Source organism: Caldalkalibacillus salinus, from assembly GCF_016745835.1.
GTDB classification, from domain to species: Bacteria; Bacillota; Bacilli; order Caldalkalibacillales; family JCM-10596; genus Caldalkalibacillus_A; species Caldalkalibacillus_A salinus.
In genome coordinates this window covers 57,672-106,964 of the sequence record NZ_JAERVL010000027.1, presented here as the reverse complement: position 1 = coordinate 106,964, position 49,293 = coordinate 57,672, and the positions used below count along the sequence as shown (strand labels likewise).

The 49,293-nt window shown below is 42.3% G+C and carries 40 protein-coding genes (1 of these 40 cut by a window edge); 37 read left to right on the top strand and 3 right to left on the bottom strand.

The genetic code is table 11. The features are described 5' to 3' along the window. Positions 1 to 35 precede the first annotated feature (35 nt). The 30 genes from JKM87_RS15085 to addA all read left to right on the top strand — a co-directional run bounded on the left by JKM87_RS15085 (position 36) and on the right by addA (position 40,020). Positions 36 to 326, top strand: coding sequence for a hypothetical protein (locus tag JKM87_RS15085; RefSeq protein ID WP_202081195.1), 291 nt, complete (start codon positions 36 to 38; stop codon positions 324 to 326). A 45-nt stretch (positions 327 to 371) separates the two neighbouring features. Next, complete coding sequence (locus tag JKM87_RS15080; RefSeq protein WP_202081194.1) at positions 372 to 761, top strand: VOC family protein; 390 nt, start codon at positions 372 to 374, stop codon at positions 759 to 761. 67 nt (positions 762 to 828) lie between these two features. Then, positions 829 to 1,827: a hypothetical protein gene (locus tag JKM87_RS15075; RefSeq protein WP_202081193.1), complete on the top strand. Its 999-nt coding sequence runs from the start codon at positions 829 to 831 to the stop codon at positions 1,825 to 1,827. A gap of 830 nt (positions 1,828 to 2,657) precedes the next feature. After that, a complete protein-coding gene (locus JKM87_RS17940; RefSeq protein ID WP_236838864.1) occupies positions 2,658 to 2,801 on the top strand; it encodes a hypothetical protein in 144 nt (47 codons plus the stop codon). Between the two features lie 120 nt (positions 2,802 to 2,921). Further along, entirely contained in the window at positions 2,922 to 3,269 is a 348-nt protein-coding gene (locus JKM87_RS15065; RefSeq protein WP_336885191.1) for a retropepsin-like aspartic protease, read from the top strand. Positions 3,270 to 3,421: 152 nt separating this feature from the next. Then, complete coding sequence (locus JKM87_RS15060) at positions 3,422 to 4,438, top strand: serine hydrolase (RefSeq protein ID WP_202081192.1); 1,017 nt, start codon at positions 3,422 to 3,424, stop codon at positions 4,436 to 4,438. Between the two features lie 343 nt (positions 4,439 to 4,781). Beyond that, positions 4,782 to 5,177, top strand: coding sequence for a VOC family protein (locus JKM87_RS15055; protein WP_202081191.1), 396 nt, complete (start codon positions 4,782 to 4,784; stop codon positions 5,175 to 5,177). Continuing rightward, positions 5,158 to 5,685 (top strand): hypothetical protein, encoded by a 528-nt coding sequence (locus JKM87_RS15050; protein ID WP_202081190.1) that lies wholly within the window; start codon positions 5,158 to 5,160, stop codon positions 5,683 to 5,685. Before JKM87_RS15055 ends, JKM87_RS15050 begins: the two co-directional genes overlap by 20 nt. Before the next feature lie 14 nt (positions 5,686 to 5,699). Beyond that, positions 5,700 to 6,302 carry a dihydrofolate reductase family protein gene (locus tag JKM87_RS15045; RefSeq protein WP_202081189.1) on the top strand — a complete coding sequence of 201 codons (603 nt, stop codon included), beginning with the start codon at positions 5,700 to 5,702 and terminating at the stop codon, positions 6,300 to 6,302. Positions 6,303 to 6,431: 129 nt separating this feature from the next. Then, positions 6,432 to 6,809 (top strand): hypothetical protein, encoded by a 378-nt coding sequence (locus tag JKM87_RS15040; protein WP_202081188.1) that lies wholly within the window; start codon positions 6,432 to 6,434, stop codon positions 6,807 to 6,809. A 94-nt stretch (positions 6,810 to 6,903) separates the two neighbouring features. After that, positions 6,904 to 8,148 (top strand): MFS transporter, encoded by a 1,245-nt coding sequence (locus JKM87_RS15035; RefSeq protein ID WP_202081187.1) that lies wholly within the window; start codon positions 6,904 to 6,906, stop codon positions 8,146 to 8,148. Between the two features lie 240 nt (positions 8,149 to 8,388). After that, entirely contained in the window at positions 8,389 to 8,826 is a 438-nt protein-coding gene (locus tag JKM87_RS15030; protein ID WP_202081186.1) for a VOC family protein, read from the top strand. 88 nt (positions 8,827 to 8,914) lie between these two features. Next, positions 8,915 to 9,676 (top strand): class I SAM-dependent methyltransferase, encoded by a 762-nt coding sequence (locus tag JKM87_RS15025; RefSeq protein WP_202081185.1) that lies wholly within the window; start codon positions 8,915 to 8,917, stop codon positions 9,674 to 9,676. Positions 9,677 to 9,934: 258 nt separating this feature from the next. Continuing rightward, positions 9,935 to 10,495, top strand: a complete 561-nt coding sequence (locus JKM87_RS15020; RefSeq protein ID WP_236838863.1) for a YdcF family protein — start codon at positions 9,935 to 9,937, stop codon at positions 10,493 to 10,495. A 37-nt stretch (positions 10,496 to 10,532) separates the two neighbouring features. Further along, entirely contained in the window at positions 10,533 to 10,991 is a 459-nt protein-coding gene (locus JKM87_RS15015) for a VOC family protein (RefSeq protein WP_202081184.1), read from the top strand. A 280-nt stretch (positions 10,992 to 11,271) separates the two neighbouring features. Then, entirely contained in the window at positions 11,272 to 11,724 is a 453-nt protein-coding gene (locus JKM87_RS15010; RefSeq protein ID WP_202081183.1) for a GNAT family N-acetyltransferase, read from the top strand. Between the two features lie 119 nt (positions 11,725 to 11,843). Beyond that, positions 11,844 to 12,845: a TRAP transporter substrate-binding protein gene (locus JKM87_RS15005; RefSeq protein ID WP_236838862.1), complete on the top strand. Its 1,002-nt coding sequence runs from the start codon at positions 11,844 to 11,846 to the stop codon at positions 12,843 to 12,845. A 48-nt stretch (positions 12,846 to 12,893) separates the two neighbouring features. Next, positions 12,894 to 13,394 carry a TRAP transporter small permease gene (locus JKM87_RS15000; protein WP_202081182.1) on the top strand — a complete coding sequence of 167 codons (501 nt, stop codon included), beginning with the start codon at positions 12,894 to 12,896 and terminating at the stop codon, positions 13,392 to 13,394. A gap of 5 nt (positions 13,395 to 13,399) precedes the next feature. Next, a complete protein-coding gene (locus tag JKM87_RS14995) occupies positions 13,400 to 14,680 on the top strand; it encodes a TRAP transporter large permease (protein WP_202081181.1) in 1,281 nt (426 codons plus the stop codon). Positions 14,681 to 15,360: 680 nt separating this feature from the next. Further along, positions 15,361 to 17,025 (top strand): ribosomal protection-like ABC-F family protein, encoded by a 1,665-nt coding sequence (gene abc-f, locus JKM87_RS14990; RefSeq protein ID WP_202081180.1) that lies wholly within the window; start codon positions 15,361 to 15,363, stop codon positions 17,023 to 17,025. Between the two features lie 217 nt (positions 17,026 to 17,242). Next, entirely contained in the window at positions 17,243 to 18,493 is a 1,251-nt protein-coding gene (locus JKM87_RS14985) for an S-layer homology domain-containing protein (protein WP_202081179.1), read from the top strand. A gap of 15 nt (positions 18,494 to 18,508) precedes the next feature. Further along, on the top strand, positions 18,509 to 23,719 hold the full coding sequence (locus JKM87_RS14980) for an Athe_2463 domain-containing protein (RefSeq protein WP_202081178.1): 5,211 nt from the start codon (positions 18,509 to 18,511) through the stop codon (positions 23,717 to 23,719). A gap of 239 nt (positions 23,720 to 23,958) precedes the next feature. Then, positions 23,959 to 24,693, top strand: coding sequence for a hypothetical protein (locus JKM87_RS14975; protein ID WP_202081177.1), 735 nt, complete (start codon positions 23,959 to 23,961; stop codon positions 24,691 to 24,693). Positions 24,694 to 24,781: 88 nt separating this feature from the next. Then, a complete protein-coding gene (locus JKM87_RS14970) occupies positions 24,782 to 25,219 on the top strand; it encodes a GNAT family N-acetyltransferase (RefSeq protein WP_202081176.1) in 438 nt (145 codons plus the stop codon). 59 nt (positions 25,220 to 25,278) lie between these two features. Then, the gene (locus tag JKM87_RS14965) at positions 25,279 to 25,752 is read left to right on the top strand and encodes an ASCH domain-containing protein (RefSeq protein ID WP_202081175.1); all 474 of its coding nucleotides are present in this window, start codon (positions 25,279 to 25,281) and stop codon (positions 25,750 to 25,752) included. Between the two features lie 286 nt (positions 25,753 to 26,038). Further along, complete coding sequence (locus JKM87_RS14960) at positions 26,039 to 27,112, top strand: hypothetical protein (RefSeq protein WP_202081174.1); 1,074 nt, start codon at positions 26,039 to 26,041, stop codon at positions 27,110 to 27,112. A 445-nt stretch (positions 27,113 to 27,557) separates the two neighbouring features. Continuing rightward, positions 27,558 to 28,721: an exonuclease subunit SbcD gene (locus JKM87_RS14955; protein ID WP_202081173.1), complete on the top strand. Its 1,164-nt coding sequence runs from the start codon at positions 27,558 to 27,560 to the stop codon at positions 28,719 to 28,721. Position 28,722: 1 nt separating this feature from the next. Continuing rightward, positions 28,723 to 32,295: an AAA family ATPase gene (locus tag JKM87_RS14950; protein WP_202081172.1), complete on the top strand. Its 3,573-nt coding sequence runs from the start codon at positions 28,723 to 28,725 to the stop codon at positions 32,293 to 32,295. 67 nt (positions 32,296 to 32,362) lie between these two features. After that, positions 32,363 to 35,896 carry a helicase-exonuclease AddAB subunit AddB gene (addB, locus tag JKM87_RS14945; protein ID WP_202081171.1) on the top strand — a complete coding sequence of 1,178 codons (3,534 nt, stop codon included), beginning with the start codon at positions 32,363 to 32,365 and terminating at the stop codon, positions 35,894 to 35,896. A 2-nt stretch (positions 35,897 to 35,898) separates the two neighbouring features. Further along, positions 35,899 to 40,020, top strand: a complete 4,122-nt coding sequence (addA, locus tag JKM87_RS14940) for a helicase-exonuclease AddAB subunit AddA (protein WP_202081170.1) — start codon at positions 35,899 to 35,901, stop codon at positions 40,018 to 40,020. 228 nt (positions 40,021 to 40,248) lie between these two features. Here the strand turns inward: addA and JKM87_RS14935 are convergent, their stop codons facing one another. Together JKM87_RS14935 and JKM87_RS14930 are read right to left on the bottom strand one after the other, a co-directional pair. Continuing rightward, entirely contained in the window at positions 40,249 to 40,722 is a 474-nt protein-coding gene (locus JKM87_RS14935) for a ribonuclease H-like YkuK family protein (RefSeq protein ID WP_202081169.1), read from the bottom strand. 129 nt (positions 40,723 to 40,851) lie between these two features. Next, complete coding sequence (locus JKM87_RS14930; protein WP_202081168.1) at positions 40,852 to 41,262, bottom strand: YueI family protein; 411 nt, start codon at positions 41,260 to 41,262, stop codon at positions 40,852 to 40,854. A 177-nt stretch (positions 41,263 to 41,439) separates the two neighbouring features. Between JKM87_RS14930 and JKM87_RS14925 the strand changes: the two genes are divergently transcribed. The 5 genes from JKM87_RS14925 (at position 41,440) to JKM87_RS14905 (ending at position 46,120) form a co-directional block, all read left to right on the top strand. After that, a complete protein-coding gene (locus tag JKM87_RS14925; RefSeq protein ID WP_202081167.1) occupies positions 41,440 to 42,564 on the top strand; it encodes a mandelate racemase/muconate lactonizing enzyme family protein in 1,125 nt (374 codons plus the stop codon). Positions 42,565 to 42,832: 268 nt separating this feature from the next. Beyond that, the gene (locus tag JKM87_RS14920) at positions 42,833 to 43,336 is read left to right on the top strand and encodes a ferritin (RefSeq protein WP_202081166.1); all 504 of its coding nucleotides are present in this window, start codon (positions 42,833 to 42,835) and stop codon (positions 43,334 to 43,336) included. Positions 43,337 to 43,738: 402 nt separating this feature from the next. Beyond that, complete coding sequence (locus tag JKM87_RS14915; protein WP_202081165.1) at positions 43,739 to 44,410, top strand: ankyrin repeat domain-containing protein; 672 nt, start codon at positions 43,739 to 43,741, stop codon at positions 44,408 to 44,410. A 439-nt stretch (positions 44,411 to 44,849) separates the two neighbouring features. Next, the gene (locus tag JKM87_RS14910) at positions 44,850 to 45,239 is read left to right on the top strand and encodes a hypothetical protein (RefSeq protein WP_202081164.1); all 390 of its coding nucleotides are present in this window, start codon (positions 44,850 to 44,852) and stop codon (positions 45,237 to 45,239) included. Between the two features lie 65 nt (positions 45,240 to 45,304). Then, positions 45,305 to 46,120: an arylamine N-acetyltransferase gene (locus tag JKM87_RS14905; RefSeq protein ID WP_202081163.1), complete on the top strand. Its 816-nt coding sequence runs from the start codon at positions 45,305 to 45,307 to the stop codon at positions 46,118 to 46,120. A 167-nt stretch (positions 46,121 to 46,287) separates the two neighbouring features. On the opposite strand, the gene JKM87_RS14900 is transcribed toward JKM87_RS14905, so the two are convergent. Next, positions 46,288 to 46,821 carry a shikimate kinase gene (locus tag JKM87_RS14900; protein ID WP_202081162.1) on the bottom strand — a complete coding sequence of 178 codons (534 nt, stop codon included), beginning with the start codon at positions 46,819 to 46,821 and terminating at the stop codon, positions 46,288 to 46,290. Positions 46,822 to 47,015: 194 nt separating this feature from the next. On the opposite strand from JKM87_RS14900, the gene aroQ reads away from it, so the two are divergent. Both aroQ and JKM87_RS14890 read left to right on the top strand, forming a co-directional pair. Next, positions 47,016 to 47,462, top strand: coding sequence for a type II 3-dehydroquinate dehydratase (gene aroQ, locus JKM87_RS14895; RefSeq protein ID WP_202081161.1), 447 nt, complete (start codon positions 47,016 to 47,018; stop codon positions 47,460 to 47,462). A gap of 221 nt (positions 47,463 to 47,683) precedes the next feature. After that, a protein-coding gene (locus JKM87_RS14890) for an esterase/lipase family protein (RefSeq protein ID WP_202081160.1) crosses the window boundary here: on the top strand, positions 47,684 to 49,293 show its 5' portion. 25 nt of this gene lie beyond the right edge of the window; 1,610 of the gene's 1,635 nt are visible here — the first part of the coding sequence; it begins with the start codon at positions 47,684 to 47,686; its stop codon lies off the right edge, out of view.

Here is a 49,293-nt window from a genome sequence, read left to right as displayed (position 1 = left end):
CTGTCAAATAATGAATAGACTTTTATGCAACGCTAGTGATAGAAATTAAAAAAAACATATTAGAAAACAAAGTACTAGAACACCTGATTAATCAAGGCTATGTCGAAAATGAAATAATTGAAATAACAGGGCAATTTGGCAAACTTCCAAATTTCGGTGTGCATGTAAGATTTGAAGATGAACCATTGATAGGTTATTTTTATCTCGAACGAGACGGAAAGATTAAACAACTCTCTTGGTATGTTACCAGAGAAGGCAGAGAAAAAGGGGTTAGAAAAGAACAAATACAACCAAAACACCATGTTCCAATGAGGTATTTATATTAAAGTAAGTGAGCATTAAACGACCGTATTTTGAAGGGGTATATTTGTATGATAGTCGGAATACACCACGCTCAAATTACTATCCCAAAAGAACAGGAACATAAAGCGCGGCATTTTTATTGTGAGGTATTGAAGTTAAAGGAAATATCTAAACCGGAATCCTTAAAGGGTAGAGGTGGCTTTTGGGTTGAAGTTGGAAATAAACAATTACATATTGGTACAGAAGATAACGTTGATCGTACTAAAACCAAAGCACATATAGCCTATGAGGTAGAGGATATCAATCTCATAGAGAAGAGATTGATCGATAATGGCATTGAAATAATAGCATCAGTCCCTATTCCTGGATGCGAAAGATTTGAATTCAGAGATCCTTTTGGAAACAGAGTAGAATGGATTCAACCTGTAAACGAAGTGGGAGACAATGAGGAGATTTAATTCCTAGTATTACAATTCTGATTGTAGTGATGACCGGTATCTTTATACGGAAAACAGAGGTGAGATAATGATCTGCCAAGCATGTAAGCTAAACAATGTTCAAGTCGTAGAAGAGAATGAACAAGATAATCAACCTTACGAGCTATGTAATGGGTGTTATGATCGTTTAACCAAGCGAGCGTTAAGACCTATCGAATGGTATAATCTTGCTGTTATACATAGCTCTAATAAATTTTATTTACATGACGATTTTTATGATGAAGATGGCACTGCTACTCAACCAGAAGAAGATGTCATAATAAACGATGAACATCTTGCTCCAGAATTAAACGATGTAGCGAATGATTTAGACAAGCTATTGGATTATAGTATGACGAGTTGGTGGTTAAATGATGATACTATTAAAGTTTTGAATAGTCATGATAAACAAATGGTATATGATCAAGTAAAAAGCAGATATGCATTGACTAACAATGTTGAGATTAGAAGTAGAATCTTACAAATCGTTGAGAAGGTCCTAACAACGGTTGCTGAGAAATGGATACGTAGATTATGGGAAGAACGTTTAACCATTGAAAATAACTTACTAGACCTAGCAATGGCAAGTGCTGTTTCGTTACCATTTGTTGAAGGCTTTAAGAATGTAAAACATCATTTACAGAATATATCTCCGCAAAAATTGCCTCATGCCGCCTTTGGCTGTTTGCACAAGTTTAGGTCACCTTTAGTATTAGACTGGATGGAAGATAAAGTAACATCACCTGTAAATGAGGCTTGGGGGCGATTAGCTGCACTTTCTAGGCCAACATGGCATAAACTTGCACATTGGTTATCACTTGGTAGACCAATGAGTTTAGTTGCACTAGATACATTGGTTAAGTGTATAGGTAAACCAAATGATCCTTACTTAAGAAAGTTTTCTCCAAAATTAGAAAGGTACGCTTCTGTTAATGAAATGGAGTCCGTATTGGATCAATACTTATTAATAGATAACGTTCATAGAGTTAGAAGAGATATTATGGTGATAAAAGAAAATTGGAATGACATTCTAGGGATCAATAATTAATAACGTCAGTTAACACTATATCTACGAATCGGGCGGCAAGCGTTCTTGGTCTCTTAGAGTGGACAGAGAAGTATTACTCGACACATCCCTTCGCTAACCGAGTCGGCTTGGCTTATCGCTAAGTGCGAATACTAAGCTCAGCCTACGCCTGTAATGCGTAATGTTATCTGAAACCGATATACTTATCGTGTTACCCGAGAATTTAAAAAGAAAAAAATATGAAGAAGGTGGAGAGTTTGAACGTTATATCAACATTAAAAACATGGCAATTGTTTATGTTACTATCTTTTCCAATTGCATTTATATATCTATCATTTTTCCTACCATTAGCTACAGATACTATTTTCTTGTTTACTAACATAGTGATAATGGTTAATGGCATAATTATGCTTTTATGGTTCATATCCTTAGCCATTCTTTTCGATAAGGAGAATGAGATCGAAAAGAAGCCTAGCGTAACATATTTTTTAATTAACATTTTATTAGCTGGCATTTATATGGTAGTAAGCATTTTATTTCAATTATTTGGAATTAACTTACTAGAAAACATTGTTTTTATTTTGATTCATCTTTATTCAATGTACGCAATAGCTTATGGACTATACTTTCTTTCTAAGTCCTTAGTTATGTTAGAAAAAAATAGGAATGTAAGTTTTAGAGAGTATATTAAAACATTACTATTAATATGGTTTTATCCGATAGGAGTTTGGTTCGTTCATCCTAGAGTAAAGCAGGTTTTAAATCATAAATGATTATTGGTCTACATCTAGACAACACCAAGTTTACGCATCGAGTGACCAGGACCTCGTCTATACAAGGGGGGATTCGATATGAAATGGGAAGAGATAAGAAATCAATATCCAGACAGTTGGGTCCTCGTAGAAGCTTTAAAGGATGAATCTAAAGACAACCGACGTGAAATTGAAGGAATGTCAGTCATTTCGGAGTTCAATAATTCTGTTGAAGCATGTTAAGGTTACAAATATATTACATTTGAAGGATCGAAGTCGAGAATTGTATATTTTCCATACTTGTAACAAGGATATCGAAGTTATTGAAGAACAGTTTACCGGGGTTAGGAGCAGGAGGTATCAGTGAAAATTAATATTGAAAACGGACTACCTATCATTTCGGTTAAACTGAAGTATAACGACAAAATGATGACTTTAAAGCAAGTTTTAATTGATACAGGTTCTTCCAATACCATATTTGATACTGATCTAGTTCAAGAGATAGGCTTAAGTATTGATCCGACTTATGGGAAAGCAAGAAGGATGTATGGTGTTGGTGGGGAGAGTGAATTATGCTATGAGCAACCCGTGTCGAATCTTGAGATATATTCGTACTTGTTGGATAATTTTTTGATACAGTTAGGAATCGCCCGAGAAACTTACTGTTTTGATGGCATTATTGGCACTGATTTTATTGAAAAAACCAATTAATTCTAGATTTTAAGAAGATGGTTGTATATACAAAGGTATTAATTAGAAGCTAAGGTGCGGCCGTCCAATCCCGCCATCTGAGATGTCTTAAAAATGGCTGTTAATCCATCGGAGCAGATTTATTGAAGAAATAAAACTTTGGAGGGGTTATTGTGAAAACTAACATTTTAGATCGTATTGCCTATATTCAGGATCAGAATAAATTCTCTGGAAGCGTACTGGTTGAAGAAGGCAATGAAGTTTTGACAGAGGTAAGCTACGGTTATGCTAATCGTTCTGAAAGAATTGAAAATAGTACCATTACAAGATATGGAATAGCATCGGGTTGCAAGCTGTTTACATCTATAGCCATTTGTCAGCTTGTAGAGGAAGGAAAACTTTCTTTTGAAACAAAGTTAGAAGATTCCCTGAATTTTTCTTTTCCGAATTTTGATAAAGATATAACGATTCATCATCTTTTAACACATACGTCTGGGATACCTGATTATTTTGATGAGGAAACTATGGATGATTTTGAGCAATTGTGGATTAAGAACCCGATGTACCGTATAAGAACCTTAGAAGATCTCTTACCATTATTTCAGAACCAACCAATGAAATTTAAAGCAGGCGAAAGATTTCATTATAACAATGCTGGATATATTTTACTTGGGCTAATTGTAGAGCAAGCAAGTCAGCTTACATTCACTGATTATATTGAAGAAAATATCTTTAAAAAAGCAAGTATGGTAAACTCGGGCTATTTTGAATTTGATTCACTTCCCAATAGTACAGCACTTGGTTATATTGACTTTCCGAATGGTACTTGGAAGACGAATATATACTCATTGCCTGTTAAAGGTGGTTCAGATGGTGGGGCGTTTGTAACCGTGAACGATATGGCAAATTTGTGGGATTCGCTCGTAAATAATCGATTACTTAGTGAAGAATATACTCGTATGTTACTAACTCCATATATTCGAACGCATGATAAAAATAGCTTTTATGGTTATGGAGTGTGGATTGAAAAGAATGAAGATGAAATTTTCAAATATTATATTATGGGCTATGATCCAGGAGTTAGTTTTCATTCTGCTTTTTATCCTAAGACCTCAATTAAAACTGTTATATGTTCTAATAAATCAAAGGGAGTACATCAAATTATGAAAGAAATTGAAGAAGAAATTTAGTTTACGTTTGTGAAAAAACGAATGTATTACGCGAAATGGCTTCTGGCAGATTATACAGAAATTAGGCATGAGCAAAGAAGGAGTCTTAAGAGATCATGTCATGACGGAAAATCGATATGAAGATCTAATATATTATGGAATTATTAAAGGGCCTTGGTCTCCTTAGAGTAGGGCAATGAAGTATTAACTCATCACATCCATTCGCCAACCGAATCGCTTCGCCTTCACCAAGAAAGCATTTCTAGGCTCCACCTGTAAGCTCATGGGCGTCGTATATACGAAAGCGTTATCTAAAAGAACAGAGCTTTTTATTAAAACCGTATTTTGAAGGGGGTATATTTGGATGATAGTCGGAATACACCACGCTCAAATTACTATCCCAAAAGAACAGGAACATAAAGCGCGGCATTTTTATTGTGAGGTATTGAAGTTAAAGGAAATATCTAAACCGGAATCCTTAAAGGGTAGAGGTGGCTTTTGGGTTGAAGTTGGAAATAAACAATTACATATTGGTACAGAAGATAACGTTGATCGTACTAAAACCAAAGCACATATAGCCTATGAGGTAGAGGATATCAATCTCATAGAGAAGAGATTGATCGATAATGGCATTGAAATAATAGCATCAGTCCCTATTCCTGGATGCGAAAGATTTGAATTCAGAGATCCTTTTGGAAACAGAGTAGAATGCATTCAACCTGTAAAACGAGGGGGAAACAATGAGGAGATTAATTCCTAGTATTGCGATTCTTGTTCTAGTGATGGCCGGTATATTTATTTATCTTGAATTGGATAAAAAGAACGAATCTTTTACAACTCCACAGGAAGCTTTAAAAAATATAAAAGAACCTACTTTAGAAGTTAACGATATGATCGACACAATATTCTTTGAAGATGACAATAAGGCCTTTGTCGTTTTTTATACCCAAATCGACAAGCCCAAAGATTATATAGCTTTAGCCAGGTTTAATAAAAATAAATATGGTTGGATATTTGTTGATATGCGTGGTGTAGGTCATATTAATGCATTTGATACAGGAGATTCTTCAGGCATTGGCGGAGAGTATGATATAGGATTAGCTCAATCAGAAGTTGCGAAAGTAAGATTAGGCATTCATGAAGCGGAACTGATACCGTTGGAAGAAGACATAGTAGTCTGGTTATTTCATAATGTTAGTCCAGAAGATCTTAAGGAAAACGAGTTATTATTTCTTGATGAGGAAGGAAAGATAGTGGAGAATTCTTAAGTAAACGGATAGCATTGATTGAACAAGGAAGAGGTTGCCGTCCATGGGAACTTCTAAACAGAGGGACGACGAGAGGAGATGATTGGATGAGACAGTTGCGATACCAAGTTGCATGTAGCCTGGATGGCTTCATCGCAGGGTCCAGAGGTGAGTTCGACTGGATCACGCCAGAGCCCACGTTTGATTTTGAAGCCCTTCATGCACAATTCGACACACTTCTTATGGGGCGTCGGACGTATGAGATCGTACATTCCATGGGTGAAAGTTTTCCCGGAAAGCAAGTAATCGTTGCCTCGCGATCACTTCGGCAAGAAGATCACCCTGACATTGAGGTCGTGAGTATAGGGCTTGAAGCGAGAGTACGCGAACTTCGTGCACAACCTGGTCGAGATATCTGGCTTTATGGCGGAGGAGATCTTTTCTCCCAGCTTCTCTCGTGTAATCTAGTCGATACGGTCGAACCAGCCATCATCCCCATCCTTTTGGGTGGTGGGGTTCCACTGCTTCCTTCTCACGGGGTACGTCGTCGTTTGACATTCATCGGGCAACGCACTTATCCCAGCGGAATAGTGCTCCTCGAGTATGAGGTGCAAAAGTCTACAGATGGGAATAGTTGAGTCCGAATTGGATTATGTTATAAAACGCTATAAAGATAAAATCTGCGAGAAACGTTAGGTGCTATGACTTAGCAAAATGTAATAGAAATTGAAGAGGAATTAAAAAATCTAATTTAGGAGAAAAAATAAATGGCTATAGTAGTTTTACACGCTAAAGATAAAAAGAAGTATGTGCTTATAGGAACCGGATTCGGTGCACACAAGTCCACTAGGCCAAGTGTACTAGGAGGATCATTATTCCCACATGAAGACATGGGTGAAATACCAGTAGCAGCTGTTACAGATTCTAAAGGGAAGATTCATTGGTTTTTAACTGAGGATTTACAGGTAATAAAAATAGATGGAGAGAATCCTGGTGACATTCTAAAAGCCGAAAGTGAAGTGTCAAAAGAAATAAACAATGAGAAATCAGAGGCAGAACTTTGCCCAGCATGTAACTTCGAAATATCTGTCAATGACAAAGAATGCCCGTCTTGTGGACTGACTGTAATATATGAAGATGAGTGATAGAGATAATGATAGTTCATAAGGGTAACATCACCTAACATAATATGATTGAAGTAAAGTAATGTACTGACACGCACATCATAAGGAGCTTTATATGAAAACAAAATTAAAGGGGTGGAAAGACCCTGCGATATTACTATCTTCTATTGGACTCTCTAGTATCGGTGACTTTGTTTACTTAGTTGCAATCAATATTATTGTATATCAGCTTACGGGGTCTGCTGCTGCTGTTGCAGGACTCTGGATTATCGGACCATTAACGAATATAGTAACCAAATTTTGGACTGGAAGTTTTATTGATTATCGTAGCAAGCGAAAAGTGATGGTCGTCACGTACATAATGAGAGCTGTGTTTATCAGTTTAATCCCATTTGCTCCAAACATGATCATAATATATGGGATCCTAGTTGTATTAAGTGTAGCAAAGTCCTTTTTTAATCCATCATCAATGACGTACGTTGCTATTCTCGTACCGAAAGAGAAAAGAAAGCGATTCAATTCAATCCGCTCTTTCGCTGATTCTGGAGCATTTATTATTGGTCCTGCCATTGGAGGAACACTTATATTATTAGCATCTGTTGAAACAACTTTATGGCTTAATGCAGTGTTCTTTATAATATCAGCTATTTTATTATTGTTTCTTCCAGAAAAAGAGAATATTGATAAAGAGACAATACCAACATTAACTTTATCTCAAGTAGTAAGTGATTTTACTGAAGTAAGTAAATTCATGTCAGAAAATAAATACGTATCTTATATTTACCTCGCCTTTAATATGGTGATGGTTTTTTCCTTTGCCATGGATACGCAAGAAGTTGTGTTTACTCAACAAGTAATCGGTCTTTCTGAATTAGAGTATAGTTTGTTGATAAGTATAACGGGTCTTGGATCAGTTGTTGGTGCCGTTTTGTTATCTGTTTTTTCAAATCTATTTTCATTAAGGTATATGATTGTTATTGGCATCACTATGATGACTGCTGGTTATGTCATTTATGCTTTCTCGTGGTCTTTTACTTCAATCGTGGTAGGGTTTGTCATATTAGGTTTTTTTAATGTATACCTAAATGCAGGTATCATGACTTTTTATCAAAATAATATCCCGGTTGATATTATGGGAAGAGTTACAAGCATATATCAGTTAATTCAAAGTGCTGTTCAAGTTCTATTTATTCTAGTCATCGGATTTATTGCTGATATGATATCATTACGGCTCACAATTGTGACTTTAGCACTCGTCATGTTGCTTTTATCTGTTATTTTTTCATACTTAGTATTCAAGCCAAATAAAAAGTCCCTTTATCAAGAAGACTACACTGAAAGTAAAAATTTAAGTGTGTAAGTAAAGCTGTAATTAGTGTGATGAATAAGTGGATTTGGATTTCAAGAAAGGGATTGCCGTTTATGGCCTGTTTATGGCCGCAATTATAAAATTAATTCAGTGAGTTTTACTTGTTCAGCTAAGTATAGACATTAAATAATATTAATATGTGTAGTTTGGACAATAAAAACTATTAGCAATCGAGAAGAAAGCTTTAGGTAACACATGTGATAGGCTTAGGAACAAGGAGGTGTGTGGGATATGAAGATCCATCGTATAGATCATGTGGGTATAATCGTCAATGATCTTCCTGCCATGAAAGCGTTTTTTCTAGACTTTGGCCTTGAAATGATGGGGGAAGGAGAAGTCGAAGGCGAATGGGTGGAGCGAATAATAGGGCTGCAGGACGTTAAAGGAGAAGCTGTCATGTTGCAAACGCCAGACGGTGACGCGAATATAGAACTAGTAAAATTTCACACGCCATCAGATGAAAATGGCATACAGCTTCCTTTGGCGAATACGCTGGGTATCCGGCATATTGCCTTTGCTGTTGAAGATATTGAAGCCCTTGTTACTAAATTAGAAAAGAAAGGCGCAGGACTGATGGGTGAGATACAAAACTACGAAAACGCCTATAAATTATGCTACGTTCGTGGGCCAGAAGGCATTATTTTAGAATTGGCTGAGAAAATAAGATAAGTATTGAATGGGACTTTGAATTAATTTTAGAACTTCAACTGTATTTGGAACAGCTCAAAAACACTTGTAAGTACATAGAGGTGATACAATGAATAAAAATTTTAAAACTCAAGAAGCCATTCGAAGATGGGATATGCATGCTGAAACCTTTGCGTCTGGATATAGTGAGGTTGGAGATATTCATAGAGAAGTTTTTCTGAATCCAACTTTACTAGATCTTTTAGATTCAGTACACGGGAAAAGAGTATTAGATGCAGGGTGTGGGGAAGGATATTTAAGTAGAATGTTATCAAAGTTAGGCGCTTCAGTATTAGGAATTGACTACTCCAATAAAATGTTAGAAATAGCAAAGGATAGAACGCCTAAGTCGTTAGACATAAGATATGAGCATGGGAACTTGGAGGATCTTAGCTTTCTTGAGGATCAATCTTTTGATTTAATCGTATCAAATATGGTCATACAGGACCTTTCCGAATATGATCGAGCGATAAATGAAATGTATAGGCTTTTGGTTGATGGAGGATGGTTTATTTTCTCCATACTACATCCCTGCTTTATTACGCCTGGTAGTGGGTGGGTAAAGTCTGAAGACGGAGAAAAGCTGTACTGGAAGGTCGACAACTATTTTTATGAAGGTGCATACGAGCAAGCGATTCCTCTAGATCAGGATGAGAAGCTAGTATACTTCCATAGAACGCTGACTAGTTACGTGGATACCGTCATTCGAGCAGGATTTCGTATTGAACAATTAGTAGAGCCTAAGCCTTCTAGTGAAATTTTAGAGAAGTATCCATCATTTACCGAGGATTTTAGGTGTAGCGATTTCCTCGTTTTTAAATTGGCGAAATAAAAGGCGATGAAGTGCTGGACTTGAGATAGCGAAGAGTAGGCGTTATTAAATTTTGCATCTCAATCTAGATAGAAGTAATCGAATAAAACATCTAAGAATCAGATAGCGTTAATCTAAGAAGGATTGACGCTATTTTTGATGAATTTAATATATTGAAGAGCAGGATAATGTAAGGATGTTGATGTTAAAGTAAAAAGCAAGGCCGTCTATGATATAGTGTAGCTGCACCAATCATTGAAGAATGGAGAGAAAAACAACTTGAAAAAAATATTACTGCTGATGTTTCTAATGTCACTCCTTTGGTTTTCCATTCATTCCGTTGTTATTGTAATTGATGGACTTAATGATGAAATTGAGTCTACCGACGTAGCAGTCGTTTTAGGAAATAAAGTTGAACGAAATGGGGAGCCCTCTGAAAGACTTCAAGCAAGGTTAGATAAAGCGGTAACGCTTTATAAACAAGACCAATTTCAATATGTCATCGTAAGTGGTGGTGTTGGCAAAGAAGGCTTTGACGAAGCAAAAGTGATGAAGAATTACTTGATCGAACAGGGCGTTAACCATGAGAACATTATCTTAGATAGCGATGGTTACAACACTTCAATGACTGCTGAAAATACGAAAAGAATCATGGAGGATGAAGGACTTGAATCTGTCACGGTGATCACACAGTATCATCATATCACCAGGACGAAGCTAGCCTTTAAAAAGTCGGAATTAGAGAATGTATACTCTGCATGTGCTGACTATTTTGAGGTTAGAGACTTTTATTCTATTTTTAGGGAATTTTTTGCTTACTATAAATACCTCGTAGATTAAATGGGAAGACGATTTGTGGAACAGGGAGGTCATTTTAATGATTGAAGGCTTATATGAAGCGCATTTACCCGTCAGTAACTTAAAGCATTCTATTGAATATTACAAGGGACTCGGTTTGGAATTATCTCATATTCACGAGGATAGACTAGCCTTTTTTTGGATAGAAAAAGATAAAAGCTGGCTAGGGCTTTGGGAGACAGATAAAGTAGAACTTGAATATCATCCCTCAATCAGGCACATTGCTTTTCAAGTCTCTTTGAAAGGGTTAAAGCAGTCAGTTGCTTGGTTGAAAGAAAAAGGTTATGAACCTAGAGAAGCCTTCGGATTTAAGCCAGTAGAACCGTTTGTCATGGCACATGATGGTATGGCACATGCCAAAATCCATTTTAATGACCCTGATGGGAATAGTTTAGAACTCATCTGTAAACTAGATAACCCTAAAAATATCACGGATCGTATGTATTTAAGTGAGTGGGAGCAGTTAAATAAAGCATAGTTTTTTATGGTATGGGTTACTAGGCGTGTATTGTGAGAACATAACGACTGTTTATATTTATTAGATTTCGCATACCAGCATTACGGTAAGAGTAAATTTGACCAAGGGGCGTACGATATAGCCGATGAGTTATTTAAGCAAGCAATGGCTATCAGAATGAAGAAAGACGATGAAGCGTTAATAAAATCGACTGAGCATGCTATTAAGATTACAAAGTCATATTTGACTGAACACTAGAAGCTTTTTTGAGCGTACCTATATTATCAGGAGGTCATTAAATATGAGGACACGCCTATTGAGATCTAAAGATTATGAAGAAATGAAAAAGCTATTCCTAGATGTATTCTCTCATGAACCCTGGTTTGATCAGTGGAAAGATGAAAAGCAACTTGATTTGTATATGAGTGACCTGACAGACAACAAAAATTCACTCTCACTAGCTTTATATGACGAAAATCATAGACTTGTTGGCGGGTCATTAGGATACGTTTTTAATTGGTGGGAGGGCCGAGAATACTTTATAAAAGAGTTTTTTATCGCAAGAGATAAACAAAATCAAGGTGTAGGTGGTATTTTTATAGACCAAATCAATACATACCTAGAAGCTCAAGATATTCAACACATATGGTTAGCAACAGAAAAAAATATGCCAGCGTATCCGTTTTATCATAAGAACGGGTTCGCAGATTTGCAGAATTCCGTCTTTTTAGTTAAGAAAGTAAACCAACCTTAACGAATACCATTCTTGCTTCTTTATAAACTTTACTATAGAATACAATTAAACTAAAATAACAACGTTGTTATTTTAGTAATTGGAAGCGCATTCTTATTATAATACTAGGAGGGAGTTTAATGAAAAAACTGTGTTTTATGGTTTTGTTTTCCATTTTAGTTAGTTTATCAGTTGGTTGTGGTGCTGAAACTTCGACATCGGGGGAGGGAGAAAAAGAAACCGTTGTGCTAAAACTGGCAGAAAACCAGCCTGAAAATTATCCCACAACGCAAGGTGTAAAAGCGTTTGCCAGCTCCGTAGAGGAAAAAACGAAGGGTCGCTACCAAATAGAAGTGTACGCTGGTGGACAATTAGGTGATGAGAAAAGTGTCATCGAGCAGATCCAGCTAGGTACGATTGATTTAGCGCGGGTCAATGTTACACCCTTAACTGAGTTTTCCGACGATATCGGTGTATTAGCGTTACCTTATCTTTTCAACAGTGAAGAACAACAATGGAAAGTATTGAACGGTGAGGTAGGAATGGATTTACTGCACACGTTACAGGACGCCAATATGGTGGGGCTTGCTTTTTACGATTCTGGGAAACGAAGCTTCTATAACTCTGTTCGTCCCGTTCATTCTCCAGAAGATTTAGAAGGACTAGCCATTAGGGTTCAACAGTCTAAAATGATCATCGATATGGTTGAATCATTAGGGGCGTCTGCAACACCGATGGCTTTTGAAGAGGTTTACTCATCGTTACAAACGGGTGTACTCGACGGGGCTGAGAACAATTTTCCGAGCTATTACTCGACCAACCATTATGAAGTCGCACCATATTATACGCTAGATGGACACTCGACAGTTCCCGAGGTTGTCATCGCCTCAAGTGAATTGTGGGAATCTTTAGACGAAGAAGATAAAACCATCTTTCTAGAAGCGGCAAAAGACTCCATTGAAGTGCAACGTGAAGCGTGGGCAGAGTTAGTCGATGAAGCGAGACAAACGATCGAGGATAACGGAAATGAAATCATTGAGATCACAGACGTAGCCCCTTGGCGAGAAGCCGTCCAGCCTGTGTATGACAACTATGGGGAGCAATATGAGGAATGGATTGATCGGATCGCAGAAGTAGAGTAAGAGAAGAATTTAATATGGGTAGCTCAAACATGAGGGGGGAGGAGTAATTTGAAAGTAATAGTTGGAGCCATAGTTAAAGCCCTAGACAAAGCGGTCAATGCGTTAGCATTACTCATGCTAGCTGGCATGGTGCTCATTATCTCATTACACGTGTTCTTAAGACAAGTATTTGAAACCACACCGGCGTGGTCCGAGGAGATCGCGCTATTATTCCTCGTGTGGATCAGTTTTATAGGCATCGCCGTTGGATTTAGAGATCGTCTACATATCGCTGTCGGCTTGGTGGTTAATCATTTACCCGATAAGCTTCAAGATATGATTGATTATCTCGTTAAGGCTTCTATACTCATGGTTGCCCTCATTTTCATCTACTATGGTGGCAAATTTACCATGCTGATGTCTAACAGTACGATGGCGGGAACAAAATTACCAACAAGCTATTTATACGCTGTTGTCCCTATTTCAGGCTTTTTACTTCTAATATATGGCCTTGCGTTATGCTTTCAACAAGGGGTCGTCATGGACCAAAGAAAATATGAGGAGGAGTGATGGAGATGGGTATCGCATTATTGATCGGTTCCTTTATCCTACTAATCCTGTTGAGGTTTCCTATCGCGCTTGCTATGCTCCTGTCCTCATTTATCACAGGATTGTACCTGGGTGTAGACCTTTCTGCCTTAATCCAACGAATGGTCGGTGGTCTCAATTCTTTTTCATTATTAGCTATCCCCTTTTTCATATTAGCAGGTGAGATCATGAATGAAGGGGGAATATCCCGTCGCTTGATTAACTTATCTCAAGTGCTCATTGGTAAAATCCGGGGTGGATTGGCCATGGTGAATGTGACAGCGAGTACGTTTTTTGGTGGTATATCCGGGTCGGCAGTGGCTGATACGTCTTCGGTAGGCTCTGTATTAATACCGATGATGAGGAAAAAAGGGTACCATAAAGATTATGCTGTCAGTGTCACTGTCTCTAGTGCTGCTCAAGGCGTGATGATTCCGCCGAGTCATAATATGATTATTTACTCTATGGCAGCGGGTGGCGTGTCGGTTGGTGCATTGTTTATGGGAGGATTAGTGCCGGGTCTCCTGCTCGGGCTTGCTCTGCTCGTCATCACTTATATCATTGCCGCGAAAAGAAACTATCCCAAAGGAGAGCGCATACCGGCGAAGGACATCCCTAGAATTATAGGGGAAGGATTGTTAGGGTTATTCACCGCTGTGATTATCATAGGGGGGATTGTGAGCGGCTTTTTTACAGCAACCGAATCTGCAGCGATAGGCGCATTGTATGCTTTTTTTATCACTTTTTTTGTATATCGAGATATCCCTTTCTCTCGCCTTAATGTTATTCTACAGAACACATTCAACACACTAGCAATGGTTCTTTTCTTAATTGCCTCATCCTCTGCATTCGGATGGTTGCTTGCACTGCTAAAAGTACCAACAATAGTGACAGAATTTTTGTTATCTTTTTCCCCGAATGACTATGTCACATTGCTGTTGATTGTCTTTATTTTGCTCCTATTGGGGACCGTCATGGACATGGCACCTCTGATATTAATTGCAACGCCTATTTTACTCCCCGTTGCAACAGCTGCTGGTATGGACCCTGTACATTTTGGTGTGGTTCTTATCCTCAGTCTTTCGATAGGGCTCATCACTCCGCCGGTCGGTACTTGTCTATTTGTCGGATGTGCGATCGGGAAGGTCTCAATCGAGAAAACAAGTAAAGCTCTCGTACCGTTTTACATCACGATGGTGTTGGTCCTCATCTTAATTACCTTCGTACCTGATATTGTATTGTTCCTCCCAGAGTTCATCGGTAGGTAAATCAAGAAGGTGTATCAAGGTGCGTTGCCTGTTGTTTTCATAGACATCAAGATAGCTATTTTATCGATATCCAGATAGTGTTTCCACCGAAGTTAACGTCATGGAAGTTATGCCATGGAATATGACGTCACACTGCAGTTGATACCACGGAGTTTGACATAAAACTCGTTTTATCACATGTGAACAAAGGTAAACATGACGATGGAGTCAGACAAGTGAAACCTTAAATAACAACGTTGTTATATTTTGGTATGAGGATTGAACGTAAATGGATTAATGGAAAGGTTTGACATTCTTAAAAGTAAAATATACTATAAGGTTAACGAAAGTAAAATGAAGAGAAAGGACAGGTACCTCGAACAATGAAGCAGTAATCCTATTTTAGACCGCTTTTTTAATATGATTTAAAAAACATCATGTCTAGATAGGATAGGTCTGTGCATTTGTAGAGGTACATCTGTTTTCCGCTTTATATATAAGTTAAATGAAGATATCCGTTCCAATCGATACCACCTCATAGCATACCTTTATGTGGGTGTTCGGCAATGTACCATGTTCCAATGGAGGGTGCAAGGTGCCGATCCGTTGGATGATATTCTTTGTACCTTGACGTTGTACCTTAACCAGCACAAAATGCCAACATGACGCTATCCTCTCTAGCATTCTAGGGAGGTTTTTTTATGCTTTTATTAGCTGCAAAACATATAGAAAAAACGTATCAATATAGGTTGATCATTAAGGCTGAAAAGTTACAGGTTTACCAAGGGGAGCGTATTGGGATCGTAGGTCCAAACGGTGTGGGAAAGTCCACACTGATGAAGATCCTAGCACAAGAGGTTCATCCTGATGTGGGGGAAGTGCAGGTGCATGCGCCAATCGCGTATATTCCACAAATGGAGCTCCCCCAAACGATCGAGATCCATCAGAAGCGACAACGTGAGTGGCACTTACCACGGACGGAGGGGCTCGAACAGACGGATAACCTGAAGCCTCAATCGCTAAGTGGGGGAGAGCAAACCAGGATCAAAATTGCGTCAGCCCTCTCCTCTGATGCTAAAGTTTTATTTGCTGATGAACCGACGAGTCACCTAGACATCCAAGGCATAGAAAAACTACAGACAGAGCTCAGTCACTTTAAAGGCGCCGTTATACTGATTTCCCACGACCGAGAGCTTCTAGATCAAGTGTGTACCCGTATCTGGGAGATGGAAGAAGGGCATATTCAAATGTTCAAGGGAAACTACACACGCTACCTAGAGCAAAAAGAACGTATGAAAAAACGGCAGTGGGAGGAGTATGAACAGTATCAAAAGGAGAAACAACGTCTCTTAGAAGCGAAACGTCACATGGCGCAGAAATCCAAGGCAGTCAAAAAAGCACCGAGTAGAATGGGGCCTTCAGAAGCGAGACTACACAAAAGAAAGGCAGGCAAGACAAGTGAAAAACTATATAAAAAAGCGAAGGCCATCGAAACTAGAATAGACCAGTTGGAACCAAAAGAAAAACCGGTTGAGGAGAAAGCCATCGTTTTCGACACACAAGATTTTAAAGGCATTCATCGTTCATCTGTCCTTTCATTTACTGACGTTGACGCCGTTGTCCAAGGGCAGAAACTGTTTTCTGAATTAAATGGGACCATCTCCCCAAGGTCTAGAGTGGCTATCCTCGGTGCTAACGGTGTGGGTAAAACCACACTGTTAAACATGATATTAGCAGGGCATGATGGTCTCACCAGGGTTAAAACAGCCAGGATGGGATACTTTGATCAAAAGTTAGAACACTTAAGGCACGATCATACGATACTAGACAATGTCTCTGTACAGAGCCCATACTCTGAACATTTTATCCGCACTGTTTTGGCTAGGCTTCAATTCCGGCGTGAGGACGTTCATAAACGAATTAGAGTGCTAAGTGGCGGTGAAAAAGTGAAGGTGGCCTTAGCAAAAGTGTTCCTCGGAAATTTTAATGTGCTTTTACTTGATGAACCGACCAACTTTTTAGATCTCCCTGCAAAAGAGGCATTGGAGGAAGTATTATGTGCCTACCCAGGCACCATACTATTCGTTTCTCACGACAGAGCCTTTATTAAAAAAGTCGCAACGCACATCATTGAGATCAAAGACCACAAAGCCCAGCTCAAACATGTGGACCACCTGACAAATCAGGGGGAAAAGGAGTCTAAGAAAAAGCAGACTGACATAGAAACAACTTTACTCGCATTAGATATGGAAATAGCGGATATCATAGGTAAACTGTCTACGGTTAATGACGAAGAGGAAAAAGCACGCTTAGAACAGACATATGAAACTCTGTTGCGGAAAAAAAGAGAGATCACCTCGGACTGAGTTCTAAATTAAGCCAATATACTCAAAATAGGACCAGCGTTCTAAATTTTTATTTAACAAAATTTAGTATTTTTAGAGGAAAATTGATAGGTTTGTCGAAAAGGTCATTATCCATATTATGTATTTATTGGAAGGGGTGGTCTATGTCGATAAATTTTATCATACAATGGACCTATTTTGGGTTAATTCACATTAAACAAGGGGTGGGAAACAACGAATGAAAAAGCTTTTAACGATCAGCTTAGGAGTCGTCATCATGATGTGGGCAGTGATGAGCATGAGTGAGTCCGCCCGCGCAACGGATGATATTAGTTTTAGTGACACACAGGGACATTGGGCGGAGTCTGCGATAAATGACATGGTTAAGGAAGGTGTGCTCGAAGGATTTCCCGACGGTACCTTTCGACCCGACGATCCTGTACAAGTGGATCAGTTTCTTAAGATGATCCTGATGTCTTTGTCAGAAGAAGATGAACATGGTGTAAGGGATTGGAAGGAGGAGTTTATTAGTAAAGCAAACATCTTTGTAGTAACTCAACTTGCATATAAATCTAGTGATTTCCATTTTGAGAATGCAGCGAATGGATATTGGGCAGAGCCTTTTATTGATCAAGCATCAACAATGAGCATTTTAGGTAAGTATTCACGCTTCGAAAGTAACTACAGAAAAGATTTGAATCGGGAAGATGTAGCTCATTTAGTTTCTAAGACAATTTCAATGTTTGAAGAAAAAGAAGAATTTAATTATATGAACCTTGCTAAAGGACAAATAAAAGATTTATATCTAGCTCAACATGATGAACAAGATATTCTCCAAGTATATATGAAGGGGATTATGAGAGGTTATCCTGACGGTACATTTGGTGTTACTAATATGGTGACTCGAGCAGAAGCAGCAGAACTTCTTAGCAAGATCCTAAATCGAAAAAATAGAGATCCATATCAACCAGACTTATCTACTTTACCCCATGACATTGTGTCTACAGAGTTTGGAAGAGAAAAGATTATTGTATTTCCAGGCTGGGATATGAAATATACTTACGATACTCTAAAAAGTAATTTAGATAAGTCAACTGGATATACAGTTGTAGAAAGTAATCGTATCAATTTTTATAAAGACGAAGAGACATACTATAAAAATCTTGAGAGATTTGATACTTTATATGATGCTTTTAGCCCAGCACTACATGATATTTCGGTAATTTTTGACACAAGTATGAATCAATACGAGATACACATAAGCACTGCCGAAAATGCATTGATTCCACATGAAGGTAGTATTAGCTCCTTCTTAAACTTAGTGTTTGAGAGTGATTCAGACAAGTTTTTAAAACACGCAAAAAATTACGTAGACTTAGCAAGAGACGGTCAATTAAATATGACCAATGATAAATTCAATAGCCGAAAAGTAATATTTAGTGGTACAGGTGACGATAATTTTCTTTATATAGCGATCCTACCTAACTAAAAGTAGGAGGAGAAAATGATTAGATTTAAAACAAAATTATTTTTTGTATTTATTGTATTAACTTTTACGATTAATTTAAACAGTTCAAACTTGGGCTACTCTAAATCAGGCTGTTCGTTTACAGAGACTGTCACTCCTGAGGCAAAACCATGTAATGCCCAAGGGTATCCATTTAATAAAAAAATATGGGAAGATAAGCAACTAGTAGTTTATGGACAACCTAGAGATGTATCAGGAAACCAGTTTAAATATGCAACTCAACCACGTGAAGGTACTATTATTGAAGGAAGTGGCTATTACAGACATAATAACAGGAGTGGAGAATGGAGATATCACGGGTTTGATGAGCAAGGGCAAAGATATACAAATAGGGAATTTCCTGACGATGACAACACTAGAACAGATTTGCAGAGGCAATGGATATTTGAACCTTGGGACAATAATTTATCATATGAACAGAGTAGAAGAATTCTTTTTACGGGCGATAGATCTAGTTTCTATCGGAATTATATTGAGCATTATGTAATACCTTCAGTCCCCAACGGCATCTCCCTAACCGATGGTACCCCGCCTAGTAGAGACCCGATGCACTATCTTTACGTTTACCAAACCCCTGATCTCATACAGCCTGGGGCAGGTATCATGTGGCACAAAAGCCCGACGACGGGGAAGATATGGTATAAAACATTTCATATGCCTAAAATAAAGCAAGGGCGTACAATGACGCCGGTGGAAGCGGAGCTTGAAGTGCTGGACGAGCCCCCGATAAACATCGAACACTATAAGGGTCAGAGTACCATTCCAGTTGAAGTTCGTGTCAATGGTTATCTCTTAGACGAGGATTATATAGGCAGGGATGCGGATACATTTGCTTACTATACGCGTGAGGATATTAAAGAGTGGACGCTAGAAATAACCAGACCATCTGACGGTCAAAAAGAAGTGGTCCGGTCAGTAGGGAACAAAGGGACGGCAACATTTACAATCGATGTCCCCGCGGATCAAATAGATGAAGCGGGCGCCTATATCGCCAATGCATCTGCCACAGTCCATTTCAAAGACCGTAGGACCAATGAAGCAAGTGTCAGTCAAACTATTATATTTGGTGGCGAAGGATTTGAACTCCTTTCTCTTTTTAATGTGAGAAATGAAATCCGGTTTACCAAACGTTCTGAGTTCGACGCTAGCGCCATTAATTATGTCGATCAATCCTTGGGTGAGATCATCCGATATGATTTTGGGGTAACAGAACTGTCCACTGATGAAACGATTTCCTTTTCTTATGATGACAATGCCGTTGATGATGACGCTGTGCAAGATGATATCTATGATTTTATTAAACCGTATTTTACTGATGAAAAGGTGTCGATACCACATAGTCTCGAGTTTGAAGTGCGGCAGACAATCACGACCGATAATGACAAACGCGATACACACGTTGAAACCATAACGGTCACCCATTTTCCTGCAGATGATGTAGGTGGTATTGATGACTTTAATCACGTTTATATTGAACCTGACTTGAGAGTTCCTAAGTACGCTTATGACGTCGTCGGAGTACAGATACGGGATCATACTGATATGACGAATGTGGCAGAGCGTGTGTGCTATATCGATGACGTACAGGTGAACCAGAATGAATTGTTTAGCGGGAATTATGTTTTTGGCATCGGAGAACACGGATTTCACGAAGTGTCATGCACCTATGAATCCACAACAGGTGACGTATCGTTTCAAAGCACATGGATTTATGTCATTGACACGAAACCGAAAGTACAATTTGAGTTATCTGGTCCGTTCAAGGAAAACCGCAAAATGACCATACGTAATAATACTGAAATCGCTAATTTCCCTATGCTTTGGGAGGCTTATCCTGTGACAGAATATGAATGGGACGTCATTGCCGTAGAAGGAGCCCCTTTGGAGTTTAGGACCGATACAGATATGAAAAAAGAGTTTTTATCTCGTACGCCAGGTGTCTATACGATCCAACTCGTGGGCCGAAATGAGCTAGGACGTGAGTCTGATCCTTATATCGTCGAATTTCCTATTGCAGAAGATCTCGAACCTGCTGTGGTTCTTCATCCCTTTGACTCTCAGATTGCACGAGGCGAAGAGGTGCGCTTTATGTATGACGCAGAGAGTGTGGATGGAGATGTCGTAGGGGATCAAAGGATCGAAATTTTTTATGATTCCAACAATGACGGAGAGTATGATCAGCTTGTGAACGCCTTTGACCCGTCGGATGGATTTACTGAATACAGGCCTCCAACACACAAGCTGGGGCGTTATCAGGTGGTGGCAACCGTTGAGGAGGAATTTGGTGAAGAAACCCTACCTGAACTACTAGATGGCACGGAGAAAAGGGTACGCGTAGTCAAAACGGCTTTTGAGGTCGATAATTTTCAACCTGCAGCTAGTGTTTATTCTGACGTTCCGTATGTAGAGCCGGAAATCGATGTGTATGTTTTACTCGATCAGGATTTAGCGAGGAGTAAGAACGACCACATCGTTTCCAATCGTATATCCATCAATAACATGTTACGTGATGAAGGGATGAACCCGGTTGTCGAAATGTGGGATATGCATACTTACATCCACTCCTCTGATGCTTCAGCAACAAGGAGCACCGGGTCGCGATATCCACCTCAAACGATTGAATATACTGAAGGCCAGTGGTCAGGTACATTGTCTAGAGATCGGGTGACGAATAATCCCTATACCAGAGATGAGGGGTGGTATGAAACCCAGACGGTGTATAAGACTTTTAGCCGAACGTGTACAAACACGAGGCATAAATTACCTGACGGAGGATATTCGGGAAGCGATGATGAGTGTCCCAGCAGAAAGTATGTTAGTAGCGATGGTTACGTTGGGCACATTCCTAGGGTAAGGACGAGTGGGCCTAAAGAATCTAATGGGGGGAATACACGAACATTTACTGCTTACTATGAGGGGACGTTAAGTAAAGAGGAAGAGTATTGGAGGTCCAACCCTAAGACTTACAACCGTTATACGGGTCACTATAGTGGGACGGTCTACCAGTCTGTCCGGCAGCCGTATGATAATGCCTTTTTCAGAGTGAAGTCCGACAAGTATGTGGTATATGTATCTGATGGTGGGATTAATGACCTTTCTGACCTGCAAACCTTGATGCGAGAGAACGATGCTTCTCTCATTCTGGTTGGACAGCAGCGTATAAAGAACCAGGTGAATTATGATCACTACATCCCGCATGATAAACCCATCGAGGACATACTACAGGATGTGGTCCAATACATCGCTGACAATAACGTTGACATTCCACATATTTATACGCTCGTAGATGAGCCGTTTGCTTTAAGTTTCAAGCATCATGACGCTGAAGGAGACCCGATAACCAGGGAAGAGTCTATGTATGTACACGACTATCAACACTTTGATAATGACCAAGGCTTAGCTCATTTTGCTACCGACACGTATAAACGCACGGCGTGGCGAGAGGCGAGTGAAGTGTCTACGTTTAGTCGTCCAGGTAAGTATACGGTCTACCATCGTGTACAGGATCAGCCATCCTCTGACCCACGATTCGCTCATTATCGCTACTTTTCCAATGAAGCGCAGCTTGAAGTGTACGCCCATCGAAAGCCGATCGCGCTTCTTGAGTTAGATTGGGATTATGATGACGCTAGGGAGGTTTATCGCACTTCTTGGGTGGACAGATCTTATGACTTGGATCATCAGTTTAGTAGAGAGGACAAAGGAATTGTAGATACTAGGATGAAGCTGACGCGCAATAACAGTGAAACCTATACGATTATACCAGAAGAACTTCAACCGGGAACTTATGAGTTAGAGTATGTTGTCCAAGATCCTGAATATACATGGAGCGAGCCGTATACCATGCGTTTTACTTTAGAGGAAGCCCCGCCCATTCAGCTAGATGCTAAAGCGAGAGCGAAGATCGATGATCGCTTCAGTTTAAGGAGCATCCCAGCTTCGGAAGACCTTCTGCTCCATGACGTATGGACAAGATATCCTTATGGGGTACGATTGGAGGTGGCCATGTATCAGGATGGCCAACGAAAGACACCGACCAAGACGGTCAAGGCCACATCTGCCACAGGAGAACAGAATGGCAATGATATTCACTGGCATGACATTACTTATCCCATCCCAGATGATTTACCAGACGGGTCATACCAGCTTAGACTCACAGCCATAGGAACCACAACAGGTGAGAGAACGACTAAAGCGTTTAATGTACGAGTCAACACACCGATAGACTTGGAGATCATAGACTTCCCGGAGGAGCTATATTCTGGTCAGGGAGAGAGATATGACTTAAAAGGCAAAACAACCAAGTATGCTAATCAGCTGCAAGTGACCCTCCATCGAGGGACATCCTACCAGACCCAATTATCCTTAAATGGAAGCATTCAACAGTGGAAGCAGGATTGGAAAAGGAGCTATACCGTACCACGTATGGCGGATGGGACCTATACGGCCGTATATAGAGCAACCACGCCGAACGGGAATGTAGAGACACAGACGGTGAGGTATGACGTCACAAGTAACAGACCACCCGTTGCGGGCTTCTATATTCTTCCTCGCACGATATATGAGGGCGACACCGTTCGGATAAGGTCAAGGGCTTATGACCCGGATGATGATCCCATTACTTATGAGTATACATGGACCAAACCGGACGGGAGTACCCAAGTCTTGACGGACGAACATCCAACCTTCCGCGTGCGACAGGTAGGGACCCACACGATCAGACAAGTGGTAACCGACACCCACGGGGCACAAGATACGATGAACCAATCGTTTACCGTGCATGAGCTGACCATAACAGGACAAGTGTCTCACACAGAGGAATGGAACGAAACACATGACAAGTTGAACAACAGTCCAGAGCAGTTTTATTCCGGGGAGAAGTTTAAGCTCCAAGCGGATGTGACAGATCATACGATACAATACGTCAGAGTTGTTTTTGAGGGTGAGCAAGTGGATGGTCAAAGTTTAAGGATACGCACAAACTTAGAGGCGACATCAGATAACGCCATTTGGACTGGAGAGTTATACGAACAAAGTATGACGAAACCAGCCACGAGATTACAAAATGGGCCCGCTAAATTCACCTTCACGGTAAGGTATCGTAACGGGATCGTTAAGCAAGACGAGGTATATGTGAACATCATCGGGAGTGCCTACGAGGTTCTTGATTATCACCGGACGAGATAGGACAGGACAGTATAACACATAACAAGGGGTCAATAAAAAATAAGAAGAAAGGTAAATAGACAAAGCGGGGCAGTCCCATGCAGCACAGCGGGGGCTGTCCTTCGTTTTGACTCGTACAAAGGTTAGGAAAGGCGTATCTTAGCATGATCGTTGTATGGTATAATATGTAACATGTCATTAGAGCCTACTTTATGGCTTATACATATAATGTCCATTGTTATTCAGAAGGAGTGTAAGCATTGGGAAAACATCTAATCTGGATTATGGCATGTGTATTCTTCCTTTCGGCTTGTCAAGAACTTACGTTTAAACCTGTCACAGGTGAAAATGATAGTCAGGATGTCATTGAGGAACAGCCTCAGCCTTCTGAAGAAGTAGTAGACAATGAAGTGGTCTTAGCAGAAGAAAAAGGGGTGAGCCTACGGACGAACCCACAAGTCGATAATGACGTGTATCAAGACATCACTGTTGAAATTGAAGCAGATGAGCTCACCAAAACATTCCCTTGGACCAATGTCAGAGAGGAAGACTATTATCCCGAAATGGCATTCGTCGATGTTACGGGTGACGAAAACGAGGAAATCGTCATTTTTCTAACAACGGACATTGAGTCGGGTTTGACAGAGCAAGAGGTTCATGTGTTAACCCAAGATAACCTCAACAAGCTAGATTTAGAGGACCCGTTAGCGATGATCGACAATATGGTAGAATCGAGTGTTTCAGTAGAGGATGAACAAGTTGAAGTCCTCATTCAAGTAGAAGAAAAAGAACTTGAAATGGTGTACGACGAGACGGACGCGGTCATTTGGAACGATGAAGTGACCTTTGGCGGTGGTGTCAACTATGAATTACGCCAATCGACTCTTTTTGCCATATATCCAGGCAGAATATCACCCACTCAGTTTGCCGTGGTCGCAAGGGTTGAATATGATTCTGACCTTAATGTCAAACATATCGAGATTGAAGAATACTAAGATTATTAATAGGATAAGTCAAGCCATAAATCTATTGTCAGAGAGTAGGATTCTCACTTAGGACAGATCAATAAGGAGATGTTAGCGTATGAGCAACGTCAAGGTACAAGAATTGCATACCGAAGGTGACATAAGAGCGGCCTTTCCCATTATGAAACAGTTACGCACTCACTTAGATGAGGGCACTTATCTACAGCTTGTGCAAGCGGCAAGGGAAGAGGACCAATACCGTTTGTTTGCCTTATACGACAGTGGAGACATCGTAGCCGTAACAGGCTTTAAACCGATGATTACCCTGTACTACGGTCGTTTTGTCTGGGTTTGTGATTTAGTAACCGACAACACCAAACGTTCGAAAGGCTACGGAGAGACGCTTTTAGATTTTGTTCACAATTGGGCCAAGGAGCATCAGTATGAGTGTGTCGCGCTGTCTTCAGGCCTGCAGAGGGAGGACGCCCATCGTTTCTATGAACATAAAATGGGCTACGCTAAAGCCAGTTATGTGTTCCGTAAAGTGTTAGAATAAAGCGTATAACCAGGTCCGTATGAAAGGGACAAGAGGACCGATGGTTTGGAGGTAAAGCAATGGCAAAGACGGTTGAGAGCCTATGGAAGAAGTATTTATCTAAAATAGGGGAATCCCCCACAACGACGCAAAAAACATATCAGGCTTGGCATTTCCACAATAACGAGGAAGATGCGAATGCATTAGCAAAGCTGGTGAAGAACAGGGTTAAAACAGCCACGGCTTCCTTGTACCAAGAATACATCGAGGAAAATGAATCATTACCAGAAGTAGGTCAATACAATATCATTACAGACTGGGATGGACACCCGGTATGCGTTATTCAGACCATTAAAGTGGATGTGAAACCTTTCCAGGACGTAGATGAAACGTTTGCTTTTAAAGAAGGAGAAGGAGACAAAAGTTTAAGGTACTGGAGAGAAGCGCATTGGGACTTTTTTTCTGCCCTCATAAAGGAGTTTAAATTTGACATGGCACCATCAAACGAAATGTTAGTCGTTTGTGAGGAGTTTGAGGTCGTTGATGAGATCTAACTTGATATATGTATATTAGTAAAAACCAATATATGTAATATAGTACAGAAAGGCTGCCACGGCGGTCTTTTTGTGTAACCATATATGACTGAAAATTATGAATGTGATCTGTATTGGAACTTTGTCCAACATGTGTCGTCAGTGTTTATGAGAAAAGAATATAGGGAATCATGATGGGCACATATACTTCAGTCCAAGGTGTATGTTATGGAGCTAGCACCTCGCCTGAAGTTGTGCCATTAACACAACTGCATATGCCAAACATACAATACGGAGGGGTCACAAAATGAGAAAAACATTCACGCTCATGCTCATGTTGGTACTTACACTCGGTGTAATGGCCTGTACCAACGTTGAAGAAGAGCCAGAAAATGGACAGACAGAAGAAGGACAGACAGAAGAAGAGGGAGGTTCTCATCAAGAGGGGCAGGATACAGAACCTTTTGATGAAGTGGAAGCGGAATCTATTATGGAAGACTATGAGGAACGTTTTGATCATGTCGTTTCAGACGCTAACGACCAGGGGCAGTTACAATCCTACGATACGGTGGAAGAGGTTCAATCTTACTTTATGGAGATCATGTCCGAGGAATGGGCCACTTGGTTAACGGATACTTATGTGAGAGTAGAGGATGACGGCTTGTACATCGTGCCCACTGAAGGTCCAATGATGTTTTCTAAATCAGAAACCTATGAACTTGAGGAAGTGAGTGCCGATCATTATTTACTGACACAAGAAAGGGTGAGTCCAACATATGGACATGTGACTTATATGGTACATTTCCGACTGGTTCAAGATCGCTGGATCCTTGATACGATAGAAAGTGAAGACATATCTGAGAGAAATGGTGAAGACAATCATGATGAAGCGGCTGGTCTAGAGAGAAAAGCCATCACGATTATCGATATACTGGCCCGCCAGAATGCTGAATCTCTAGCACAAGAGGTACATCCAGAAAAAGGCGTCCTTTTTTCACCGTATGTGCACATTCAAGATGAAACGGTCACCTTTGACAGAGATCAAATGGCCGCTTTCTTTGAGGATACGAATGAATACACCTGGGGCCTTCAAGACGGTAGTGGTCACCCGATAGAGATGACACCAGAAGAGTACTACAACAATTATATTTTCAACCGTGACCTGACCCAAGCGGACGAGGTTGTCGTTGATGGAGAAGAAGCGAGAGGCAGTATGATCAGTAACATCAAGGAAGTCTTCCCTGATTCTCGTGTTGTGGAGTTTTATCTCGAAGCGACTGAAGACGAATTAAATTGGAAAGCCCTTAACCTTGTCTTTGAAAGGGACGATCAAGGGCGTTGGGTGCTTGTCGCTATCGTTAATGATCAGTGGACTGTGTAAAAAATGGGCTTTAAAGGTGAGTTAGAACAAGTTAGTATAAGTAGCGATAAGTAAGAGTAAGTTAAATTTTCCATGGCACTCGCGTACAGCGGGTGCTTTTTGTTTATTTTCTTAAATGTATTATAAATAATACCTCGTTAGAATACACACTCTTATCATAAATAATGCAATCGCCTTTTTTGTGCCTTTTAACCGTATTGGAGATAGATTCCTTTTAGATTCACACTCGTTTCCGTTATAATAGGATAGAAACATACATTCTCTGACAGGTTCAGATACATCCCTATGTTAATATCATCGTAGGAATCTAGAATGTTCATTAACAACACCTATGGCAGAGCTATCTAACAATCAAGCCAGTTTAGAACGCATGGTTAGGGTGGCGTGAACTTCAAAGAACGTCACTATAGCATATATTCAAATCAGAAATGAGAGGGGGCCCAACGTGCGCATTTTACATACCGCAGATTGGCATCTCGGCAAAACCTTAGAAGGGCGAAGCAGGCTGCCAGAACAAAAGGCTTTTTTAGATGAGCTGTATGACATCGTCCAAGAGGAAGACATTGATGTCGTTCTCCTTGCGGGTGACGCTTTTGATACGGTCAACCCATCAGCAGTATCGGAACAGTTATTCTATGAAAGCATCGCTAGAATAGCAGATGAGGGTCGCGTCAAAGTCATCGTCATTTCCGGTAATCATGACCATCCAGATCGTTTGGCGGCTGCGTCCCCTTTAGCCGAAGAACACGGGATAACATTAGTGGGTAAGCCTGTATTCCAATCCTACAAGTTTGATATTCCCAAGCGAGATCAACAATTACATCTAGCCGCGCTTCCTTACCCGTCTGAGTCACGACTCCAAGAGCTATTAGTCCAAAGCCCACACGAGGAGCTGCTCCAAGAACAATATCAACGGCGTGTGCGAACCATAATGGAGCAACTGACAGCAAATATGACACAGGATACGGTGAATATGGCGACGAGCCACCTTTTTGTAGCGGGAGGGGCTTCATCAGACTCTGAACGACCTATTGAAGTAGGGGGAGCGTATACAGTTGACCCTAGCGTATTTCCGGACTGTTTGCAGTACGTAGCGCTCGGGCATCTTCATCGCCCTCAAACGATGCGCAGCCACAGTCACGTGACGAGGTATTCAGGCTCTCCCTTGGCTTATAGCTTTTCGGAGACGGGCTATGCCAAGTCTGTCACCATCATTGATGCCCAACCTGGCGAGGACGTACATTGGCGGGAAATCCCTTTATCGAGTGGGAAACCCCTGGTCAAATGGCAAGCAAAAGAAGGATTAAACCAAGTTTATCAGTGGATTGAAGAAGGAAAAGACAAACATGCGTGGGTAGACTTAGAGCTACACGTGTCCAACGCACTCTCCATGGAAGAGATTCATCGTTTACGGCAGTTACATGACGGCTTCATTCAAATTCGCCCCGTGTTTGACCATATAGAAGACGCAGTGAATACACAAAGACGAGAGCACATACCGATCGATGAGTTGTTTGCCCAGTTTTATGAAAGACAGACGGGCGGAGCCAAGCCTGAAGAGGAACTGACCCAACTGTTTTTAACACTAATTCAAGAGGAGGAAGCTTAACGTGCGTCCAATAGAATTGACTGTTGGTGGGTTACATAGTTTTCGCCAGCCGCAAACGGTAGATTTTGCTACTCTATGCCAAGGTGGTGTCTTTGGTATATTTGGACCTACTGGAAGCGGGAAATCCTCCTTACTAGACGCCATGACTTTAGCCCTTTACGGCAAAGTAGAACGAGCGCTTAATAACACACAAGGGATTATGAACCATGCCGAAGACGAGTTAATGGTCGCCCTCACTTTTGAATTAGGGAAAAAAGGAGAAGGGCGTTACCGAGTAGAGCGTACCTTCAAACGTTCAGGAGACATCACCGTGCGAACGGTGACATGTCGCTTGCTTCACATTAAACAAGACAGTGAAGAGCAAGAAACGATCGTCCTGGCAGATAAGGCGAGTGATGTGCAAGATCAAATATATGGTCTCCTCGGTTTGACGATCGAAGACTTCACACGTGCAGTCGTACTCCCACAGGGCAAGTTTGCCGAATTCTTGACCCTCAAAGGAACGGAGCGGCGGCAAATGCTCCAGCGCTTGTTTCACCTTGAACAGTACGGTGATCAGTTAATAGAAAGGCTTCGTCGTCGGACGCAGCAGGTAAAAGGAAAGATCGAAACGATCATAGCTGAACAACAAGGTCTCGGAGATGCTTCGACTGAAGCATTGCAGGAAGCAGAACAGAAGCTAAAGGACTGGGAAGAGAAAGTGCTCGTTCTGCACAAAGAACGAGAGAAGATGGAGAAAGATTATGAAACCAAAAAACATATCTGGGAGAGGCAACTAGAACGGATAAAAGTGGAAAAACAGCAAGCCGCGCTTGTCTCACAGCAAGACGACATGAAGGCAATGGAACAACGCTTAACATTAGCAAAAGAGGCCATGCGGCTACAACCTTATGTGAACGAATTAATAGAAGCAAGAGAAGCATACGATAGCTGGCGCCAGGCTCTCAAGCTAGCACAGCAACGGGTACAAAAGGCGCAACAACGAGAGAAGGCTGCTTCAGAGCATTATATGGCCGTCAAGGCGGATAAAGAAAAGAGAGAACCTGAATTAACGAAGCAACAGACGCTACTAGAAGGTGCACTTGAGGTCGAGAAGGAATTGACTCAGCTCCTCCAACAACGACGAGAGTGCCAGCAAGAGATTGAAACCTTGAAAGATAAGCAGCAGCAATGTGTCAAGGAGACACAGCAACAGGAGCAACTATTACATAAGGCGCTTGAGAAACAAAAACAGTTAAAAAAACAACGAATGGAAATCCAATACTCACCAGAAGAAAGACGACGTGTAACCCAGGCCCAAGAGGCCTTTCAAGCGTACGGCTATGAGCAAGAAAAGTTAGCAGAGAAAAATAAGATCTATTCACAGCAACAACAGCTTTATACGGCCGCTCTGGAGAAAGTTTCACAGGCATTGGTAGACACCAAGACTTACCTGCAACATGGATTTAAGCTACAAAGGTCATGGCTTTCCTGGTATGCAGAGGCTGAACAAAAGGAAGCGTCCTTGATACAAACCATTCAGCAAACGGATGGGGTGATCCGGCGACTCTCACAAGAGTTAGAGCAAAAACGTCATCAGCATTTAGCTGCCGAACTGGCTGCCCACTTAAAGAACGGGGAGCCTTGTCCCGTCTGTGGGTCTATCGCACATCAACCCACGTCTCATCGGGAAGAAAGTACCCCTCAAGTGGCAGAGCAGGCAACACAAGAGAAGATTGAATCCCTGAGACAGTGGATGACAGAAGCGCAAAGCCTTAAGCAGAAACAACAGTGGTTGAAAGAACGCGCCACAACGGCCATTCATGGCTTTATGACACAGTATCATGAGTGGACCAGTACGATCGATCCGTTACAGGAGATCAGTGAAGCACCGCTGACGGAAGTGCAAGAGAGGTATGGCCAAGACATCGATCAGCTGAAAGCTTGGATGGAAGCGTCTGCGGCAGAGTCTTCATATGATCACAGAGAAGACCCATCTGCGAAAGACCGTGATATAGAGGATCTAGATCACCAGCAACATCAATCCAATCGACTTCAAACGATAAGTTTGGAAGAGGTATACAAGCAAACAGCCTCACTGCAAGAAACGCAGGAAAAGGTGGATGCGTTAGTTCAAAGCCAACATAAGTGGGAACAGGATTTTCAACAGTCTATTAAACACTTACAAGCGCTGCGCTATGATTACCAGTCCAAAGCGTCGGCACGACGAGAAGCGGAACAGAACAAGGAGGCTCAGGCGGCACGGGTGTCTAAGAAACAGGAAGTATGGAGAGAGACGTACCCGACATGGGAGCTGCATAACTTTTCGGACGTTGTACAGGCTTACCACAAGCGTGACGAGGAAATGACCTCCCTGCAAGAACGGATTGAGAAAAGCATCCCATTTATCGAAACCAAAGAACGTGAAGTGAAAGAGGGAACCCAACAACAACACGAGCTGGCACAAAAACTCGCACAACGAGAGTCAACGTATCAGCACGTGCATCACGAAGTCATGCTGCGTGAACAACGTATTAAGGCCTTGGCCCAAGAGGGGAGTATCCAAGATAAGTTGTCGGAGGTGAAACAAACCCTGCAAACAATTAAAACGCAGGAAGCCCGATCATTTGACGCCTGGCAGGAGGCTCGTACGCATTGGCAGCAAGCAGAACAAGAGGTGGCCCTTTCAACCCAATCACTTGAGCAGGCCAAAGCTCGTGTAGCTAAAGCAGAAAAGCAATGGAATACAGCGCGAGAAGGCGCTCAAATACAACGAGAAGAAGATGTACAGCAGTATAAGCAAGCACAGGAGGAGATTGAGAAACAGGAACAGGAGCTACAAGCGTATGACGAAGCGTGGAAGCAAGTAAACCAAACGCTACAGGTCATTGACGAACAAATCAAGGGTCAAAACATCACAGCGGATGAGTGGCAACAAATAAATGAACAGAAAACGGACGTTGAGGCCCGATATGAACAGGCGCTTGAGGAACGCGGGGCCGCCACGAGAGAAAAGGCCGCTTTACAAGAAAGACACGACCGTTACATGCGCTTAGAGGAGGAACGGGTCAAACAGGAGCATCAGCTCGAACAACTGGGCAAACTGCAACGGGTTTTCCGTGGGAACACGTTCGTAGAGTTTATAGCTGAGAGACAATTGATGCAAGTTTGTCAGGATGCGAGTCAAAGATTAGGGAACCTCACGCGTCAAAGGTATGCGATAGAGGTCGATTCCCAAGGGGCTTTCCTCATACGTGATGATGCGAACGGAGGGGTGAAGCGCCCTGTTTCAACTCTGTCAGGAGGAGAGACCTTCCTAACCTCACTCGCCTTAGCGTTAGCTCTTTCGGCACAAATACAACTGAGTGGCCAGTATCCACTAGAGTTCTTTTTCTTAGACGAAGGATTTGGGACGCTAGATCAAGAGATGCTAGACACGGTCATCACGGCGTTAGAACAATTACAAACGGAAAACTTGTCTGTGGGCGTGATCAGCCATGTGCCAGAGTTACGGGAGCGACTACACCGACGTTTAATGGTCACACCTGCAGAACCGTCAGGAAAAGGAAGCCGGGTGCAAGTGGAGACGCTGTAATGTGGAATCACGCCACAGTCAAAATGAAGCTAGAAATGTAAACATGAATTGAAAGGAGGGCACGCCAATGTCGATCCAATTTTTAATCGGTCGTTCAGGCAGCGGAAAAAGCACGTGGATGCGAGAACAAGTGAAGCAACAATTAGAACAAGAGCCCAAAGGCGATCCTATTATTTTTCTCGTCCCTGATCAGATGTCATTTCAGATTGAATACGACATTTCCTCAACACCGGCACTAAAAGGCATGTTACGGGCACAAGTGTTAAGTTTTTCAAGGATGGCCTATCGCATTCTGCAAGAGGTGGGTGGCATCGCCAATGTCCCCATAGATCAAGTGGGTGTGACTATGCTGTTGCGCAAAATCGTAGAAGAACACCGTTCTGATTTAAGAGTCTTTCAACGCTCAGCCGATCAATTTGGTTTCCTAGAGCAGCTAGAGCAAATGATGACCGAGTTGAAGCGTTATCAGGTCAATTTTGACCAGCTCCAGGAGGAAGAAGTAGGCACGAATCCTCTATTACAGGATAAATGCCATGACCTACAGCTGATTTTTGAGCGCCTGCAACAGGCCCTCTGGGGTCAATACGTGGACGCAGAAGATACCATGCGCTTACTTGCAGAGAAACTCCCATTCTCAGATTACATACGTAAGGCGAGTATATATGTCGATGGCTTTCATCAGTTTACGCCACAAGAGCGGGATGTGATTCGGGCCCTTATGAAAACGTGCCGGCAGATGACAATCTCCCTCACCTTGGACCCTGCTGTGGCCCAGAGGAGGGAAATCCCTGATGAAACGGCGTTATTTTATCCGACAGCACAGACGCACCAACAACTGCTAGATATAGTGGCTGAAGAACAACTCACCCTACGCGAAACGATCTTCTTTGAGGAGGGTCGGCGCCATCAATGTGTGTCTGCGCTACACCATTTAGAGCAAGGGTTTGATCACAGTCCACCACCGCCGTTCACGGAGACGGTCGAGGACCAGATTGAACTGAGTGCAGCTGTCAATCGCCGTGCCGAGGTCGAACACATGGCCAGGCAGATGTTGTCACTCGTAAGAGATAAAGGCTATCGTTGGCGAGATATCGTCGTATTAACCAGAGATCTTTCCCTGTATCATGATGTCATCGAGAACGTATTCGCTGAATACGACATGCCGGTGTTTGTGGACCAGAAGAAAACGATGCTCCATCATCCCATCGTGGAATGCATCCGTTCAACCCTAGATGTGATTAATCAAAACTGGCGGTATGACGCTGTGTTTCGTTGTGTCAAAACCGATTTATTATACCAATGGGAAAATGAAGCAGATCTCCTAGAGAAACGCGAAGCCTTCGACCAACTTGAAAACTACGTCTTGGCCCACGGCATTAACGGAAACAAATGGAAACAAGAGGACGTTTGGCAGGGCTTAACGTATCGCTCTTTAGAGGAGGAGCATGACGCTGTATTCGACGATGAAGAGGAACAAAGACAAAGAAAAGCGCTACGGGATCAGATTGTGACACCGATCTCAGCATTAGAGCAGCGACTGCGACAAGCCCCTCATGTGAGAGCGATGTGTGCGGCGCTGTTTCAGTACCTTGAAGATATACAAGTGCCTCGTAAAATGGCGCTATGGAAGAGTCAGGCTGAAGCTCAAGGCAACCTAAGATTAGCCCGTGAACATGACCAAGTATGGGGCGCCATAATGGATTTACTAGACCAGTTAGTCGAAATGATGGGAGATGAGCATATATCGCTTGAGCTTTTCGCCCAGTTCATGGAGTCCGGTTGTGAAAGACTACGCTTTGCGCACGTCCCACCAGCCATCGACCAAGTTGTGGTTGGAGACATGGAACGCAGTCGTTTTTCAGATAGTAAGGTTGTCTTTCTCATGGGTGTCAACGACGGTGTGTTACCAGCTAGAACGGAGGAGGAAGGCATCGTTACGGATGATGAACGGGAATGGCTGTCTGAAGCAGGGATGGGATTGGCCCCATGTCAGAAAGAAAAACTGGCATTAGAAACGTTTGGTTTTTATCTTGCCGTCTGTGCCCCATCTGAGCGACTGTTTGTGAGTTACGCGCTCGCCGATGCGGAAGGGAAATCGTTACAGCCCTCTATCTTCTTGCGCAAAATCACGTCACTCTTTCCGGAGCTAACCGAGCAACTGGCGGTGCAAGATCCTTACGAACAGGCGGAAGCCGAGCAATTGGCGTTCATTCAGCGACCATTTAAGACCCTATCCTCCCTTACATCCGTTTTACGCCATTGGCAGAAAGGGTACCCATTGGCGCCTTTTTGGTGGGATGCGTATAACTGGCTAGTGAAGGATGAGCATTGGAGAGATGAAGCGAGACGGACACTCAAAAGCTTGTTTTACCGTAATGAAGCAAAACCGCTTAAGCGAGAAACAAGCAAGCAATTATATGGTGATCGGATACGGGCGAGTGTGTCACGTATGGAAAAATTCCAAGCCTGTCCGTTCTCTCAGTTCCTATCACATGGCTTAAGGTTGAAGGAACGTCGCGTATTTCGCCTTGAAGCGCCTGATATCGGGCAATTATTTCATGCTGCTTTGAAAAAGATTGATGATCAGCTGCGATATTCAAAACGTCAGTGGCATGAGTTAAGCAAGGACGAGTGTAGAACTCTAGCGAAAGAAGTGGTGGAGCAGATTGCGCCACGATTACAAGGGAATATTCTATTGAGTAGTCATCGCCACCAGTACATCAAAAGAAAGCTCCAACAAGTGGTCGAACGTGCGTCGGACGTGTTACATGAGCACGCCAAAGGGAGTCAATTCTACCCCATTGGCATGGAAGTTGGATTTGGACCTGGCGAAGCGCTACCCCCTCTTCATTTTACGTTGCCGAACGGGGTTAGTATGGAGGTTATCGGGCGTATCGACCGTGTGGATCGTGCAGAGGAGGCAGGGCACTTATATTTACGTGTCATAGACTATAAGTCTAGCCAACGTGATGTTGATCTCAGTGAAGTCTATTACGGTATGTCCTTACAGATGTTAATGTACCTCGATGTGATTATCACATACGCTGAACGTTGGTTGGGTCAACAAGCGGAGGCTGCTGGGGTGCTGTACTTTCATATTCATAACCCGATCCTTAATAAGACTGGCCCTGTACCTCAGGATGTTGTCGATCAAGAACTGTACCGTCAGTTTAAAATGAAGGGACTCGTCCTTGCGGATGAAGATGTGGTTAGAAGCATGGACACTACACTGGACACCCAGTACTCCGACGTCATCCCAGTGGCGTTGAAGAAGGATGGTAGCTTTTACAGTAATTCAAAAGTAGCTAGTCGTGAGGAATTTGACTACCTCAGGGCGTTTGTACGGCAACAGGTCGAGGACATCGGGATCAAAATCACAAACGGGGACATCGATATTGCACCGTACCAGTACAAGCAACGAACCCCGTGTACATTCTGTTCCTTTAAGTCGGTGTGTCAATACGACCAAACGTTAGAAGAGAACCAATATGACACTAAGCGCCCCCTTTCTAGACAGGGGATAATGGATAGCTTAAGGCAGGCTACGGAACAGCATACAGAGAGCACAGGAGACGTCAGCGTCAGAAGGAGGGAGAGTTAGGCATGCAGGATATGAGAATCGATATTCCCCCTAAGCCAGAAGGAAGCTTATGGACGGATGAGCAATGGCAAGCCATTAAAGCCAAAGGGCAAGATATTTTAGTTGCCGCTGCAGCAGGTTCGGGTAAAACAGCCGTTCTCGTGGAGCGCATGATTCATCGCATCTTAGACACGGAGGACCCGGTGGACGTCGATCGTCTGCTCATTGTGACCTTTACTAACGCTGCAGCAGCGGAGATGAAGACTCGAATAGGGGAAGCCCTAGAACAGGCATTAGAGCAAAACCCTGATTCTTTGTACCTCAAACGTCAATTGACACTTTTGAATAAAGCGAGTATCTCCACCCTCCACTCGTTTTGCCTAGACGTCATGAGGCGCTACTATTATCAGTTAGATTTAGATCCCAAATTCAGGGTTGCTGAGGATACGGAAGTGGCACTGATTCAAGAGGAAGTGTTTGAGACGTTATTCGAAGAATGGTACGCACAGTCTGATCATGAGGCTTTTTACGATCTCGTGGATCGTTTTAGTACCGATCGTTCTGATATTGATTTACAGCGACTCGTGTTACAACTCTATCATTTTTCTCGTAGTCACCCGTTCCCGAACCAATGGTTGGCCCATATCGTACAAAGCTATCAAAATGTAGATGATTTCTTCGCATCATGCACCAAAGCACTATGTGACCATATCCAAGGCGAATGCCAAAGCTGGTTAGACCAAATCGATACAGGACTGGCACTCACCCAGGAACTGGATGGACCAGAGGCTTACGCTGTGAATCTTGAGGCCGACCGCCAGATTATCCTAGAACTATTGCAAGCCGCAAGTGAAGGGTGGGACAGTCTCTGCACAGCTTTTGAATCTGTTAGTTTTGGTCGTTTAAAGGCTTGTAAAGGCGACCATATTGATGCGCAGAAGCAGAACAGAGTGAAACAGTTGCGAGATCGTATTAAAAAAGAGGTCAGCAAACGGCAAGAAGAATGGTTCTCACGTCCCAAAGAGGCTCACAAAGAAGACATCCTCAGCATGGGTCGCCACATCCAAACGCTTGTCTCTTGTGTCCAAGCGTTCGCCACTCGATATGATGAAATCAAACGTAAGAAGGCGATCGTTGATTTCTCTGACTTAGAGCATCTGTGTTTAGACATTTTAATGCAGGAGGGATCTACACTCGAAGCGCCTATGCCTTCCGAAGTGGCCTTAAGTTATAAGCAGAGGTTTGCTGAGATTCTTGTGGATGAATATCAGGATACGAATCTTGTACAGGAGACGATATTACAGCTCATTCGTCAGGATGACCCAGGGAATCTGTTTATGGTTGGGGACGTCAAACAGAGTATTTACCGTTTCAGGATGGCTGAACCGGGTCTATTTATACAGAAATACAAGCATTTCACACCGATTGATGACATGTTGAAAACGGACGGTCCCCCGCCAGCCATGGAGGAGGACATGCAGCGTCAGGACGACCCACAGCAAAAAGATGATGACCCACAACGGGATAACACCCAACAGGAGAACCCTCAACGCCGCTCTGCAGGGGCAGGTGTACGGATTGATCTCGCTCGCAACTTTAGAAGCCGTAGAGAAGTTTTAGAAGGAACGAACTTTCTTTTTTATCAATTAATGAGCGAACAACTCGGTGAAGTCCCTTATGATGAAGCGGCCGCACTCAAGGTGGGGGCCTCTTATCCAGAGGAAGACGTACCTGTGGAAGTGGCCATGATTGATCGCGAGGAGCTCGATGTCGAGGCGAAGGGTCATGCGTCCACTTCTACTAAGCAAAATGACTTTGTGGAAGATACAGAGGACCCAACGATAGACTTAGAAAATGTACAGCTCGAAGCGAGGTATATAGGTCAAAAAATACGTACCATGATTGGACATGAAGAGGATGCACCTACGCAAATCTATGATACTAAAACCCAACAGTATCGCTCCTTACAGTACCGTGATATTGTGATTTTACTCAGAGCGACCTCGACATGGGCCCCCGTCATCTTAGAAGAGCTGAAGCAACAAGGGATACCCGCTTACTCTGAACTGACGACTGGATATTTTGAGGCGACGGAAGTGGCCATGATGCTATCCTTGTTAAAAGTGATTGACAATCCTTATCAGGATATTCCGTTTGCCAGTGTCCTTCGATCTCCATTTGTTCAGCTAGACGGTGAAGCGTTGGCGCACATTCGCATACATCAGCAAAAAGGAAGCTTCTATGAGGCCTTTCGCGCATGTTTAACCTCTCCTGAAGGGGACTCAGAGGACTCAGACCAAGCGGTGAGGGATGCGCATAAAAATGACTTAGACGATGTAGAAGAGGCAACCGGCTCAATCCATTTAGAAGCGCCACATGGAGATACAGACGCTAGGCCCGTTTTCACCTCTGAACTGCAGAAGCGATTGTACCACTTTGATAAGCAGCTACAACAATGGAGAACGAAAGCACGCCAAGGTTCGCTCGCAGACCTGATTTGGCAGATTTATCAAGATACAGGGTATTATGACTATGTGGGTGGGATGCCTGGCGGTCAACAACGCCAAGCCAACTTACGCGCGTTGTATGATCGCGCCCGACAGTATGAATCAACGTCTTTTCGCGGGCTGTTCCGTTTTCTCAGATTTATTGAGCGGATGCAAGACCAGGGAAGAGACTTAGGGACGGCACGAGCCTTAGGTGAGCAGGAGGACGTTGTTCGCGTCATAACCATACACAAGAGTAAGGGACTTGAGTTCCCTGTCGTGTTTGTAGCAGGTTTGAATAAAAATTTCAACCGTATGGATCTGAATCAAAAGGTCCTGTTACATAAAACGTGGGGATTGGGTACGCGCGTCATTGATACGGAACAAAGAATTAGCTATCCTACATTACCCTATGGATTGTTAAAACAGCAAATGGAAAAAGAAATGTTAGCAGAGGAAATGCGCGTCTTATACGTGGCCTTGACGAGAGCGAAGGAGAGACTTGTCCTCGTAGGAACACTAAAGGAGACGATGAAGCATATCGGGGCCTGGTTGGAACACGCTCATCACAGGCGTTGGGTACTCCCAGATTTGATTCGTTTGAAAGCAAAGACGTTTTTTGACTGGATGGGTCCGGCACTCGTTCGCCACCGTCATAGCCATCCTGTCTTTGAAAAAGCACAGGTGGCCACACCCGCAGGAGAGCATCACTTAGGGGATCATGTGTCCTCTTGGCGCTTAACCTTCGTGCCTGCCTCTACGTTAGTCGCGGTCCATACAACTGATCAGCAAAAGCAGGAGGCGCGTTTGGCTGACATTCAGGCGGTCAATCCCGTACCGGAAATGACCGAACATGCTGAAGAGATTCACCGGAGACTCACTTGGCAGTATCCTTCTCACCTAGCGCAAACCATGCTAGCCAAACAATCGGTGACTGAGATTAAAAAACAGCAAGAGTGGAAGATGTTTCAGGAAGAGACATTGGAAATGAGTCCAGTCTTGGGTGAAGCGGAGCAACAACAGCCTATTGTGGATCGTCCACGTTTTTTGCAGGCCCATTCGCTGACGGCTACAGAAAGGGGAACGGCTGTACACGTCATCATGCAACATCTGCCCTTAGGTCAGTCGATGAGCATGGCAGACATGCAACGTTTTGTGCAAACCTTAGTAGATAGAGAACTACTGGACCCTACTGTAGCCGAGGATATCGATCTAACGCCACTAGTGGCGTTCTCAGACAGTGATATTAACCACCGATTGCAGGAAGCCAGTTGGATTGAAAGAGAAATGCCCTTCAGCTACACATTGCCTGCAAGTGACATACAAAAGCTTAAAGGTGAACAAGTCACCACTCACCTGACGCAACTATCTGATGACAAAGTGCTCATGCAAGGTGTCATTGACTGCTTATTCGAGCATGAAGGGGAATTGATCTTATTGGATTACAAGACGGACACGATCCATGGTCCATTTCCTCAAGGCTTTACCCAGGCAAAGCCTGTCTTAGCTAAACGGTATGAACTGCAGTTGAATTTATACGCTAAAGCAATAGAAGACATTTGGCAACAACGCGTCAAAGAAAAGATATTGTACTTCTTTGACGGCGGCTATGTGATTAACGTAAATGATGCCAACGTTTATGAAGTTCAAGATGAATAAATAAACACAAGCAATCTATAACAATAGATATAATTTCTTAAAAACGCACGAGCGTTACGTTGAAGAAGCATTCATTTCAGCAAGTAAATCATACTCACTAAAATCACTAAAATCACTAAAATCACTAAAATCACTTTAAAGTAGCTTTACACACGGTGGACACGTACAGGGCTTTTGATCGCTGTATTTAATGTGTGTGAAGTTACTTTTTTTACATCGTCTCATCATCTAACCTGTAAATTTATCAGCAACTGAACTTGCGCCAAAAGAGTGTGGCTTAATGATCGCTTCGTAACCGACAGCGGTGACCCACCCCACGACTTCTTGTATCAGCATCCGTGTTTCACCATGTTGCCCCACGTCGATATGCACCTCAATGGGCCAATCTTGGAGCAAGGACACGATGCCTTTCTCTTTGAGGTGGTCGATGAGATTCAGGCTCAATTCCGTCTCTTTGTAGATGCGACTACGTAGATCTGGGATGCGTTTGACTCTCAGTTTTCTGTAAAAGAACCGAGCCCCTTTGCCTTCACGGTGGACAATTAAGGCGGAGACAAACGTCGTTTTATTTTTCACTGTTTGTGAGTCTGTCCCAATGACAATTTTATATTTGGCTTTAGGGTCTTCTTCAATAAAGGTTTGGATATTATACGTAATCTCCTGTAAAGACATCCTTCCATGACTGGGACTTATAAAATCCACTCGCAAATCCCCTTTCTGAGAAATATGTTTATATTAGTGTATGGCACACATGATGGTGGTGCTCCTTAACGAGACCCATATCGTCAGTCGTCTATCTCTGTGAAGTTTTCCTGAGTTGTAAAACTAACCTTAGGTCACTGACGCGATGTCCTGCTTGAATAAGGCGTCTTCTATATAGATGCTATCACGTTCAACAGCTTCTTCATCTGCCAGGACAAGCCCCATAGGGGAGTGGTGGGTGTTGTTTTGGACCATCGTGAACGGACAGTTATACTTTGTTGCAAGCTGAATGTACTTGGATAAGTAGCTATAGTCTAAATGGCCATTCAGATACATATGCACTTGATCTAAGGATAAAATCCCTTTCATTTGTTGCTCTACCTCAGGATAAACATCCTTTTCTTTCACCTGGCTCATAGTCAGAGCGATATAAACTCTTTCTCGCAAGGTGGACAGGAAAAGTTTACGTTCCTCAGGTTTCGTCTCTGGTGTACCGTAAATGCCTTGCTTTAAGATATGTTCTATTTTTTCTTCCGACAATGAAGGGCCTCCTCACTAAAGACAAGTTCTTTTTCAGTATCTCTCTAAATAACGGATCTATGAATATGGATAAAATTGGACTAGGGATGAAACAGTAACGTCTGGCTAAACTAAAACGTAAAGATGTGTAGCCAACGATGACGATGAATGAATGTATTGGGTTGGAGGGTGAGAGTCATGTACATTCAGCAGGTAGACACGTTTCCTCTGTTATACCGCATAGCTAAACCGTATGGAGATGCCAATGGTCTAAAAGAATATCGGTCGTGTTATATCATACGTATCACAACACAAGACGGGGTACATGGCTGGGGTGAATGTATAGATTGGCTTCCCACGTTACACCTAGGATTTGAGAAAAGGATCATTCCTTACTTGATCGGGCAAAGCGTTCAGCAACACACCATGATTGTCCAAACCATTAAAAAATGGCACCACCGAGCAGCGAGTGCTGTGAGCATGGCTTTAATGGATCTACTGGCACAATACGCCCAAGTTCATTTGACTGATCTATATGGTGGGATGCTCAGGGAGAACATACCGGTTTACGCCTCATTTCAATCTTATTCCGATCAAACGGATTGGATGAATCTTTCCTTGCGAAAAATTGAACAAACCCTTCAAAATAACTATTCGATGCTCAAAGTCAAGATTGGGGGACGCTCATTAAAAGAAGATCAAGCTCATATTAAGCAGTGTATGGACCTTATGTCTGGGCAGGATGTCCAACTAGCAGTTGATGCGAACCAAAGCTATGATTTGTCAACTGCGAAACGTTGGACAACGTTGTTTGAACAGTATGAGCAGTGGTTATGGTTTGAAGAGCCCTTACCCCTTAATGATATAATAGGATATCAAGCGTTGAATGCCGCTTTATCTCTTCCCATTGCAGCAGGGGAAAACTTAACCCAAGCCCCTGACTTCATCCCTCTCCTTTCCAAAGTAGGTGTAGACATTTTTCAACCGGATATTGGGCATCATGAAGGGTTAGATGAATATCGAACAACAGTTAATATGGTCCGTGCCCATGGCAGGAGAGTATCTCCTCACGCTTTTGACGGTGGCTTATCTCTTTTACATGCCTTGTGTATCCAATGCTGCTTGCCGTCATCTAGCAAGATGGGGGGAGACGATATAGAACCTGTTGAATGGGACGTCATGGAAAATCCATTCCATGACCTTATCCCGATCAAACCCCGCAATGGCGTTGTTCACGTTCCCAAAGGTATCGGGTTAGGTGTTGAATTGAACCAAAAGTTGCTTCAGCAATATGCGTGGGACGGCAGTCTGTATCAAGCATAGTTTGACAAGCATAGTTTGACCTCAAGTCAATGCAGTCTAATAGCCAGCCTCCAGTGAGTAAAAGGGGACAAGGTTATGGCATCATATAAAAATGATAAGAGTAAACATATAGAAATGAAAAAGTAAACATATAGAAATGAAAAAAGAAAGCTTATAAAAATGATGAGAAATACGAATAAAAAGATTTTAATGAATAGCATATAGTAAGGACGTTTATACCCTGGGCTTATACGCTATCACCCTAATGACTCGATAAAGGAGGATGACCATGATCAGTGACAAATTGCATGAGAAGCTCAATGACCAAATGAATTACGAATTTTTCTCATCGAGTTCCTACTTGGCTATGGCCGCTTACTGCTCTGCCCAAAGTCTAGACGGGTTTGCCCACTTTTTCATTGTTCAATCAGAGGAAGAGCGTTACCATGGGATGAAGATTTTTCACTTTCTGAACACGATAGGTAAACGAGCTAAAATTACGGCTACGACAGAACCGAAAAATGATTTTCAGTCGGTCTTAGATTGTTTTGAGAAAAGTTTACAACAGGAAAAAGAAGTGACGAGAAGGATTTATGAACTGTCCGATATTGCCCTTAATGAAAGAGAACATGCCACGATCAACTTTCTGAAGTGGTTCATTAACGAACAAGTTGAAGAGGAAGACCATTTTGACTCTATTATTCACAAGTTAAAACGTATCGATCAAAACAGCCATGCGTTCTTCATGCTTGAGCAAGAGTTTGCGAAGCGAACATTTTCACCCTCCGAATAAAACCGCAACCAACCCAAAAAAGCAGGATGCCCGCTTATCCTTGGAACCATAAGGAGCGGGTATTTTTTTGTCTGTCATAAATGGTGATGTGCAATACAGAAATGAGAGTCCCTTTACGGTAACAAACATGGTGCTGAATACGAAGGATATATAAAGGTTTTTTCTTTTGTCATTTTTTGTTGAAAAAAGAGGAATTTGACCATTTTTAGCGAATTAATCATACATACGAAGGATATCTCGTAAGAAAGCCTTTTCAGTCTAGCCTCTATTAAATGTACCATCATTTTCTACGGGGCGTGTGAAAAGGAGTCAACAGTGAACGTGTACAAACACGACTGTACGAGACATTATAGGGCTACTAAACCATACAAAAAATAAAAAGATAGAAGAGAGGGAATGGGTATGAGTACGTATCAGGCATTAGCATTATTTCAATCCATTAAAGACAACGAACTTTCTGAAGTGAAAAAGCAGATCGAAAGCGATCCTTCTTTATTAAAAGCAACAGACTTAGACGGCGTTTCAATCGTCATGACAGCCGTTTATTATGGGGCAACGGATATTTTGGAGTACATTATGTCTAAAGGACATGAGCTTACGATTTTTGAAGCGGCTGCAGCGGGTAGGCAAGATAGAGTTCAAGCGTTACTAGAGCAGGATCAGTCTATCGTTGCATCCTACAGTCCTGATGGATGGACGCCACTCCATTTGGCTTGTTTCTTTGGGCACTACGAAGTGGCTGAGTTTCTTATCCAACATGGTGCGCCGGTTGATATCAGAACAAAAAATGAGATGGACAACCTGCCAATTCAAACCGCTTCATCGAACAAAAACCTAGAAATTGTCGCGCTACTATTACAAAATGGGGCGGATGCTAACGCCAAGCAACACCATGGTGGCTTCACGCTTTTGCATGAGGCTTCTTTACTTGGAAACGTCGAGCTGGTCAAGTTACTACTCAAGCACGGAGCTGACCCACATATAGCTAATGAGACAGGTCAAACCCCTATAGACATCGCTAAAGGACAAAACTTTACAGAGATACTAGCACTTTTACAAGATGTTAAAGTGTAAAACGGCGTTGATCCTATAGTGACAATCCATTGCCTCGGCAACGAGCATTTATTTTTTACCATTTCTACCATTTGATAAAAATGTCATTTTAAGCAAAATGACGCCAACCCCAGTCTAGATAGGCTGGGGTTTTGTATTGAAAAAATGCTTAGACCCCACATCGACTTATTGGTACAATAGCAGTAGATCATGTGAAATATTCAATGACTCTTTTTAACCTTGGAACCGTTTGCACGCTGAAATGAATGGAAGGTCAGAAAAGGGAATAGAGAAACGAAAACTAGACATGAGAAGGATAAATTAACAAATATATGCAAATAAAACGTTATATGCATGACAAGACAAGAGTTGAACACGCACTGAACGATTAAGAAAGTGGATACATTCTAGGAGGGAAAGGTTATAGTTCAAAGATGTTAAGAAAGAGGAGGGCGTGGCATTGATTGTAAGAGACATTGAATCAAATACAGTTGGTGTAGCAAAAGTGGAACAAGGTCAGGTTTGTATTGAATTTGAAAACGGTAAAACAGAGCACATGACAGAGTCCTACTTTTGGAATGAAGCCGTCAGAAGTGGACAAATCAAGGTAAGGTTAGAATACGTAAAAGAGATCGCACCTTACTTTCAACATCAAATGATTCACACGTTGTGTCGCTATATTGATAAACAGGCCTATCACGACCCACTGACAAAAGACCTATTATTGCACCTTATCGAGCGTTCTTGTGATTTGACTGTGCCCACAAACAAAGATCAACAACGTGCATGGGGGCGAGTGAAGATGGACATCGATTGTTGTACTCAAATGAAGACACCGACTTTCACTTAACTGTGTCCCTGTTTTGATTATGAGACAAGCATTCAATGAGTTAATTGGGGGATAAAATGAAGAGCATGAGCAGAATGAGCGACACGACCGTAGATCAATTCCTAGCATTCTTACAAGTCGACAGGTCAGCACCAAGTCTGTCTTTTTTGAATACACTCATCCGTCAGCATCAGCTCAAAGTGAAGTGGGAGAATCTATCTAAGATACTAGACGGGGAAAAAGCACGTCAGACGGGGGCATACCTTCCCTCGCTAGATGAATATGTTCAACGTTTGGTTCAACATGGGTTCGGCGGCACGTGCTTCACCATTTCAATCGGATTTTACCATTTGTTGCACTCACTTTCCTTTCAAGTCGATTACCTATATATGGACCCTGGACACGTCTGTTTGCGCGTGGACTTAGATCAACCTTATTATGTTGATCTTGGCTTTTGTGCCCCTTTGTACCAAGCCATGCCCCTCTATCACTCCTTTGAGGCGCAGAACAACAGAGAAACTTTTAATTACACGGTATCAGCAAACAACAAGATCACTATCTTTAGAGGCATCGGTGAGGAAAAAGTGTTAGATCCAACCCCCATAGGGTTAGATCAGATCTGGCCACTTATTGAACGTTCCTATGATTGGGAGACGTCACCCTCACTAAAAGAGACCACCATGTTCGGGTATGTGGATCATAAGCCCACCTCTCTCACCCATCGCACTTTAAAACAACACCTCGGTGGCGGGCAGAAAAGCGTAAAAGTATTATCAGATGCTGAAATACAGTATTGGGTGCAGCGTCGTTTTAAAATGGATGACGAGCTTTATATGCGTGCCCTAGATATTCATCAGCGTCATGTTAAACTTGCCTTAGTATCTCAAAGATCCATAGACTAAACAGACATTAAAACGGACCCATTGGTATGACTGATAGCCAAAAGGGTCCGTTTTTTAATCATTCAGGTTGGTTATGACTAACACCTATATGATATGTTCCTAAGATTATGGCCCGGACTCTATAGATAAAGAAGCACGACATATTCACTTTTCTCATCGTACTGCTCTCAAGAAAGCTTAAGAGAGTCAATGATAGTATCCAGCATTTCATCTATCTCTAAATGATCGGTCGCAATTTTTAAGTGATGGTGAGCGTAGACCTCTTGTCTTTTATAAAATAGTGCTTCTATGTCTTCAAGTGAACGCCCCTGTAGAACAGGGCGACTATCAACGAGCATGTTAAGCCTCTCTTTCCAAGTGTCCCAAGATATATCCAAAAATATGACAATACAGTTTTCTAGACAGACGTCTCTGACCTCTTTATGAAGAAACGCCCCACCGCCCACTGAAATTATTTTTAGTTTTTGCTGACTATAATGAGAAATGAGCGTCTTTTCTCTTTCGCGAAAAGCCTTCTCACCGATACGTTTAAAAATGTCAGCCGTAGGCATGTCGTACTCTGCTTCAATCTCTTGGTCAATATCGATAAACGTGCGGCCCAATTTTTGGGCTACTTGCTCACCGATGGTGGTTTTACCAACACCCATAAAACCTGTGAAAACAATACTCTTTTCTTGAAGGGATGGCTCAAGTGTATGCATGGTATAAGCACTCTTTCATCTGATATTTATGTAGATAATATGATATTAGTATATCGAATACAAGCCTAACCTATCAACTGCAAAATAGTAGGATGAGCTATAGGATGAGGCATAACGGTTGCGGATTCAATATCATAGATGTAGTGTTTGACAAGGCTATGATAAAATGACCTTAAGAAAGGAGGAAACGAACCATGAAAAAAGTACTCATGTTACATGGTATTAATCACAATATGTTCGGCAAAAGAGACCCAAAGATATATGGAACGATAACACTTGATGACATAAATCAAAAACTAACGCTACTTGGAGAAGCGCTTGGCATCCAAGTAGATACTTTTCAGACCAATGCAGAAGGCGAAATGGTTGAACGTATCCACCAAGCTTATCAGGATGAAGTGGATGCCGTAATTATTAATGCGGGAGCATGGACGCATTACAGCTATGGTATTCGCGATGCACTAGATATCCTCGAAGTCCCATTTATTGAGGTGCATATGTCTAATATTCATGCTAGAGATGAATTCAGGCATCACTCTGTATTCGCAGATATTGCTCAAGGTCAGATAAGTGGATTCGGTGTTGATAGTTACCTCTTAGCGTTAAGGGCCGCCCATACCATTATAGAGCAGAGGGGATAGCTTCCCCAGTAATTTCTTCTGAACGTTTTCCCTGAAAGCAACAACATTTGTATACCTATCTATGAGTTTCATTCACTGCAAAATTTGTTCCGTATACCCCCTGTTAAGTGATGTCAAAAGGGGGCTTTTTTTGTATGATTGTATCCTACTAGGAAATAGGTCTTAGCGGACAATGATGCACACATATAATGGACTGTAAAACATTTCAAGGAGGTTGGTTTGTGTTTCAATTAAAAGGGTCCAAAAGTCTCATTGTTCTGTTAAGCCTCGTTTTAGCGTTTGGTATTTGTTTGCAACCGATCTACGCTGATGATCTCAAGGAACCTATTGTAAGTGAAGATATTAGCACGAGTGGTGGTAGCGGTTCTGGAGGTAATCCGGGTACATGGTATATTGGTCAAACACCCGATCATTTAGATCATAGCTTACCTGTTCTTTTATTTGTGCACGGGTTAAACGGGGAAGCGCAGACGTGGTGGAAAGACAATGATATGTATAGTACCGCATTTTATAACGGGTACCAAACCGCGTTTATAGACCTATATCCGCAGAAAAACATGTGGGATAACGGCTATCTTTTATCGCAAAAAATAGAAGAGATTTCTCGGTACTTTGGAAAAGAGCTCGTACTCGTGACTCATAGTAAAGGTGGCATTGATGGCCAGAGTGCTCTCGTCCACTACAATGCTTACCCTTACGTATCTAATTTGGTTACCTTGGGCTCTCCTCATTATGGCTCACAGCTCGCCGATTTAGCTTATAGTGGCTCCGCATGGTGGCTGGCAGCGATACTAGGACAGCGCAATGATGCCACTTACTCGCTTCAAACCGGTTATATGAGTTATTTTCGCTCTGAAACGGACGCCCATTATAATGTCGGTCAAAATCAATATTACACACTCGCAGGCACGAGCTGGGGGTCATTTGCATCAGCGTTATGGTGGGGCGGGTTATACCTGTCTAGTCACGGCTCAAATGATGGTGCCGTTGTGGTCGACAACGCTTACGTCCCAAGTGGCCAAATGGTTCGCATCGATTCTTGGGATCATAATGAGATAAAGACGGGGCAAACCTTCGACTGGTTTAAACCCTACCTGACAACATCAAGCATGACCGAGCAAACACAGGAAGGTGAAGAGTCACAATCGATGACAGATTCAGATCAATCCAACCAAAGCACACAAGGGGCGAGCACCCAAAGCAATCACTATTTAAGTGGGGGAGAACATACGGGCTATGCGACTGAAGCATTTGCCATTGAAAACGATGTGCAATCCGTCACGATTCATTTGTTAAGTGACGAACCCGCTCAACACATCACACTCCGAGATCCTTATGGCCATGCCCAGCCTATTCAAGTGAACATGACTGAGGCTGAACAGTATTTAGAAGGGGCTTACAATCATCAGATTGTATTAGATAACCCTCGACCGGGTGAGTGGAAGATAGAAGCCTCTTATCAGTCTGGAGTCGATGGAGCGTACTTCCTATATACAGAATTCGAGACCTCTTCAACGTACGATTTTCAAGTGAAAGAAGATGCGGACCAAGGGACATTCACCATTTTTGCTTCTGATACAGACGTGACAAGCGACGATATCGAGGTTCAGCATTCTATTGACTTTTTACCGGACCAAGCCAAACTTAAAGAGCAAGGGATCAAGGCGAATGATCGCTTAAAATTAGTCACAAACGAGCCGGTGAAGGATATGACCTTTACTCTACCACAGGTGGATCAGCCTGGTATTTACAATATTACAATAGAAGTCGAAGGTGAAACGCCTGAAGGATTTGCCTATCAGCGTACGATCGTTGAGACCGTCTACGTGGA

Coding starts and splice junctions, on each gene's coding strand:
- JKM87_RS14920 (WP_202081166.1), top strand. CDS start 42,833: ATGATCAGTGACAAATTGCATGAGAAGCTCAATGACCAAATGAATTAC.
- JKM87_RS15080 (WP_202081194.1), top strand. CDS start 372: ATGATAGTCGGAATACACCACGCTCAAATTACTATCCCAAAAGAACAG.
- JKM87_RS14970 (WP_202081176.1), top strand. CDS start 24,782: ATGAGCAACGTCAAGGTACAAGAATTGCATACCGAAGGTGACATAAGA.
- JKM87_RS15005 (WP_236838862.1), top strand. CDS start 11,844: ATGAAAAAACTGTGTTTTATGGTTTTGTTTTCCATTTTAGTTAGTTTA.
- addB (WP_202081171.1), top strand. CDS start 32,363: ATGTCGATCCAATTTTTAATCGGTCGTTCAGGCAGCGGAAAAAGCACG.
- JKM87_RS14965 (WP_202081175.1), top strand. CDS start 25,279: ATGGCAAAGACGGTTGAGAGCCTATGGAAGAAGTATTTATCTAAAATA.
- JKM87_RS14980 (WP_202081178.1), top strand. CDS start 18,509: ATGATTAGATTTAAAACAAAATTATTTTTTGTATTTATTGTATTAACT.
- JKM87_RS14905 (WP_202081163.1), top strand. CDS start 45,305: ATGAGCAGAATGAGCGACACGACCGTAGATCAATTCCTAGCATTCTTA.
- JKM87_RS14960 (WP_202081174.1), top strand. CDS start 26,039: ATGAGAAAAACATTCACGCTCATGCTCATGTTGGTACTTACACTCGGT.
- JKM87_RS15030 (WP_202081186.1), top strand. CDS start 8,389: ATGAAGATCCATCGTATAGATCATGTGGGTATAATCGTCAATGATCTT.
- addA (WP_202081170.1), top strand. CDS start 35,899: ATGCAGGATATGAGAATCGATATTCCCCCTAAGCCAGAAGGAAGCTTA.
- JKM87_RS14925 (WP_202081167.1), top strand. CDS start 41,440: ATGTACATTCAGCAGGTAGACACGTTTCCTCTGTTATACCGCATAGCT.
- abc-f (WP_202081180.1), top strand. CDS start 15,361: ATGCTTTTATTAGCTGCAAAACATATAGAAAAAACGTATCAATATAGG.
- JKM87_RS15035 (WP_202081187.1), top strand. CDS start 6,904: ATGAAAACAAAATTAAAGGGGTGGAAAGACCCTGCGATATTACTATCT.
- JKM87_RS15010 (WP_202081183.1), top strand. CDS start 11,272: ATGAGGACACGCCTATTGAGATCTAAAGATTATGAAGAAATGAAAAAG.
- JKM87_RS15075 (WP_202081193.1), top strand. CDS start 829: ATGATCTGCCAAGCATGTAAGCTAAACAATGTTCAAGTCGTAGAAGAG.
- JKM87_RS15015 (WP_202081184.1), top strand. CDS start 10,533: ATGATTGAAGGCTTATATGAAGCGCATTTACCCGTCAGTAACTTAAAG.
- JKM87_RS14900 (WP_202081162.1), bottom strand. CDS start 46,821: ATGCATACACTTGAGCCATCCCTTCAAGAAAAGAGTATTGTTTTCACA.
- JKM87_RS15055 (WP_202081191.1), top strand. CDS start 4,782: ATGATAGTCGGAATACACCACGCTCAAATTACTATCCCAAAAGAACAG.
- JKM87_RS14995 (WP_202081181.1), top strand. CDS start 13,400: ATGGGTATCGCATTATTGATCGGTTCCTTTATCCTACTAATCCTGTTG.
- JKM87_RS17940 (WP_236838864.1), top strand. CDS start 2,658: ATGAAATGGGAAGAGATAAGAAATCAATATCCAGACAGTTGGGTCCTC.
- JKM87_RS14915 (WP_202081165.1), top strand. CDS start 43,739: ATGAGTACGTATCAGGCATTAGCATTATTTCAATCCATTAAAGACAAC.
- JKM87_RS14985 (WP_202081179.1), top strand. CDS start 17,243: ATGAAAAAGCTTTTAACGATCAGCTTAGGAGTCGTCATCATGATGTGG.
- JKM87_RS15025 (WP_202081185.1), top strand. CDS start 8,915: ATGAATAAAAATTTTAAAACTCAAGAAGCCATTCGAAGATGGGATATG.
- aroQ (WP_202081161.1), top strand. CDS start 47,016: ATGAAAAAAGTACTCATGTTACATGGTATTAATCACAATATGTTCGGC.
- JKM87_RS15040 (WP_202081188.1), top strand. CDS start 6,432: ATGGCTATAGTAGTTTTACACGCTAAAGATAAAAAGAAGTATGTGCTT.
- JKM87_RS15050 (WP_202081190.1), top strand. CDS start 5,158: ATGAGGAGATTAATTCCTAGTATTGCGATTCTTGTTCTAGTGATGGCC.